The following is a 52,878-nucleotide window of genomic DNA, read 5'->3' as shown; positions in this document are numbered from 1 at the left end:
GCCAGCCGCGCCAGCCGCGCGCCCCGCTGACCCCTTCCACCACCTGCACCAGGTGTCGGGCGATCGGCCACAGCCGTCCGCCCGCCGTGCACCAGCGCTCGGCGTGGGGCAGCACACCCCGGAGCACCGTCGAGGCCCGGGCCTCCTCGGCGCCCCCATCCCCGAAGATCTGCCGGTCCACCCCCGCCCAGCGCAGGGGATGGGCGTAGGCGGCTCTGCCCACCATCACCCCATCCACCCAGGCCAGCTGCTCCTGGCAGGGTGCCAGCTCCTCGAGGCCGCCGTTCAGTTCGATCCGCAGCGCCGGGCGCTCCCGTTTGAGGCGGTGCACCAGATCCCAGCGCAGGGGTGGCACGGTGCGGTTCTGCTTCGGATCGAGGCCGTTCAGCCAGGCCTTGCGGGCATGGACGGCGAAGCGGGCGGCGCCGGCCGCGGCCAGGGTGTCCACGAAGGCCAGCAGTTCGGCGTAGGAATCCCGCTCGTCGATGCCGATGCGGTGCTTCACCGTCACCGGCAGGGGCGTGGCCGCCGCCATCGCCGCCACGCAGCGGGCCACCCGCTCCGGCTCCGCCATCAGGCAGGCCCCGAAGCGGCCCTGCTGCACCTTTTCGCTGGGGCAGCCCAGGTTGAGGTTGATCTCGTCGTAGCCCCAGGCGGCCCCCATCCGGGCGGCCTCCGCCAGCAGCTCGGGGTCGTCGCCCCCCAGCTGCAGGACCAGCGGGTGCTCGATCGGATCGAACCCCAGCAGCCGTTCCAGCCGCTGCTGCCGTTCCCCCATCCGGGAGGCGGAGCCGTCCCGGGCGATGTGGTGCAGCGCCCGGGCCACCACCATCTCGGAGTACAGCAGGCAATGCCGGCTGACCTGCCGCATCAGCACCCGGAAGTGCCGATCGGTGCAGTCCAGCATGGGCGCCACACTGAAGCGGTAGTTGTGCTCCATCGCCCCATGCTGCCCAGCCGTGCCTCCGTGGTGGTGGTGGGAGGTGGTCCGGCGGGCTTCATGGCCGCCATTGCGGCGGCCGAAGCGGCCGGAGGCCGCTTCCCCGGGGGCGTGCTGCTGCTGGAGTCCACCCCCGAACCGCTGCATAAGGTGTTGATCAGCGGCGGTGGTCGCTGCAACGTCACCCACGCCTGCTGGGATCCGCGGGTGCTGGTGGATCACTATCCCCGTGGCGGCAAGGCCCTGCGGGGGCCCTTCTCGCGCTTCGCCACCGGCGACACGGTGGCCTGGTTCCAGGCCCACGGCCTCCAGCTGGTGGAGGAGCCCGACGGCCGCCTGTTTCCCCGCTCCAACCGCTCCAGCTCGGTGGTCGACACCCTGCGCCGGGCGGCGATCGCCGCCGGGGTGGGGCTGCACACGGCCCAGGCGGGCCAGACGGCCCAGGCCCTCCCCGACGGTGGCTTCCGGCTGCGGTTGCGCTCGGGGGCCGAGCTGGTGGCCGAGCACCTGGTGCTGGCCACGGGCAGCCACCCCAGCGGCCACCGCATCGCCGCCTCCCTGGGCCATGGCCTGGTGACGCCGGTGCCCTCCCTGTTCACCCTCACCCTGGCCGACCACCCCCTGGTGGAGCTGGCCGGGGTGGCCATGGACCCGGTGCAGCTGGAGCTGCTGCTCACGCCCCTGCCGGGAATCGCCGCCACCACCGCCACCAAGCCCCAGCGGCAACGGGGGCCGGTGCTGATCACCCACTGGGGCCTCAGCGGTCCGGCCACCCTGCGGCTCACGGCCTTCGCCGCCCGCGCCCTGCGGGAACGCCGCTACCGGGCCGAGCTCCGGGTCGACTGGACCGGGGGCCGCAAGCCAGCAGAGCTGGAGGGGTGGTTCGCCGATGCCCGCCGCGAACAGGCCCGCCGTCAGCTTGGCAACTGGCGCCCCTGGCCCGATCTCAGCCGCCGCCTCTGGCTGCACTTGCTGGCCCTGGGAGGCGTCGACGCCAGCCTGCGCTGGGCCGATCTGCCCCGCCGCAGCGAGCAGGCCCTGGTCACCGCCCTGCGGGACAGCCGCTACCAGATCTCAGGCCGGGGACCCTTCGGCGAGGAGTTCGTGACCGCCGGTGGCATCCCCCTGGCGGAAGTCAACCTGGCCACGATGGAGAGCCGGGTTCAGCCGGGGCTGTTCCTGGTGGGGGAGCTGCTGGATGTGGATGGGGTGACGGGTGGTTTCAACTTCCAGCACTGCTGGAGTTCGGGCTGGCTGGCGGGGCAGGCGCTGGCGGCTCAGCGCACGTGCTCGTAGATCGAGAACATCGGCAGGTACATCGCCAGCAACACTGATCCGACGATGATGCCCACCAGCACGATCATGGCGGGCTCAAGCATGGAGGTCATGGCTTTCACCATGGTGGTCACCTCGTCTTCGTAGAAGTCGGCCACCTTGGAGAGCATGGCGTCCATCTCGCCGGTTTCTTCACCGATGGCGAGCATGTTGACGGCCATCTCCGGGAACACATTCTTCATCCGCAGGGCGGCGCTGAGCGGCATGCCTTCACTCACCTCATTTTTGCAGGAAATGATGGCATCGGAAATCACAGCATTGGTGGCCGTTTCCCTCACGATCTCCAGGGAAAGAAGAATCGGAACCCCAGCCTTGGAGAGGGAGCTCAGGGTGCGGCAGAACTGGGCACTTGCCGTTTTTACGAGCAGCTCCCCGAACAGGGGCAGCTTCAGCAGCAGGCCATCGATCTGACGCCGCCCGATCGGCGTTTTGTAGGTAGCCACCACCCAGAAGGCAAAACCCACCAGACCCCCGAGCAGGATCAGGGCCTTCCAGGAGCGCAGAAACTCACTGAGGTTGAGCATCAACTGGGTGAACAGGGGCAACTCTGCTCCCAGCTGATCGAAGACGCTGGAGAAGGTCGGGATCAGGAAGATGGTCATGCCCAGGAACACCGCGATCGCGATCACCAGCACCGTGACCGGATAGCTCATGGCCCCCTTGATCTGGTTCTGGAGCTTGGCGTTGTCCTCCAGCAGCTTGGCCAGGCGCTTGAGGGTGTCGTCGAGGACGCCGCCGGCTTCGCCCGCCTCCACCAGGGCGATGCTGAGGTTGTCGAACACCTTCGGCCAGCGGCGCATGGAATTGCCCAGGCTGTCGCCCTGGTTCACGTCCTGGGTCATGCCGGCCAGGGCCAGGCGCATCTTTTTCGAGCGCTGCTGCATCCGCATCAGGTCGAGGCTGCGCAGGATGGGCACGCCCGCGTCCACCAGGGCGGAGAGCTTGTTGGCGAACAGGGCCTTGTCCCGGATCGTCACCGGGCCCTCCAGCAGGTCCGCCAGGCCGCTGAAGGAGGAGGTCGCTTTCTTGGCGCCCCCCTGGGGAATCTTCGGCGCCTCTTTGCGAACCAGGGTGTTCGGCAGGATGCCGCGGCGGCGAAGCTCCCGCCGGGCCACTGAAGGGTTGTCCGCCGTCAGCGTGATCTCCCGGCGTTGGCCGGACTTGGTGGTGTACGTGACGACGAAGGCGGTCATGGCGGCGCTCGGGTGAAACGGGTATCGGCGTCCGGTGGAAGGGGATCAGGGAACCATCATCGGTCGAGAAGCCGCACGAGTTCCTCGGGTTTGGTGGTTTTCAGCAGGGCCTCATCGCGGCTGACCCGGCCGTCCTCCACCAGGTTCGCGAGGGCGCGCTCAAGGGTCTGCATGCCCTGGCTGGCGCCGGTCTGGATCTGGGAATAGAGCTGGGAGCTCTTGCCTTCCCGGATCAGGTTGGCGATGGCCGGGGTGTTGATCATGATTTCCTGGGCCATCACCCGGCCGAAGGCGCCGTTGGAGGTGGGCTCGGCGCTCCTGCAGAGGGTCTGGGAGAAGACCGCCAGCAGACTGGCGCTCAGCTGCACCCGGATCTGGGTCTGCTGGCCGGCGGGAAACACATCCACCATCCGATCCACGGTCTGGGAGGCGGAGCTGGTGTGCAGCGTCCCGAAGACGAGGTGGCCGGTTTCGGCGGCGGTGATGGCCAGTTGGATTGTTTCCAGGTCGCGGAGTTCCCCCACCAGGATCACATCGGGATCTTCCCGCAGGGCTGCTCGCAGGGCATTGGAGAAGCTGCGGGTGTCCTCATTGAGTTCCCTCTGGTGAATGATCGACTTGTTGTTCCTGTAGGTGAACTCGATCGGATCCTCAATGGTGAGGATGTGCTCCGAACGGGTGGCATTGATGTGCTCGATCAAGGAAGCCAGGGTGGTGGTCTTGCCGGAGCCGGTGGGACCGGTGACCAGGACGAGACCCTTGGGTTTGTTGCTGATCTCCTCGACGATCGGCGGCAGCCCGAGTTTCTCCAGGCTGGGGATCGAGTTGCCAAGCGCCCGCAGGCAGGCCGCATAGGTGCCCCGCTGGCGGTAGACATTGATGCGGAAACGGGCGACACCCTTGAGGCCGTAGGAGCAGTCCAGCTCCCAGTTCTGCTCGAGATTCTTGCGCTGCGCGTTGTTCAGCAGGGAGAAGATCAGGCGGTTGCAGCTTTCCTCGCTGAGCTTCGTGTTCTGAATGATGGGCCTCAGCTGACCACTGAAACGGCCGTAGGGGGGATTGCCCGCGGAGAGGTGCAGGTCGCTGCCTCCGGCCTTCACCAGCTCCTGCATCAGGTCTTCGATCAGAAGGTCCATTCCGCTCAGTTCCTAACGGTCAGACAGTAGGGACATTCCAACCATTCGTCCTCCAGTCCGGCCCCACAGCTGCGGCAGGTGAGGGTGCTCAGGGCCCGGGCCCTCCGTTCTGATTCCAGGCCGGTGTCGGTGAGCAGCATCCGCTCCACTTCCTCGAGGGTGGTCAGCCCCTGCCGCACCAGGTCGAGGCCGTAGCCCAGGAGGGTTTTCATGCCGCTTTCCAGGGCCAGACGCCGCAGCTCCTCGGTCGTCGCCCGCTTGGCCACGGCGGCGGAGAGCGTCTCATTCATGCGCAGGATCTCGTAGACGCCCACCCGACCCTTGTAGCCCCGGCCCTGGCAGGCGCTGCAGCATCCCTCCGAGCCGGGAGACACCGTGTTGGCGTGATAAAACGAAATCTCGCTTTCATCAGAAGCCACCAGGCCGAAACGAGCCAGCTCGACATGGTTGGGGTGGTACGGGACCCGGCACTCGCTGCAGAGTCGCCGCAGCAATCGCTGGGACACCACCCCCAGCAGCGATGCGCTCACCAGGAAGGGCTCCATGCCCATCTCATCGAGCCGGGCGAAGGCGCTGGCGGCGTCGTTGCAGTGCAGGGTGGTGAGCACCAGGTGGCCCGTCAGGGCCGCTTCGATGGCGGTGCGGGCGGTTTCCAGGTCGCGGGTCTCTCCCACCAGCAGCACGTCCGGGTCCTGCCGCATGAAGGCGCGCAGGGCCGAACTGAAGTCGTAGCCCTTTTCCCGGTTCACCTGGGTCTGGGTGATCCCCTGGAGGGTGTACTCGATCGGATCCTCGACCGTGGAGATGTTGATCGAGGGTTCGTTGCGCTCTGAGAGCAGGGCGTAGAGGGTGGTCGACTTGCCGGAGCCGGTGGGTCCGGTGACCAGGATCATGCCGAAGGGCTTGGAGCCGATGTCCCGCAGGGTGGCCCTGGCGTCCTCATCGGTGATCAGGCTGTCCAGGCCCAGCTGGGTGGCGCCGCTGTCGAGCAGCCGCAGCACCACCTTCTCGCCGTAGCGGCCTGGCAGGGTGCTGACCCGGAAGTCCATGGTGCGGCCGCGGAAGTTGCGGCGGATCCGACCGTCCTGGGGCATCCGCCGCTCGGCGATGTCCAGGTCGGCCATGATCTTGAAGCGGGAGGTCACCGCCGGGATCAGGGTGCGGGGCAGCTTGTCGATGCTGCGCAGGACGCCGTCCTGGCGGAACCGGACCAGCAGGCCATCCTCCTGGGGCTCAACGTGGATGTCACTGGCACCGGTGGTGAGCGATTCGATCAGAATCCGGTCCACCAAACTCATCACCGGGGAGATCCCCTCGCCGGAGCTGCTGGCTTCGAGGTCCTCGGTTTCCGGTGCGATCTGCCCCTGCGGCGTGGCGGCCTGGCCCAGATCGAGACCGCGGAACAGGGACGTGTGCTCCGCTCCGGTGACCTGCGGACGCTGGGTGAGACCTTCTGATGGCATCGAGGAAAGGATCGGGTGCGAAGCCTGGATCCGAGGTGCGGGCTTCCACCGCTTGTGGAGAGGGCTCCTCGGCATTCAACATAACTGGATCTGACATCCCTGCCAGAACGCATGACCGGAGACATCACTCCCCCCCATGAGGAACGGATCGATCCCCGGGAGGGCGCGGTCGACGCGGCCCGGGTGGATGGCCTCCTCGAGACCCTGCAGGCGACCGCCGATGGCGACGCCGACGCCACCGCGGCTGATCCAGGCTCCCAGCGGCCCCCATCCGAAGGGGAACCCGTCGATCGCCTCGGCCAGCTCGAGGCCGAACTGGCCAGCCTGCGCAGCGAAAACGAGTCGCTGCGGGGCCAGTACATGCGCATCGCCGCCGACTTCGACAACTTCCGCAAGCGCCAGAGCCGCGACAAGGAGGACCAGCGCCTGCACATCACCTGCACCACCCTCACCGAGATCCTGCCGGTGGTCGACAACTTCGACCGGGCCCGCCAGCAGCTCAACCCCCAGAGCGAAGAGGCCCAGACCCTGCATCGCAGTTACCAGAACCTCTATAAGCAGTTGGTTGACGTGTTCAAGCAGCTGGGGGTTTCGCCGATGCGGGTGGAAGGGGAACCCTTCGACCCCAGCCTTCACGAAGCCGTGCTGCGCGAACCCAGTCAGGACCATCCGGAGGATGTGGTGATCGAGGAGCTGCAGCGGGGCTACCACCTTGACGGCCGCGTGCTCAGGCACGCCCTGGTGAAGGTGTCCATGGGCCCCGGTCCGGACGGCGGGTCGAGCCCTGCCGAAGCCTCGGCTTCCCCCAGTGAAGGGCAATCCGACTGATGGCCGATTACTACGAGCTGCTCGGTGTCGGCCGGGACGTGGATGCCGACAGCCTCAAGAAGGCCTACCGGCGCCTGGCCCGCCAGTACCACCCGGATGTCAACAAGGATCCGGCCGCAGAGGACCGCTTCAAGGAGATCGGCCGGGCCTACGAGGTGCTCAGTGATCCCCAGGCCCGGGCCCGTTACGACCAGTTCGGCGAGGCCGGCCTGGGTGGGGGCGGTGGCATGCCCGACATGGGCGACATGGGTGGCTTCGCCGACCTGTTCGAAACCTTCTTCAGCGGTTTCGGTGGGGCCGGCGGCGGTGCCGCCGGTGGCGCACGCCGCCGCGGACCGCGCCAGGGCGACGACCTGCGGCTCGATCTCACCATCAGCTTCAGTGAGGCCGTTTTCGGCAGTGAGAAGGACGTCCAGATCCGCCACCTCGAAACCTGCTCCACCTGCAGCGGCTCGGGAGCCAAGGCGGGCAGCGGCCCCACCAACTGTGGCACCTGCGGCGGCGCCGGCCAGGTGCGACGGGCCACCCGCACCCCCTTCGGCAACTTCACCCAGGTGGCACCCTGCCCCACCTGCGAAGGCAGCGGCCAGGTGATCGCCGATCCCTGCTCCGCCTGCGGCGGCCAGGGCCTGCAGCAGGTGCGCAAGAAGCTGCGCATCAACATTCCCGCCGGTGTCGACTCGGGCACCCGGTTGCGGGTCGGCCAGGAGGGCAACGCCGGCCAGCGGGGTGGACCCGCGGGTGATCTCTACGTGTTCCTCACGGTCCAGGCCCACCCGCATCTGCGGCGGGATGGGGTCACGGTGCTGTCGGAGGTGTCGCTCAATTACCTCCAGGCGATCCTGGGCGACACGATCGAAGTGGAGACCGTCGATGGTCAGGAGCCCCTGGAGATCCCCCCCGGCACCCAGCCCGGGGCGGTGATCACCTTGCAGGGCAAGGGGATTCCCCGCCTGGGCAATCCGGTGGCCCGCGGCAACCACCAGTTCACCATCAAGGTGCAGTTGCCCACCAAGCTCAACGGTGAGGAGCGGCAACTGCTCGAGCAGCTGGCCGGACACCACACCAGCAAGGGACAGCGCCACCACCACAAGAGCGGCCTGTTCGGCGGCCTGTTCGGTTGAACGACCCGGTGGCCCTCGATCTGCGGGGCACCGCCTGCCCGGTGAACTTCATCCGGGCCCGCCTGGCGCTCGAAACGCTGCCAACGGGCGGCTGGCTCCAGATCGACCTGGATGGGGGCGAACCGGAGCAGATGGTGGCTGAGGGCCTGCGCTCCGAGGGTCACGCCGTGGAGCTGGTCGTCCCTTCGCCGTTCGCCCCAGAGGACGGGGTGCGGCTACGGGTGCAACGGGATGGGGGCTGAGCCGCTGCCGGGTCGGGTGGTGGCCCTGCAGGCCAACTACTGCCTGGTGGATCTCGATGGGCCCTCCGCGCTCGGCCCAGATGGCCGCCTGCTGTGCACCCGCCGCACCCGCCTCGACAAGAGCGGCCTGCAGGTGTGTGTCGGCGATCGGGTCACGGTGGCGTCCGTTGACTGGCGGGCGCGACGGGGGGCGGTGGTGGGCCTCGAACCCCGCCACAACCTGCTGCAACGGCCGGCGGTCGCCAACGTCAGCCGGGTGGTGGTGGTGGTGGCCCTGGCCGAGCCGGGCCTTGATCCCCTGCAGCTCACCCGCTTCCTGATCACTGCGGAGGCCACCGGCCAGCCGGTGCAGGTGGTGCTGAGCAAGGCCGACCTGCTGCCGGCCGCCGCGGTGGAGGCCTGGTGCCGGCGGCTGGAGGGCTGGGGCTACGCCACGTTGGCCGTGTCCACCTGCACCGGGGCGGGCCTGGCGGCGTTGCGGAGTGATCTGGAGCAGCCGGGCATCGCCGTGCTTTGCGGCCCCTCCGGCGTGGGCAAGAGCAGCCTGCTCAATGCCCTGGCCCCCGCCCTGGACCTCCGCGTCGCCGCCGTGTCCGGACGGCTGCGGCGGGGACGTCACACCACGCGGCATGTCGAACTGTTTCCCCTGGCTCCGGGGGCCCTGGTGGCCGATTCACCGGGCTTCAACACCCCCGCCCTGCCGGGCGATCCCCAGACCCTCGCCGCCGCCTTCCCCGAGCTGCTGGCCCGGCTCAGGGCCTCCCCCTGCCGCTTCGCCAACTGCCGCCACCAGGGGGATCCCGGTTGTGCCATGGGAGGCACCTGGGACCGTCATGGGATCTATGGACGCTGCCTGGAGGAGGTGGAGGCCCTGGCAGGGGCCCGCTGCCGTGGCGGTCAGGGGCGCCAGGAGGAAGGGGGGATGCGACGGCGGGGTGATCGACTCGAGCCCCTGCTCGATCCCCAGCTGCGCCGCTCCTCCCGCAGCACGCGGCGTCAGGCGCTGGAAGGGGAGCTCAGTTCCCCAGACCGGGAAGATTGAGATCCAGGCCACCGGTCAGGGTTTCCATCCGCTCGCGCATGGTGGTGGTGGAGAGCTCGTAGGCGTTGCAGAGGGCCGCCAGCACCGCCGCTTCCACGGTCTCGGCCGGTTCAGCGAGCAGCTCGGGGCTCAGCGCGACCCGCAGCGGCTGCTGGTTGCCGGTCAGCCAGACGCTGGCCCGGCCCTCGGGATCGCTGCCCTGCAGCTCCATCGCATCGAGCTCCTCCTGGAGCTTCTGGGCGTCCTGCTGAATCTGCTGGGCCTTGCGGAAGGCCTCGGTCAGCTGTCCGAAGTTGGGAAGTCCGAAGCCGGCCATGCCAGGTGGTCAACGTAGGGGAGCAGGCTAGAACCCCAACCGTTTGACCTCCGGGTGCAGTTGCACACCGCGGTCCTCCAGCACCCGTTGCTGCACCAACCGGATCAGGGCGTCGATGTCGGCGGCGGTGGCGGAACCGGTGTTGACGATGAAATTGGCGTGGATGGGTGACACCTGGGCATCGCCGACGCTCAGCCCCTTGAGGCCGAGGGATTCGATCAGCTGGCCCGCCTTGAGCGGCTCCGGGTTGCGGAAGACGCTGCCGCAGCTGGGTTGCTGGTAGGGCTGGGTGCTGGTGCGACTCTGCAGGTTGGCGCTGGTGCGGGCCGTGAGGGTGGCCGGGTCGTGGCCTGGCTCCAGGCGGAACCGGGCCGAGAGCACCAGCAGCGGTTCGTCCTGCAGACGGCTGTGGCGGTAGGCAAAGGCCAGATCGGCGGCCTCCAGACGGAAGGGGGACTCGGGCCGGCGGGGATCCAGCACCCACACCGAGGCGAGCCACTCGGCCGTGCAGCCCCCCTGGGCGCCGGCGTTCATCACCACGGCCCCACCCACCGTGCCCGGGATGCCCACCGCCCACTCCAGCCCCCGCAGACCGCTCCTGGCGGCCTTGCGGGCCAGGGTGGGGATCGGTTCCCCCGCCTCCGCCTCCACCCAGCCCTCGCCCGGATCCAGGCGGCTGCCCTGCAGGCGGCGGTTGCAGAGGGTGAGGCCGTCGAGGCCCGCATCGGCGATCAGCAGGTTGGAGCCGGCGCCGATGCAGCGGAAGGGCAGGCCTGCGGCCGCCGCCCAGGCGGCGTGGGCGATCAGGGCCTCCTGGTCGGCAGGTTCGGCGAACCAGGCGGCGGGCCCGCCCACCTTCCAGGTGGTGAACTCCCGCAGGGAGACCGAGGGGCGGGGCTGGCAGGACGGGGCCGCGACCATCCCCTCAGGCCACCAGTGCCGAGGGGCGTTCGTGCCCGTCGAGGGTCCCCAGGCGGTCCCAGAGGCTGTTGACGTCGCCGGCTCCCATGGCCAGCACCAGGTCGCCCGGGCCGGTGCCGCTGGCCACCAGCTCCGCCAGCGCCTCCATGCTGGCGGCGACTGCCACCGGCAGGTCAGGGGCGAGGACCCGCACCGCTTCGGCCAGGGCCGGGCTGGAGATCCCCGCTATCGGGGCCTCTCCGGCGGCGTAGAGCGGCGCCAGCAGCACCGCATCGGCGTGGGTCAGGGCGGCGGCGAAGTCGTCCAGGAACTGGGCGGTGCGGGTGTAGCGATGGGGCTGGAACACCGCCACCAGCCGGCGGGGCACCAACGGCAGCGGGCTGCGACCGCTCTCCACCATCAGCCGGGCCATCGCCAGGGTGGCGGCCACTTCGCTGGGGTGATGGGCGTAGTCGTCGACGATCGCCCGGTCCTGCCACAGGCCACGGCAGTCGAAGCGGCGCCCGGGGGGGCGCAGGCCCGCCACCGCCAGTCGCAGGGTCTCGAAGGGCACGCCCTCGAGGCGGCAGGCCGCCATCGCCGCCACGGTGTTGCTCAGGTTGTGGCGGCCGGGCAGGGGCACCTCCAGGGTGCCCAGGGCCACCCCCTGCTCGTACCAGGTGGCCAGGGTGCCGTCGCCCCGCTCTTCCAGGGGAATGGCGGCGAAGTCCGCCGCCTCGCTGCTGCTGGTGGACCACCAGCTGGCGGCCTGGAAGTGCTCGCGCAGCACCGGGCAGTCCCGGTTGGCCAGCAGGGTCGTGCAGCCGCTGGCGAAGCGCTGCAGGGTGGCCACCAGGGAGGCCAGGTCCGGGTAGTGGTCGGTGTGGTCGAGTTCGACGTTCGTGAGCAACCCGAGCCGGGGTGTGAACTTCACCAGGGAGCCGTCCGATTCGTCGGCTTCCGCCACCAGCAACCGCCCCTGGCCATGGCGGCCGTTGCTGCCGAAGGCCGGCACGATGCCGCCGATCACGGCGGTGGGGTCTTCGCCGACGGCCTCCAGGAGGGTGGCGATCAGGGTGCTGGTGGTGGTTTTGCCGTGGCTGCCGGCCACGGCGATCGAGGCTTGGTCATTGATCAGGGCCGCCAGCACGTCGGAGCGGTGCACGATCGACAGCCCGCGCCGCCTGGCCTCGGCCAGCTCCTCGTTGGCGGCGGGCACCGCCGAGCTGATCACCACCATGGGGGCGCCTTCGGCCGCCATCACCGCAGCGATCGTGGCGGCGGTCTGCTCCTGAAACACCCGCACCCCAGCGGTCCGCAGCCTCTCCAGCACCGGGTTGGGGCGGGGATCGGAACCGCTGACCAGGAAGCCCCGTTCCGCCAGGATCCCCGCCAGGGCAGACATGCCGATGCCACCGGCTCCGATGAAATGGAGCGGCTGACGGCGATCGAGCTTTGGGATCAAGGGGGACTCCAGGCCTTGACGAAAATAACGTCAGGTCCGCCCTCCCCCCGTTGCGGGATACTGCGCTTTGCCGACCGTCCGATCCGGGGCCTGTGGCTGCGGGAAAGAGCAGGACCCCATTTCTGTATGATCGGCAGCCAAAATCCCCCTTGCTAGCGGGTTCCACCGCTTTCTGCCATGACCTTGCGCGTTGCGATCAATGGATTTGGCCGAATCGGTCGGAACTTCATGCGCTGCTGGCTCAGCCGCGGTGAGAACACCGGCATCGAAGTGGTCGGTCTGAACGACACCTCCGATCCGAAGACCAACGCTCACCTGCTCCAATACGACACGATGCTCGGCCACATCCGCAACGCGGAAGTGAGCTATACCGACGACACCATCGTCGTGAATGGCAAGCCGATCAAATGCTTCTCCGATCGCAATCCCCTCAACCTCCCCTGGAAGGAGTGGGGCGTCGATCTGGTGATCGAAGCCACCGGCGTTTTCATTGATCAGAAGGGGGCCGGCAAGCACATTGAGGCTGGCGCCAGCAAGGTGCTGATCACGGCTCCCGGTAAGGGCGAAGGTGTCGGCACCTTCGTGATTGGCGTGAACGCCGACCAGTACCGCCACGAGGATTACGACATCATCAGCAACGCCAGCTGCACCACCAACTGCATGGCGCCGCTCGTCAAGGTTCTCGACCAGAGCTTTGGGATCGTCAAGGGAATGATGACCACCACCCACAGCTACACCGGTGACCAGCGCATCCTCGATGCCAGCCATCGCGATCTGCGCCGTGCCCGTGCCGCTGCGGTCAACATCGTTCCCACCTCCACCGGTGCCGCCACGGCCGTGGCCCTTGTTTACCCGCCGATGAAGGGCAAGCTCAACGGCATCGCCCTGCGCGTTCCCACCCCCAACGTTTCGGTGGTCGACCTCGTCCTCGAAGTCAGCCGCGGCACCACGAAGGAAGAGGTCAATTCCGTTCTTGAGGAAGCCTCCAAGAACGGCATGAAGGGGATCATCAAGTACTGCGATCTTCCCCTGGTTTCCACCGACCACGCCGGCACCGATGAATCCACGATCGTGGATGCCGACCTCACCCTGGTGATGGGCGAGAACATGGTCAAGGTGATTGCCTGGTACGACAACGAGTGGGGCTACAGCCAGCGCGTCGTCGACCTGGCCGAAGTGGTCGCCCGCAACTGGAAGTGAGCTTCAGGTCCGGGATCAGCTGAAATGCTGGAAGCCTGCTGATGGGGGGGTGATCGCGCCTCCCCCGTCCGACCAGATCAGGGGACCCTCCGGTTGGGGGCTCTCCATGTGGCCGATGCAACGGGTTCCGGGCAGTTGCTCCACCAGGGCTGCCGCCCAGGTCGGCTCCAGAGCGAGCACCAGTTCGAAATCCTCACCGCCCCAGAGGCACCAGTCCTCGGCGGCGGCCAGGGCCTCCAACTCCGGGGCCAGGGGTAGTGCGTTGCGCTCGATCAGGGCCGTGCAGCCGCTGGCCAGCGCCAGGCAGCTCGCCGCCGCCGCCAGACCGTCGCTGCTGTCACAGCCAGCCACGCGCCAGGGGATCTCCTCCGGCCGGCTGGCGCCCAGGGCCTCCACCGCATCAAAGCGGGGCACGGGCCTTCGGTGGGCGCCGATGGCCCGTGCCTGTACGGCCGGCGCCAGGGCCGGAAGCGCCTCGTCCCGCAGCACAGCCAGGCCCAGGCGGCTCAGGCCATGGGCGCCGGTGCACACCAGCTGATCGCCCGGTTGTGCGTCCCCGCGCCGGATCGGTCCGCCGTGGCCGCGCTCCAGCCTGCCGATCGCGGTGATGGCCAGCAGTCGTTGGCGGCCGCCGCTGCAGTCGCCCCCCAGCAGCACACCGCCATGGGCAGCCAGCAGCTGCGTCAGGCCGGCGTAGGCCTCCTCCACCCACGCCCAGGGGGTGTCCCCCGGGGCCACCAGACCCACGGTGAGCCCCACGGCGTCGCGGCAGCCCATGGCCGCCAGGTCGGAGAGGTTGGCGGCGGCGGCCCGCCAGCCCACGTCCGTGGCGCCCATCGTGGCGGCGCTGAAATGGACGTCCTCCACGATCACGTCCGTGTTCACCACCAGCTGGAGACCGCCCCTGCCGGCAGGGTCGAGCAGGTCCTGAGCGAGCAGGGCGGCATCATCGCCGAACTGGCCCCGGGGCGCGAAGGCGCCGAGGCGCCGGATCAGCTCCGTTTCCCCTAGCTCCGCCAGGGTGGGCCCCTCAGGCATGGGGGCGCAGGTTGTCGGCTCCTTCGATCACCGTCGCCTTGACGATGCCGTCATCGGCGGTGAGCTCCTCAAGCACATCCAGACCATCCACCACGTAGCCGAAGGCGGCGTAGCGGCCGTCGATCAGGTTGAGACCGGCGGGGGTGAGTTCCGGCTCGAACAGGAACAGAAAGAACTGGGAGGAGCCGTCGCCCAGGGCCTCGTCGGAGTGGGCCCATCCCAGGGTGCCCTTGCTGGCGAAGGGCAGCACCGGTTCGGCCTTGAACATCCCCAGATCCTCGAAGGTCTGGTTGTAGAAGGGGGCCTCCTCACCGGGCACCTTGATTTCCAGGGGCACCTGGCGCTCCTGCTTGGTGGCGGGATCCACGTAGCCCGTCAGCGGGCCGGCGGGATCACCGGTCTGCAGCACGTAGAAGTCTTCGGCGCGGTTGAAGGGCAGGCCGTCGTAGAAGCCCCGCTGGACCAGATCGACGAAGGCGCCGGCGGTGAGGGGCGCGTTGTAACCGTCAACGACGGTGATCAGGTCGCCTTTGGTGGTGGTCAGCCGCACGCTGGCGCGGCCGAGCAACCGCGGCAGTGCATCGAACTCAGGCGGGATGGCGAAGGGGAAGTCCCCCACCAGCAGAGCTTCGGCGCGGCCGATGGCGGCGAGGGCTTCCCGGCGGGCCGCCAGGAACCCGTCCCGGTCCTGGGCTTCGCCGGCGGCGGCCAGATCCTGCAGATGGGTGCCGGCGTCGCTGAGCAGGGCCTCGGCGGTGGCCCGGTCGGCGGGGTCGAAGCTGGCCAGGATCCGCTCGCGGCTGCTGCCCAGCTGGGATTCGGCCCGGCGCACAGAGCCGGTCAGGCTGGTCCAGCGCTTGGCCCGCAGGTCGTCGCTGGTGTCCTCCAGCCGGTGCTGCAGCTTCTGAAGATCGCCCTGGTCGATGGGCAGGGCGTTGCGCAGCAGGGCGGTGGGGTCGCTGACGGCGTTGCCCTGGGGCAGGTAGGCCCAGGCGGCGGGGACCGCGAGCAGCAGGGTGAGCAGGAGGGCCAGGCTGGCCCCCAGCGTGGAGGTGAACCCGATGGGCCTGCGTCGCCGGTCCATGCTTCCCTTGTGACTGCCTGGACTTTGGCACAACCGGCCCTGGCCTCCCTTGCACGGCTCGCAGCCGTGCCTGTAGCCAGACGTACAATCCCCCGATCCGATCCGCCGGAATGATCTCCAGCAACGACTTTCGTACCGGCACAACGATCGAACTGGATGGCCAGGTCTGGCGCGTTGTCGAGTTTCTGCACGTCAAGCCCGGCAAGGGCTCGGCCTTCGTGCGCACCAAGCTCAAGGGCGTGCAGAGCGGCAACGTGGTGGAGAAGACCTTCCGTGCCGGGGAGACCATGCCCCAGGCCCAGCTGGAGAAGGCGACCCTCCAGCACACCTACATGGAGGGCGACGATTACGTCTTCATGGACATGGCCTCCTACGAGGAGACCCGTCTGACCGCCAAGCAGATCGGTGACGGCCGCAAATACCTCAAGGAAGGGATGGAGGTGAGCGTGGTCTCCTGGAACGGCAAGCCCCTCGAGGTGGAGCTGCCCAATTCGGTGGTGCTCGAAGTCACCCAGACCGACCCGGGCGTCAAGGGCGACACCGCCACCGGCGGCACCAAGCCGGCCATCGTCGAGACCGGCGCCCAGGTGATGGTGCCCCTGTTCATCACCATCGGCGAGAAGATCAAGGTCGACACCCGTACCGACAGTTATCTGGGCCGGGAGTCCTGATCGCCATGCAGCTCGATCACGACCAACTGCGCCAGTTGCTGGCCCTGCTCGGGGACAGCGACATCCAGGAGCTCAAGCTCGAAGGAGACGATTTCCGTCTGGAGGTGCGCCGCAACCTGCCGTCGCCGGCACCGGCCACGGTCTCCATGGTGCAGGCTCCAGCCGGGCCGCCCCCGCTCGCCCCCATGCCCGCCGCCCCGGTCGGCGCCGCCTCCGGTCCTTCGGCGCCACCGCCACCGGCCGCCTCGGTGCGCAGCGACCTGCAGGCCGTCACCGCTCCGATGGTGGGCACTTTCTACCGCTCCTCGGCACCGGGTGAGGACCCTTTTGTGGAGGTCGGCAGTCGCATCAGCGCCGGCCAGCCCGTCTGCATCCTCGAAGCGATGAAGCTGATGAACGAGCTCGAATGCGAGTTCAGCGGCGAAGTGGTGGAGATCCTGGTGGAGAACGGCACCCCGGTGGAATTCGGTCAGGTGCTGATGCGCATCAAGGCGGCCTAGCCCAGCTCCCAGGCGGTGTGGATCGCCGCCGCCATGCTGTCGGCCCGGGCCACGCCCCGGCCGGCGATTCCGAAGGCGGTGCCGTGGTCGGGGGAGGTGCGCAGGAAGGGCAGCCCCAGGGTGGTGTTGACGGCGGCGTCGAAGGCCAGCAGCTTCACGGGGATCAGCCCCTGGTCGTGATAAAGGGCCAGATAGCCGTCCGCCCCGGCGCCTTCCCCTTTCCAGGCCGCTGCCGCCTCCAGCCAGCAGGTGTCCGGCGGCACGGGCCCCTCCAGCCGCACCTCCGGATGCAGGCCCTGCCACCGCTGCAGGGTGGCGATCAGCCAGTCCTGCTCCTCCCGGCCCAGATGCCCCCCTTCGCCGGCATGGGGGTTGAGGCCCGCCACCACCAGCCGCGGCCGGCCCTCGAACCGACGGCAGAAGGCCAGCAGGGCCTCCAACCGCCGGCTCACCAGCTCCGGAGTGAGCCGACGGCTCACCTCGGCCAGGGGGATGTGGGTGGTGGCCAGGAGCGTGTTGAGCCGCCAGCCGCCGCCGGGGGCCAGGGCGGTGAACAACATGCCGGCGTCGGCGCTGCCGGTGAGTTCCGCCAACCGCTCTGTCTGGCCGGGATAGGCATGGCCGGCCGCCTGCCAGCTGGCCTTGGCGATCGGGGCGGTCACCAGGGCCCGGCCGCCGCCGGCCCCCACCAGCGCCACGGCCCGGGTCAGCCAGGCGAAACTCGCGGCGCCGGCGGCGGCGCTGCTGACCCCCGGGACGACCGGCTGCTCCAGGGGCACGTCCTCCAGGGCGAAGTCGTCGGGGTCGGCCAGGGGAGCGTTGCTGCACGCCAGCAATTGACGGTGGCAGTCGCGCAGCCAGCGGCTGCAGCCCACCAGCACCACCTCCTGGCCGGCGGGGCGTGGCTGGGCGAGGGCCTTGAGGGTGACCTCGGCGCCGATGCCGGCGGGATCCCCCAGGGCGATGACAAGGCGATCCGCTGTAGTTTTCATGCCATCGGGGGTTGTCGGGGTCGGTCCATGGTCCGCTTGCTGCTACTGGGTGCGCTGCTGCTGGGCGGAGGGGTCGCTTTCCGCAACGAATGGGTCGTGGTGGACTGGCAGAAGATGGGCAAGGACACGGGCGTCTCCAACCTGATCGATCCCTCGATCTTCGGCGCTCAGAAGAAGTCCCCGGTGCAGGACGACAGGCCCTCCCGGTAGGTGGGATAGAGCAGGCGGTAACCGAGATCCTCCCGGAGCCTTCGGCTGCTGGTGCGTCGATTCTCGCTCCAGAAGCTGCGGGCCATCGGTCCCATGCTGGGCGCCACGTCGGCGTAGCGCTGCACGTCCGGCAGCTTGCAGCCCAGCAGGTGGGCGGCCAGGCCCAGGATCTCGCTGGAGGGGCACGGGAAGGTGTCCGCCAGGATCAGGGTGTCGGGCCGGGCCTGGGGCGGCAGGGCGATGGTGTGCAGCACAGCCCCGACGATGTCGTCAACGTGCACCCGGGAGAACACCTGGCCCGGCTTGTGGATCAGCCGCGCCGTGCCCTTGCGCAGGTTCAGCATCGGATTGCGACCGGGGCCGTAGATGGCCGGTAGTCGCAGCAGCTGTACCGCCAGGCCGCTGCGGCGCCAGGCCTGCTCACAGGCCAGCCGGGCCTGGCTCCGCTCCAGCAGCGGCCGGGTCGGACTCGTCTCGTCCACCCAGGCACCATCGGTGTCGCCGTAGACCCCGGTGGTGGAGAGGTAGCCCACCCAGGCCGGATCGAGGCGCCGCAACTGGGCCTCCAGCGACTCGAGCACCGGATCCCGGCCGCCGGCATTGGGCGGGATCGTCACCAGCACATGGCTCACCCCGGCCAGGTCCGCCGCGGTGGGCAGGGCCCCCTGGTCGGGATCGAAGTGCAGCCAGCCCGGGTCGTTGGCGCCGGGGGAGGGCTGGCGGTGGGTGAGCAGCACAGGCACCCCGGCCGCCTCCAGCGCCTGGGCCACACGCCGCCCGGTGTAGCCCCCGCCGAGCACCAGCAGCCGGCCGATGGCAGCGGCGGCAGCGGTAAGGGCCGGGTGATCGATCCGATCGGCAACGGCCACCGGGTTGACAGATTCCGTCGACATCAGTACATCTGTATCACTGTCGGATCCCCATCCCGTGACCACCTCATCGTTTCAGGCCAGTCTCCCTGTCGGCCTCGCACCGGCGCTCACCACGGGCCGCCCCTTCCGCCGCCCCATCGCCAGCGGCGGCGGCAGCCGCCTGGCTTCGATGCCCCGGGCGCGGGCCACCACCCCCCTGCTGCTGGCCGTTGGGCTGGTGCTCGGGGCCGTGCTGCTGGCGCCGGAGCAGCCCCGCGATCAGGAGGCCATCTGCCACCGCCACAACGGCGTGGAGGCCTGCCGGGTCTGGTGAGTCACTTCGGCCTCGGCCGCCGTGGCTGTCTCCGCTTCAACGGGCGCCACCCACTGCAGCAGCCGCAGTGCCAGGCGCAGGTCGCCATCGGTCCAGGCCCGCAGGGCCATCGCCCGGCGCGGGTCGTAGAAGGGCTGGCTGCGGTACCAGGTGAAGGCATCGCTGTCGCCCTTGCGGCCGTTGCAGCCCAGGCAGGCCGGCACACAATTTTCGGTGATGCTCTGGCCGCCGCGGCTCAGCGGATGCACGTGGTCGATGGATTCGGAGGCTTCGCCGCAATACAGGCACCGACGACCGGTCATCCGGTGCAGCGACTGTCGCCATCGTCGCGCTCGCAGCTTGGGGCAGAGATCTTCGAGAAAGACTCCATCCCTGGCCTGCATCAGCGCGCCTCGGTTGGCGGAAGTTTGCCCTCAGCGCCCCGGGTGTCAATGTGTTCTTGATTGCTTTTTGCCGCATTGGCCACCCCCCTGGTGCAGATGCGCCTGGGCGCCTCGGGTCTGATCGAAGTCGTCAGTCCCTTCGATGCGGTGACCCAGGCGCACCTGCGGGCCATCCGCCCCCGCGGGCAGTGGCTCAGCCGCCGGGGCTGCTGGCAGTTTCCCCTTGAGGCGGCCGCAGCGCTGCAGCTGCAGTGCGCCGGCCGCTTCCCGGTCACCCCGGAGCTGGAGCAGTGGTTCGCCTGGCTCTCGCAGCCCCTGCCGCCCCTGCCCCCGCACCGGGCCCTGGTGGCGGCGGCCGCCGCCGAGGAGAACATGCCTGATGGCCGCCAGCTGTTCCGCCACCAGCGGCAGGCGGTGCGCTGGTTGCTGGCCCGGCGCGGGGCCGTGCTGGCCGATGCGATGGGCCTCGGCAAGACCCTCAGCGCCCTGGTGGCGGGTCGTGCCCTGGTGCGCCTGGCCGACTGCCGGCTGGTGGTGGTGGCCCCGGCGGGGTTGCATCACCACTGGCGGCAGGAGGCGGCGGGACTGGGTCTGCGGCTGGAGCTGCACAGCTGGGCCCGTCTGCCCGCCGAGCTGCCGGACGCTGGCACGGTGCTGATCGCCGATGAGGCCCACTTCGCCCAGACGATCCATGCCGCTCGCACCCAGGCCTTCCTGCGGCTGGCTCGCCACCCGCGCCTGCGGGCGATCTGGCTGCTCTCCGGCACGCCGATGAAGAACGGTCGGCCGATCCAGTTGTTTCCCCTGCTGGCGGCCATCGGCCATCCCCTGGGGGCCGACCAGCGCCACTTCGAGGAGCGCTACTGCCAGGGGCACTGGCGCGAGCAGGGGGGGCGGCGGATCTGGCAGGCCAGCGGCGCCAGCCACCTGGAGGAGCTGCAGCGGTTGGTGCGCCCCCTGGTGCTGCATCGGCGTAAGGGGCAGTGCCTCGACCTGCCCCCCAAGCAGCGGCTGGAGCGGCCCGTGAGCCTCGACGCCGCCGAGGCCGAGGCCTTCGAGCGGGCCCTGCAGGAGCGGATTGACGACTACCGCCGCCGGGCCTGGGCCGGTGAGGTGCGCCGCGATGCCGAAGCCCTCGCCGTGTTCACGGCCCTGCGCCAGATCGCTTCGCGCCACAAGCTGGCCGCCACCTCCGAGCTGGTCGCCGACCTGCGGGACCGCGGCGAAGCGGTGGTGGTGTTCACGGCTTTCGTGGCCACCGCCCTGGCCCTGCACCGGCAGCTCGGCCACGGTGATGACGGGGGCCCCCTGGTCGGTGCCGTGCCCCCGGCCCGGCGGCAGAGGCTGGTGGATGCCTTTCAGTCGGGGCGCAGCCCCGTGCTGATCGCCACCTACGGCACCGGGGGCCTGGGGTTCACCCTGCACCGGGCCCGGCACGTGGTGCTGGTCGAACGGCCCTGGACCCCGGGCGACGCCGAGCAGGCCGAAGACCGCTGCCACCGGATCGGCATGGGCGCCGCGCTCACCAGCCACTGGCTGCAACTGGGCGTCGCCGATCGACTGGTGGACGACCTGATCGCCAGCAAGGCCGAACGGATTTCCTTGCTGCTACAGCGCCAGCGGGCCTTGCCGGCGCTGGTGCGCCAGTGGCTCGACACCGTCTAGGGCGGCGTGACTCAGCCCCCCGCTCTGGCGGGTTCGTCCTCGGTGCAGCTGCGCTGCCGCACCTCCAGGTCCTGGCGCAGGATCGGATCCAACTTGCCCTTGGGCACCGCGGCGGCGAGCGTAGTGGCTCGGGCGATGTCCCGGCAGGCGGCGGCGGTGTTCCCGGCCAGGGTGTGCAGCAGGAACCGCTCGTTCAGGGGGCCAGGATCCTTCGGGAAGGCCGCCACCACCTTGTCGCACTGCTGCAGCGCGCTGGGGAGATCCTCCAGCTTCACGGTGCGCAGGCAGTCCTCACGGGTGATCGGTCGCTGGGGCAGGGGCTGCTCGACGCAGCCGCCGAGCACCAGGGCCAGCAGCAGCACAAGGGAAGGCCGTCGCTGGCGCGCGGTGGGGGCATGCAGGCCGGCCCGCTCAGTTGTAACGCTCACTCCGGGTCATGCCGCTGCCACCAGCCTTACCACCGCCGACGACCGAGATGGCGGTGGGGCTGGGTTCGGGGCTGGTGGCGGTGCTGCCGGGGGTGCGCGGTGCATACAGATCGCCCAGGAACCGGCCGCAATCGGGGAAGGTGCCGGGGTTCTGAACCACGGCCTCGGTGATCATCACCGCGGCATGTTCAGGGGAGGTCTTGAACATGCCCGAGCCCTGGCGCTTGATCAGGGCATAGGCGGCCGTCCAGCTGACTTCGTGGACGTTGCCGTTGTTGCGCATGAAGCAGTACACCTGGGCGCCCTTGCCTCCGGGCCCCTCGATGTCGTTGCCAGCACGGGCGCTCTGCGCCGTGCCGGCGGTGGCCAGCAGGCCGGCTGCCGCCGCCAGGCCGAGGGAGCCCAGTCGGCGAAGGAGAAAGTGGCGTGTGGCCATTGGACCGTAAGGGAAGAACGAGGTGGCCCAACGTATCGACCCCTGCGCTGCTGTCCAGGGTGGTCAGCCGCCTGGCGGGGCGGCGGTGGCGGGGAGCACCAGCTTCACCACCAGCGGCAGGATCACCAGCACGGTGATCAGCCGCACCGCGTGCAGGCTGGCCACGGCCGCCCCGACGCCGAACTCCGCCCCGACCAGGCTCATGCCGCTGATGCCCCCCGGGGCCGCTCCCAGCAGGGCCACCACCGGGTCGACGCCCATCAGGCGGCTGCAACCGAAGCCCACCACCAGGCCGGTGATCACCAGGGTGACCGTGATCAGCAGGGCTGGCCGCCACAGCTGACGCAGTTCCAGCAAGGCCGTGCCGGTGAGGCCGGTGCCGATCACCGTGCCGATGCCGATTTCCAGCAGGGTGCGGGACCCGACCGGCCACTGGGCCACCTCGAGCCGGCCCGTCACGCTGACCAGGGCGGCCCCCAGCAGGGCCCCGGCCAGCGGAGCCGCCGGGATACCGGTGCGCAGGGCCAGCAGGCCGCCGGCGAGCCCTCCCACCACATAGAGCAACAGATGCCAGGGCTGGTGCATCGCCATGGAGCCCGATCAACAGGGCCCACTCTGGGAGATCGCTGCCGCTGATGCTTGAGGCGGCCGCCCAGGTGTGTTGTCATGCGGCACAGCCCCGTTGCTTTCCCCGCCATGGCCCCCGCCTCGGTGTCGTTCCGCATCAGCCGCAATGCTGAAGATCTCGCCGAAACCATCCATGCCCTCTCCCAGCGCCTGGTGACCCTGGAGCAGCGTCTGGCGGCGATGGAACTGCAGGCGTCGAACCAGGCCCGCCCGGAGCCGGAAGAACTGGCCAGCCTCGACAACGTCGAGCGTCTGCTGCAGGACTGCCGCCATCTGCTGGAGATCGGCGTCAGCTCCGAGGCACCCCCTGTGGTCGCCAGCCTCGACGACATTCCCTACCCTTCCGCCGCCTGAGGCCGCGCACCCCCCTGGTCAGGGGTGTCAAAATGAAAAGAAAGGTGGTCATGGCCTTCCCCACTTCCCCTTACCAGTCCTCTTCCAACACCCTTCACGGGCAAAGCGCCGCCGCTCGCGCGGCCATCCCTGCCCCCCACTGCCAGCTCCGCAGCCACTCCCAGGAGGAAGGTGACCACCAGCTTGAAAAGCTGGAGTTCGCCCTCGCCGTCGCCCTCACCCGCGGCGATCACCAGCGCTCTGACCAGCTTCGCTGCCAGATCGCCGCCCTGGGTGGGAATCAGGAAGAACCGGGCACCTGAACAGCCCGGGCGATGACGATGGGAGAGACCATTCAAAATCTCCCCAATCATCTCTTTTTGGGGCCAGAGGCCTCCTGATGGCTCTGGACCATATGTTGTGCAGTAAGATCCCAAAACGAAGGGGACTGTTGGATGCCAACGGACCCGTTGTGAATGTCTTTGATAGTGCGACATCCTCGCCGGCCATGACTGTCTCCAACCCGACTGCCCCCGTCACCTTGACGCTGGACGCCCCACTTCGTGCAAGGTCCAGCGTCTCGCCGCTGTCCGATCCCACCGCTCGCCAGCGCCTGCTGCTCCAGGCGGCCACCCTCAATGAACAGGCGCGTGTGGCGGCCACCGGTGGTGATCTTGAAACCTCGGCGCGGGCGATCTTGGTGGCCCTTGATTGCGAGCGGCGCGCCGGTGGCCTCGGTCTACAGGTGCTGCAGCTGATCAAACCCCGCCCCTGATCGCGCTTGTTCAGCCCCTGGCGGCATCGCGCTTGCAAACCGCGTTGGGCGGGCGAAACCACCTCAACGTCCGGTCGCTTTGATCGCCATACCGTTGATGTAGGTGAATGGGGCTCCGATGAAACATCTGCGCGATTCCCAATCGATTGGAGTGCAGGCAGAGACACAGCCCGAATCGGTCTCAAAATGACATCTTGGCTAGAGCTGCTTCATGCAGGACAAGTGGGCAATCGGCACCGCTCCTTGCTGCTTTTCAGGGCTTCTTTCTGTGAAGACTTCAACAAGCGGGTGACCGGATTCGAACCGGCGACGTTCAGCTTGGGAAGCTGACATTCTACCACTGAATTACACCCGCATTGGATCACACTAGCAAGGCCCCGGGCGCCTTTCGGGCGCCCAGAGCCACTGCAGCGCCTGTCAGGGCTTGCTGGGGGCCGCCGGAGCCGGCTCCTCGCACTGCACGGCCGCGGAGAGCGCCCTGCGGGCGGCGATGACCGCCAGGGCCTTGGGCTTCAGCTCATTGGCGGCCTGTTCAAGCGTCTGCGTCTTGTTGGCGGAGGCTGCGGCCACCTCCCCACGGAAGCCTTCAAGCACCTTGCGGAAAGCCTCCACCCGCAGTTTCTGCAGCTGGTTCTCCGAGGTCTGCAGGGTCGCGATCGACTGCTCCAGCTTCTGCTGGGCCGCCTTCGCTTCCCCCACGGTGGAGGTGGGTGTCAGGGCGGCCACCTGTTCCAGGGCCTGATTCACCGTGGTCAGCTCGGTGCAGATCCTGGCTTCCGTCTTCTTGGTCTGCTGGGAGAGGTCGGCGCGCTGGCAACCGGCCGTCGCCAGACCCAGGCAGAGGGCGGCGGCAAGGGGGAGGCGGCGCAGGGAAGCAAGGGCCATGGCGTCAAAAAGCGTCCACCATGAACTTAATTCGCCTCTCGCCACCCCGCAACGCCGCCGTCTGGGGGCTCAGCCGGCCAGAGCTGCCGCCGCCGCCGCCACGCCTGCCCCCGTTGGGGCCTTGGCCAGGCCCAGGGCCTGCAGGGTGGCCTCGATGGCCGCCACGGCCGTGAGCACGTCGCGGTCGCAGACGAAGCCCAGGTGGCCGATGCGGAACACCTTGCCCTTGAGGTGGTCCTGGCCGCCGGCCAGCAGGATGTCGAAACGCTCCTTGACGTGCTTGCGCAGGACCTCGGCATCGAGGCCCTCCGGGGCCACCGCCGTGATCGCCGGGCTGCCATGGCCCTCGGCCGCGTAGAGCGGCAGACCGATCGCCTTCATCGCCGCCTGGGTGGCGCGCCGATGGCGAGCGTGGCGGGCGAAGATCGCTTCCAGACCCTCCTTCTGCATCATCCCCAGGGCGGCCTCGAGGGCGAAGTAGAGATTGATCGCCGGGGTGAAGGGGTTGCTGTCATCGTCAGCGGCTTTGCGGTACTTGCCCAGATCCAGATAGAACTTGGGCAGGTCGGAGCGCTCGTAGGCCGTCCAGGCCCGCTCGCTCATGGCCACGAAGCTGAGGCCCGGCGGCATCATGTAGCCCTTCTGGGAGCCGGAGCCCACCACGTCCACGCCCCAGGCGTCCATGGGCACGTCGCAGGCCCCCAGGCTGGTGACGCAGTCGGCGATCGTGAGCGCCGTGCCGTGGGCTTTGACATGGCCGGCGATGGCCTGCAGGTCGTTGATCACCCCGGTGGAGGTTTCTGAGTGGGTGAGGATCACGCCCCGGATCTCCTTGGCGGTGTCGGCTTCGAGGGCGGCGCGGAAGGCCTCCGGATCGAGGGGCTGGCCCCATTCCGCCTTGATCACCTCCACGGTCAGCCCGTAGGCCTTCGCCACCTTCACCCAGCGTTCGCCGAACTTACCGTTGTCGCCGCAGAGCACCTTGTCGCCGCGGCTGAGGGTGTTGACGATCGCCGCCTCCATCGCTGCGGTGCCGCTGCCGGTAAGCACCAGCACGTGGCCCTTGGTCTGGTGCAGCCACTGCAGCTGCTCGGTGGTGCGCCGCACGATCTTCTGGAAATCGCCGCTGCGGTGGCCGATCGGATGGCGGGCCATGGCCTGCAGGACGGTCTCCGGCACCGGGGTGGGGCCGGGGATCATCAGAGTGAGCTTGTCCTGCATGAGCGGTGGGGAGCGAAGGAGCGCGGGCCCGGCGGAGGCAAGGCGATCGACCACCATAAAAAACAGCGTTCCCGCCCGCCATCGATTCCCTGCGCCCCCCCTCCGCGCCCCAGCGGGGATTCACCCTGCCGGTCTGGCTGACGGCTGCGGCCCGCGCCGCTCTCGGGGCCTTGCAAGGGGAGCCCTTCAACACCGCCGTGCCCCTGGAACTCCTGCAGCCGCAGGGGGTGGTGCCGATCCCCGTGCGGGCCGCCGCGCGGCTGGGGGAGGGTCTGGCCCTGGGGGAAAGCTGTTGTGATCCGGGCGAGGGGCTCGATCTCACCCGCGGCCTGGTGGTCTGGGTGCTGGCCCGCTGGCTCCCGGGCGACGGGCCCTGGCTGTGGCTGGAGCCAGGCGAGGGTGTGGGGGTGCACGAGGCCAGCGGTGAGGCCTGCCTGTCCGCCTATGCCCAGCGGCTGCTGGAGGCGAACCTGCGGCCCCTGGTCCCGGCCGGTCGCCGACTCGGGCTCACGCTGGTGCTCCCCGACGGCCGCCGCCTGGCGGAGCGCACCAGCAATGCGGCCTTCGGCGTGGTGGACGGGCTGGCCCTGATCGGCACCCAGGCCGAGGTGCAGGCGGGCGCCGATCCAGACCAGCTCGCGCGCACCCTGGCTGAGCTGGCTGGGCGGGTCGCCGCGCCGGGATTCGACGGCGACCTGGTGCTGGTGATCGGTGAGAACGGCCTCGATCTGGCCCCGCGGCTGGGACTGCCGCCACAGCTTCTGCTCAAGGCGGGCAACTGGCTCGGGCCGGTGCTGGTGGCGGCCGCCGAAGCGGGGGTGGAACGGCTGCTGCTGTTCGGCTACCAGGGCAAGTTGATCAAGCTGGCTGGCGGCATCTTCCACACCCACCACCACCTGGCCGATGGCCGCGCCGAGGTGCTCACCGCCCTGGCCGCCCTGGAGGGGGCCAGCGGATCCACGCTTGAAGCCCTGCATGGGGCCGCCACGGTGGAGGCGGCCCTGGCCGGCCTTGAGCAGGCCGATCCCGAGCTGGCCGCGCGCCTGCGGGCACGCATCGCCGCCGCCATCGAAAGCCGTTGCCAGGCCTACCTGGCCAGCCATGGCGCCCCGGCGGTCGCCGTGGGGGCAGCCCTGTTCGACCGCGGTCGCCAGGTGAGGGTCTGCGGTCCGGCGGGGGCGGAGCTGATGGAGCGTTTCAGGGGCGCGACCTAGGGTGCAGGCACCGATACCGGGCCCTGGCCCTGCCCGCCTTCGAGCCGATGTCCCAAACGCCGCAGACCGCTCCATCGGGTTCGGAACGGGACCATGCCAGCGGTTCCAGTCGTCCCCCGGCCATTGTCATCCTGGATTTCGGTTCCCAGTACTCCGAACTGATCGCCCGCCGGGTTCGCGAAACGGAGGTGTTCTCCCTGGTGATGGGGTATGCCACCACCGCCGCAGAACTCAAGGCCCTGGCCCCGAAGGGGATCATCCTCAGCGGCGGTCCCAGTTCCGTCTACGAGGAGGGGGCCCCTCTCTGCGATCCCGGCCTCTGGGATCTGGGCATCCCGGTGCTCGGAGTCTGCTACGGCATGCAGCTGATGGTGCAGCAACTGGGCGGATCGGTGGTGGCGGCCGGCCGGGCTGAATACGGCAAGGCGCCGCTCCATGTCGACGACCCGGTTGATCTGCTCACCAACGTCGCCAGTGGCTCGACGATGTGGATGAGCCATGGTGATTCGGTGGAGGCGCTGCCCGACGGCTTCGTGCGCCTCGCCCACACCGACAACACCCCCGAGGCCGCGGTGGCCAACCATGCCCGCCGCCTGTACGGGGTGCAGTTCCACCCTGAGGTGGTGCATTCCAGCGGCGGCATGGTGATGATCCGCAATTTTGTCTATCACATCTGCGGCTGCACCCCCGACTGGACCACGGCCGCGTTCATCGACGAGGCCATCGGCGAGGTGCGCGCCCAGGTGGGCGAGAAGCGGGTGTTGCTGGCCCTCTCGGGCGGGGTCGATTCCTCCACCCTGGCCTTCCTGCTGCACCAGGCGATCGGCGATCGCCTCACCTGCATGTTCATCGACCAGGGCTTCATGCGCAAAGGGGAGCCGGAATTCCTGATGGAGTTCTTCGATCAGCAGTTCCACATCAACGTGGAATACATCAATGCCCGTGAGCGCTTCATCTCCAAGCTCGCCGGCATCACCGACCCCGAAGAGAAGCGCAAAATCATCGGCACCGAGTTCATCCGGGTGTTCGAGGAGGAAAGCCGCCGCCTCGGCCCCTTCGACTATCTGGCCCAGGGCACGCTGTATCCGGATGTGATCGAATCGGCCGGCACCAACGTCGACCCCAAGACCGGCGAGCGGGTGGCGGTGAAGATCAAGAGTCACCACAACGTGGGCGGCCTGCCCAAGGATCTGCAGTTCAAGTTGGTGGAACCGCTGCGCCGCCTGTTCAAGGACGAGGTGCGCAAGGTGGGCCGCAGCCTGGGCCTGCCCCAGGAGATCGTCGGGCGCCACCCGTTCCCGGGCCCCGGCCTGGCGATCCGCATCCTGGGGGAGGTCACCGACGACAAGCTCGACATCCTGCGGGACGCCGATCTGATCGTGCGCGAGGAGGTGCGCGACGCCGGCCTTTACGACGAGATCTGGCAGGCCTTCGCCGTGCTGCTTCCGGTGCGCAGCGTCGGGGTGATGGGCGACAAGCGCACCTACGCCTATCCGATCGTGCTGCGCTGCGTCTCCTCCGAGGACGGCATGACCGCCGACTGGTCGCGCCTGCCCTACGACCTGCTGGAGCTGATCTCCAACCGCATCGTCAACGAGGTGCGGGGGGTGAATCGGGTGGTACTCGACATCACCAGCAAGCCCCCCGGCACGATCGAGTGGGAGTAGGCGGGTCCCCAGGCTGGCCCCCGGGGGCCAACTTCGATAACCTCGGCGCCCGGCCTTTGCTCCGTGCCTTCCGTCTCCCCCGTCGTCGCTGGCAGCCCTGCCGGGGCTGAGCACGACCCCCAGCTGCACCGCCGCCTGCAGCAGGACAGCATCCTGCTGGCCGGCAAGACCGTCTTCCTCAATCCCTTCCTCTACTGGCGTCGTTTCGATGCCAACACCGACCGCTGGCTGCGGGAGCCCGGCCAGTTGCCGGAGGAGCAGATTCGCAGCAACCGCCTGCGCTTCTATCCCGAACTCGACTGGGAGGGCCTGGATCCGGCCGACCTGGCGGTGAAGGAGGGGGCGGTGGAGATGTTCCTCAAGAGCCTGGAGCTGATCAGCACCTTCAACCCCGACCTCAGCGCCGGCCACCTGCTGGAGGTGGAGCGCAAGATGGCCGTCACCAAGAAGAAGGCCTTCGAGCGCTGGGTGGCCCGGGCCCTAGACCGCCGCGGCAAGGAAAGCCTGCGGGAGCGGCGCCGCTTCGACCGCGACCGCCTGCTGCGGGGCTGGATGGAGTGGCTCTCCCTCGAGGGCACCCGCCAGGCGCTGCTGCCCTTCAGCGTCCTGCTGGTGCTGGCCGTCGCCGGTGGCTGGTGGCTCGGCAGCACCCGCTTTTGCAGCCAGGTGATCGTCGAGCCCGGGGTGCAGCGTCCCGCACCCTGAAGCGAGCCGTTCGGCACGTCAGACTGACAGGCTTGGTCCCGTTAGCGACGTCATGGCTGCCGATCCTCTCGATTCCCTGCGTCTGGCCCTGATGCAGGACGTGCTGCCGTTGGGACTGGCGGTGGTGGAGCGGGCCCGTAAGGGAGGGCCGGCCGAAGTGCTGGCCGCCTTCGATGGCACCAGTGCCGATCCCCTCGGCCAGCTGCGCCAGGAGGGCGAACCCGCTGCCAGCCAGGTGCGGGAGAATCTCGACCGCTTCCAGCCCGGTCTGGGCAACCCGGTGATGAAGGTGGAGGTGCGCGACGTCGACGCCGAGGACGCACAGGTCGTCAGCGGGCCCGAGGCGGCCCCTCCCGCCTGGGACAGCCCAGCCCCGCCGACCCCCGCCGACCCGGCCGAACTGCTGGCAGCCCTGGGGCGCATTGAGGAGCGGCTGGCCCTGCTCCAGAGCCGGCTCGCCTGATGGTCCGTGCTGCCGGCGGCGGAGTCGGGCCCTCCACCACCCGCCACACCGGGACCGGGCACCAGGCCGCCCTGCTGCTCACCGTCATGTTGCTGATCCTGGCGGCCATCCTCGGCCGGCTGGCCTGGCTGCAGCTGCTGCATGGGGCCGAGAACCGGGCCATGGCCGACGAGAACCGCATCCGCCTGCTGCCGCGCAACCCCGTGCGGGGGCGGCTGCTGGATCGCAAGGGTCAGGTGCTGGCCACCAATCGCCTCACCTACAACCTCTACCTCCAGCCCCTCCAGGTCGACGATCGCCGCTGGCCTGAGTTGCGCGAGCGGCTCGCCAGCCTGCTGGGGATCCCCGCTGACCGGCTCGAGGCCCAGCGCAGCAGTGGCGCCAATGCCCAGGGCTTCCGCATCCCCCTGGCCCTCTCGCTCACGCCGGTGCAGGTGCTGCGCTTCCGCGAGCAGGCCGGCTCCCTGCGGGGGGCGGAGGTGTCCGAGGACGTGCTGCGCGCCTATCCCGACGGCAGCCTGGGGGCCCATGTGATGGGCTACACCAGCAGCATCACCGAGGAGGAGTACGCCGCCCTCAAAGATCACGGCTACCGCATCAGCGATCGCATCGGCCGCAGCGGGCTGGAGAAGGTGTACGAAACCCACCTGCGGGGCGAGTGGGGCGGCCAGCAGCTGGAAGTGAATGCCGAAGGCCAGGTGCAGCGGGTGCTGGGGGACAAACCCGCCAAGGCCGGCAAGGATCTGCGCCTCACCCTCGATCTCGACCTGCAGCGGGCGGCGGAGAAAGCCCTCGACGGGGTGCGCAAGGGGGCGATCGTGGCGATGGACCCCCAGACCGGCGCCGTGCGGGCCATGGCCAGCCGGCCCAACTTCGATCCCAACATCTTCTCCGAAGGCCCCACCACCGCCCAGTGGAACGGCCTCAACCGGCCGGAGGCGCCGATGCTGAACCGGGCCCTGCAGGGGTTCCCCCCGGCCAGCACCTTCAAGATCGTCACCACGATCGCCGGCATCGAGTCCGGAAAACTCAACGAGAACTCCACCGTCCCGACAGTGGGCTCCTTCTGCTACTACGGCCAGTGCTATGCCGACCACGGCTCCTTCGGCAGCATCGGCTTCCCCTTCGCCCTTGGGGTGAGCAGCAACAGCTTCTTCTACAAGGTGGGGCTGATGGTCGGTCCGGACGAGCTGTTCAAGGCCGCCCGCCGCATGGGCTACGGCAGCCGCACCGGCAGCGAACTGGCCGCCGAGGAATCCCCTGGACTGCTGGGGGATCCGGCCTGGAAGAAGGAGGTGCTGGGCGAACCCTGGACCCCGGTCGACACGATCACCTCCTCGATCGGCCAGGGAGCGGTGACCGTCACACCGCTGCAGATGGCCCGTCTCTACGCGGCCGTGGCCAACGGCGGCTGGCTGGTGACCCCCCACCTGGTGGAGCGCGAATTCCCGCGCCAATGGATCGGACTGAAGCCGGCCACCCTGCGGGTGCTGCATGCCGGCCTGCGCCAGGCGGTCACCTCCGGCACCGCCACCATCCTCAACGATCCCAGTCTGCCGCCGGTGGCCGGCAAGACCGGCACCGCCGAGGACCCCCCCCGTCCCGACCACGCCTGGTTCGGCGGCTACGCCCCGGCCACCGGCAAGCCCACCCTGGTGATCGTCGCCTTCGGCGAGAACTCCGGTGGCTACGGCGGCACTGTGGCGGCGCCGATGGTGAAGGCGCTGATGACCGTCTGGTTCCGGGGCGTGAAACCACCGGCGGCGCTCAAGGCAGGCTGAGAAGCTCCTGGCGCTGCCTCAGGCGACCTGCTGCAGACGGCCCCGGTTGAGCACCTGGCGGTAATAGCCCTGCAGCTGGGCGGTGGCGCTGGGCCAGCCCCAGCGTTCGGCCTCCTCGCGGGCGGCCAGGCGCAGCTGGCGGCGGGCGGCCGGGTCGCCCAGCAGCCGTTCGACGGCCGTCGGCAGGCTGGCGGGCTGGTCGGGGTCGTACAGGCAGCCGTTGACGCCATCACTGACGATGTCGGGGATGCCACCCCGGTTGGCCCCCACCACCGGGCAGCCGGCGGCCATGGCCTCGAGCAGCACCAGGCCGAGGGTTTCGGTGCTGGAGGGGAACAGGAAGGCATCACCGCTGGCATAGGCCGAGGCCAGCTCCTCGCCGGCCAGGTAGCCGACGAAGGTGGTGGCGGTGCCTTCGAAATGGCGCTCCAGCTGCTGGCGGTGGGGACCGTCCCCCACCAGGGCCAGGCGGGTCTGGGGCATGGCTTCCAGCACCGGCCGGATCCGGTCGATCTGCTTCTCCGCCGAGAGCCGGCCGATGTACAGCAGCAGATGGCCGGTGTCGTCGTGGCCACCGTGCAGCCGCTGGCGCATGGCGGAGGAGGCCAGTTCGGGGCGGAACAGGTCGGTGTCGACGCCGCGCTGCCACAGGGCGGTGTGCTGGATGCCCCTGGAGGCCAGCTCCTCCACCATGGCAGTGGAGGTACAGAGATTCAGCTGGGCCTGGTTGTGGGCGGCCTTGAGCAGTTCCCACAGCAGGGGTTCCAGCATCCCCATGCCGTAGTGCTCCAGGTACTTGGGCAGGTGGGTGTGGTAGCTGGCCACCAGCGGCAGACCGCGGCTGCGGGCCAGCCAGATGCCCCCCAGGCCGAGCACGGCCGGATTGACCACGTGAACCAGGTCGGGGCCGAAGCGATCCAGGGCCTCGGAGACCGCCGGCCGCGGCAGGGCCAGCTTGAGTTCGGGATAGAGGGGCAGCGGCATCGCCGGCACCCCCACCACCCGGGCGCCCATGTAGGTCTCCGGAGCCCCCTCGGGGCAGAAGATCAGCACCTCATCGCCGGCCGCCACCAGCTGCTGCACTGTCTTGGTGAGCCGCGTGACGATGCCATCCACCTTCGGTAGGAAGGTTTCGGTGAAAAAGGCGATCTTCACAGGCGGGTGATCAGGCGAAAGCCTTGATCGCTTCGGCCTGGCGCTGGGTCCAGGCCGAGACGCAGGGGATCTTGGAGCGGTCGCAGCGGTCGGCCCAGCGGCGGGCCACGTCCACCACTTCTGCCAGAAGGCCATCATCGAGGGTGGTGGGCTTGAGACCCAGCTCGATGAAGCAGCGGTTGTCGACGATCAGATCGTTTTCGATCGCCTCTTTGCGGGGGTTGGGCAGGTAGTTGATCTCGGCGTCGGTAAGGGCCGCCACCTTGCGGGCCAGTTCGCCCACCTGGTGGCTCTCGGTCATCTGGTTGAAGATCTTCACCTTCTCGCCGGGCTCGGGGGGGTGCTCCAGGGCCAGCTGGACGCAGCGGACAGAGTCGCGGATGTGGATGAAGGCCCGCGTCTGGCCGCCGGTGCCGTGGACGGTGAGGGGGTAGCCGATCGCCGCCTGCATCAGGAAGCGGTTCAGCACCGTGCCGTAGTCGCCGTCGTAGTCGAAGCGGTTGGTGAGCCTCGGATCCCGCTGGGTGAGGTCGGTGTTGGTGCCCCAGACGATGCCTTGGTGCAGGTCGGTGACCCGGATCGCGTCGTTCTTGTTGTAGTAGAAGAACAGCAGCTGATCGAGCGTCTTGGTCATGTGATAGACGCTGCCCGGATCCGTGGGGTGCAGGATCTTTTCGGTGAAGCAGGTGCCGTCGGGCTGGGGCACCTCCACCGTGAGGTAGCCCTCCGGAATCGTGGCGCCGCGGTGCGACCCGTAGCCGTAGACGCCCATGGTGCCGAGGTGCACGATGTGGACGTCAAGGCCGCTGTCGACGATCGCCGCCAGCAGGTTGTGGGTGCCGTTGACGTTGTTGTCGACGGTGTAGCGCTTGGTGGCGCTGCTTTTCATCGAGTAGGGGGCGGCCCGCTGCTCGGCGAAATGGACGATGGCCGAGGGTCGCTCGCTGCGCAGCAACTCCACCAGCCGGTCGTACTCCCGGGCGATGTCGAGATGCACGAAGGTCATCGCGCGACCGCCTACTTGCTCCCAGGCCCTCAGGCGGTCCTGGATGGTGGCGATTGGCGTGAGCGACTCGACGCCCAGGTCGATGTCGATCTTGCGCCGACTGAGGTTGTCAACGATGACAACGTCATGTCCGGCTTCGGCCAGGTTCACGGCACAGGGCCAACCACAGAAGCCGTCGCCGCCGAGAACGAGAACCTTCACCCCAGACTCCTGAACGAGCGGTTGCTCAGACGGGCAAGCTACTACAGGCCTCAGATGGCCTTCCGGTCTCAGCTGATGCCGGCCGCCACCGCCACCATCACGGCCACCAGCACGAGGCCGCCGATCAGGAGCATCCGGTTGGCGCCGCTGGTCTCCCCCTGCTCCTGGAGCACCATGCGGGGCTCCTTGGCGAAGGCGTTGAGCTTGCCGCCGTCTTCTTCGGTGACCTGCATGGCTGGGGAGTCGGTGTGGGGCAAACCCTATGGAGGGCGGCCTGGATCGGTTGGGTCGTCAATGGTTCGTCACACGCCCCTCCAGCGGTGAACTGGCCCGGGCTTCGGACCGCTGCGGCAGTCGGCCCGCCAGCAGGGCGGTGCGGCCGGCTTCGGTGGCCAGGGCCATGGCCCGTGCCATCGCCACCGGATCCCCCGCCAGGGCGATGGCGCTGTTGATCAGCAGGGCATCGGCACCCATCTCCATCGCCTGGGCGGCTTCGCTGGGCACCCCGAGGCCCGCATCCACCACCACCGGGATACCGGCGCCCTCGATGATCAGGGCGATGTTGGCGGCGTTGCGGATGCCCTGGCCCGAGCCGATCGGCGATCCCAGCGGCATCACCGTGGCGCAGCCGGCCTCCTCCAGCCGCCTGGCCAGCAGGGGATCGGCGTTGATGTATGGCAGCACGACAAAACCTTCCTTGACCAGCTGCTCGGCGGCCTCAAGGGTGCCGAAGGGGTCGGGGAGCAGGTGGCGGGAATCGGGGATCACCTCCAGCTTCACGAAGTTGTTGTCCTCCTGGCCCGCCAACCGCGCCAGCTCCCGGCCCAGCCGGGCCACCCGCACGGCCTCCTCGGCGGTGGCGCAGCCGGCCGTGTTGGGCAGCATCCAGATCCGGCTCCAGTCGATCGCCTCCATCAGCCCGCCGTGGCCCGGGGCGCCGCTCTGCACCCGCCGCACCGCCACAGTGACGATCTCGCAACCGCTGGCCTCCAGGCTGGCCTGCATGGCCTCCAGGCTCGGGTACTTGCCGGTGCCGGTCATCAGTCGGCTGCGGAAGCGGCGGCCGGCGATCACCAGATCGTCGTTTGAGGTCGAGGGGGCGATGGCGGTCAAGGTCGGAGGCCTGCGGCGGACGGGCGCATCCCGATTAGTCTGCCCTTTGCCTACAAGACCCACGTCATGCCGGTGCCTCTGGCCGCCCTGCCCCTGCTGCTCGCCGCCAGCCCGGTGCTTGCCGCCAGCCCCCTGCCGGCCGATGGGTTCGTGCCCTTCACCCCCCCCGAGATCCAGGCGACCGTCCAGGACGGCGGCGCCAACGGTGAGGTCGAAACGTTCGATCCGATCGCTCGAGCCCGCCTGATCGCCGAGCAGATGCCCCGTCGCTGGAGCGGTCGCTACCAATCCTTCAGTGGCGGTCCGGCCGTGCCCGTCCAGCTGCGGATTGATGGGGCCACGCCGATGGGCCAGATGGTCGATCTTCGTGGTGCGATCGCCATCGGCGGTGTCGAGTCGCCCGTGCAGGGCAACCTCAACGCCAAGTCGGACCAGCTGGATCTCCTGCTGCTGGGGGATCCCCTCGGCGGCGCCCTGGAGCCGGGTGGCGCCTTTCAGAGCGTGCAGGGCCTGTCCCTGAGCGGCTGGCGGGCGCCGCGCCTCACGACCCCGGGCGGGCGCCTGCAGCTGATTCCGGAAACCACCGCTGCGAGCCCTGCCGCCAGCGACCCTGCACCGGTGCGCGGCCTCTGGTGAGGTCTGCTCCAGGGCCTCAGGAGGCCTTGCCGCCGGCCTCCTGGCCGCTGCGACGTTCGAGGATCGAGAGCCGTTTACGGGCCGTCTTGTTGGTGGCTTCCAACTGCAGCACCCGTTCATACAGGGTCCTGGCTTCGTCCGGCTTCGACTGCTTCTCCAGGGCGAAGGCCAGGTTGTTGATCGCCACCGGGTAGTCAGCCTTGGCCCTAAGGGCGGCGCGGTAGTGCCTGACGGCGGCGGCGTAGTTGTTCTGGGCCGCCAGGGTGAAGCCGAGGGCGTTCTCCATCAGAGCCCTGGCTTCGGCGGGGGCGTTCTCGGCGTCCGCCAGCTTCAGGGCCTGCTTGAGATTCACCTGCGCCTCGGCATAGAGGCGCTTGCGCAGCTGAACCGAAGCCAGCTCGTACAGGGTGGAGACATCCCGGGGGGTGCCGCCGGCCTTGTCGTTGCCCCCCAGCCGGGCCATGGCGAGTTCGTCTTGGCGAACCCGCAGGATCTGGCGGGCGACCACGATGGCCGCCACGCCCAACAGAGCGATCAGTCCCAGCAGGTAGGCCTGGGGCAGCAGGTCGTTCATCGGGGCCGGCCGGACGGTCGGAACGGGGAGGACGGCGTCAGTGGCCTGCCGCGGTAGCCACGGCGGTGAAGCTGGTGGGATCGGAGACAGCCAGCTGGGCCAGCATCTTGCGGTTGAGGCGCACGTCGGCCCGCTTGAGGCCGCCGATCAGCTTGCTGTAGCTGAGGCCGTTCATGCGGGCGGCGGCGTTGATCCTGGCGATCCAGAGGCGGCGGAAATCGCGCTTGCGCCGGCGACGGTCGCGGTAGGCGTTGCAGAGGGCCTTCATGACCCGCTGGTTGGCGGTGCGGAACAGGCTGCCGTTGCTCCCCTGGAAGCCGCGGGCGAGACGAAGGATCTTGTTGCGGCGTTTGCGGGCGACGTTGCCCCTCTTGACGCGGGCCATGGGAGGTGAGCTTGGGGTGGAAAACGGGGTGGAAAAACAGGAAAGCGGAAACTCCCGAAGGAGCTCAACCGGACTCAGCCGGCGTAGGGCAGCATCCGGGCCACGTTGTCGTGGTCACGATCGTCAACCACCGCCATGGTCCCCAGATAGCGCTTGCGCTTGGGGCTCTTGTGGTCGAGCAGGTGGTTGAGGAAGGCACGCCGGCGCATGAACTTGCCGGTGCCGGTGGCCTTGAACCGCTTCGCGGCCGCTTTGCGGGTCTTGAGCTTCGGCATCTCGGTAGGCGCAGGCACAAACAAGCACACTACGACGCGGGTGCACCCTCCACCAACCCCTGCCGTGCCGATGTCGCTGCGTCCCCGTGTTCTGCCCAGGCTGCTGCTGGCGATGGCGCTCCTGTTCCCGGCCGGCTGCCGGGCCGACCAGGGGCCGCTCGCCCCGCCGCCGCCCCCCGTTTCGGGGGCTGCCGCTGCAGACGCACCACCCCCTGAGCCCTCCACCCTGATGCACTGGCCGGTGGCCCGCCCGGCCCCGTTGACGGCGGCGAACCCGGTGCTGTGGGTGGCCCTGGCGGCACGGCTGGGCCCGGCGCCGGCGGACGCCCCGGCGGCAGCGCCCCTGCGGTTGCGCAGCAGCAGCGGCCTGCTCACCCTGATCGATGCCAGCGGGCAGCGCTTCCAGTCCCCTGCGCTGGTGCTGCACTGGAGGCGCGAGGTTCTGGCTCAGCCCACGACGCTGCGGCGCCGCGTGCTGGGGCCGTTCGCCAGCTTCGAGAGCGCTGAGCAGGCGGCCGGCCTCTGGCGCGCCGTGGGGGTGGAGGCCGCCATCGCCAGGCCCCGGGACTGGGAGGTGTGGGCCCCGGCCGGGGCGCCGGATCCCACCCCCCTTCCGGATGGCGTCCGGCTGACGGGCTTCGAGCGGACGGTTGCCGAGCGGGTCGGGCTGGAGCTGCGCCGGGCCCAGGGGGTGGTGCCCCTGGCGTCTCCGATCCGGATCGAGGCCCCCGGAGGGCTGCTCTGGAAACAGGGGGCCTATGCCGGCCCCTTCCAGTTGCTGGCCGATGCGCACGGCGGCTGGAGCCTGGTGGAGCAGGTGCCGCTGGAGCGCTACCTGGAGGGCGTGGTGCCCCACGAAATCGGTGCCGGGGTGCCGGCGGCGGCGCTCGAGGCCCAGGCCGTGCTGGCCCGCACCTGGGCGGTGCGCAACCAGCACCGCTTCGTGGTGGATGGCTACCACCTCTGCGCCGACACCCAATGCCAGGTGTACAGCGACCCGCGCCATCCTGGCGCCGCCGTGCGCCAGGCGATCGCCGCCACCCGGCTGGCTGTGCTGATGGGCGCCGATGGACCCATCCACGCCGTCTACCACGCCAGCAACGGTGGCGTCAGCGCCGCCTATCCGGAGGCCTGGAACGGCGCTCCGGTTCCCTACCTGACGCCCTTCCCCGACGGACCCGCCCCTTTCCAGGCCCGGTTCCCCGTGCCCCTGGCCGCCACGGCCCTGCCGGCGCTGCTGCGGGACGGGCGGGCGGCCTGGGGGGCCGACCATCCCGTCTTCCGTTGGCAGCGGCAGCTCACGGCCGCCCAGATCGCCGCCGCCCTTGGACCGGAGCGGGCGGTGGGACGGCCCATGGCCCTGAAGGTGCTGGCCCGCGGCCCCAGCGGCCGGGTGCTGGCCCTTGAGGTGCAGGGAACCGAAGGCCGCACCGTGCTGCGGCTGGATGCCATCCGCCGCACCCTGCGCAGCCTGCCCAGCACCCTGTTCACGCTGCAGCCGGCGGGGGCGGGAGTCTGGCAGCTGGTCGGTGGGGGGTTCGGCCACGGGGCCGGTCTCTCCCAGGCCGGAGCGATCGATCTGGCCGGCCGCGGCTGGAGCACGCGCCGGATCCTGGCGCACTATTACCCCGGTACCACGTTGCAACCCCTCGGTGCTGGCGGCGATTCCCCTTAGAGTCAGGGCCTGAATGAGGATCACCATGGCTGCCGGCGGCAGTGACAGCGATCGCCGCCGAGCCAAGGCGGCCCTGTTCCTCGCCTGCTGTGGCCTGGTAGGGATCGCCCCCCACTGGCTGCCCCCCGGCCGCAGCCTCGTACCAGCGATCACCCTGGCCACCCTGTTGGGGGGCTACAGCCTTCGCACCGTGCTGCTGCAGGCCTTCCGCCGCAGTGGCAGCGACACGCCCCCTCCGCCCCTTTCATCCGCAGCACCCCCGTCAGCCGTCGACGTGGTGGTGGCCGCCCGCGATGAGCAGGCGGTGATTGCCCGCCTGGTGGAGCGGATCGCCGCCCTGCGCTGGCCCGAGGGCCTTCTCACCCTGTGGGTGGTGGATGACGGCAGCGACGACCGCACCCCCGAGCTGCTGGCCGAGCTCCAGGGGCGCCATCCCTTCCTGCGGGTGTTGCGCCGTCCCCGGGATGCGGGGGGCGGCAAGTCAGGGGCCCTGAATCTGGTGCTGCAACAGCTCGGCGGCCGCTGGATGCTGGTGCTCGATGCCGATGCCGACCTGCAGTCCGATGTGCTCGAGCGCCTCGTGCCCTGGGCCGAGGCCGGCGGCTGGGCGGCGGTGCAACTGCGTAAGGCGGTGGCCAATGCCCAGACCAACCTGCTCACCAGCGCCCAGGCGATGGAGATGGCCTTCGACGCCATGATCCAGGAGGGGCGCCTCGCCAACGGCGGGGTGGCCGAGTTGCGGGGCAATGGCCAGTTGTTGTCCAGGGAGGCGCTCCTGAAGGTGGGCGGCTTCAACGAGGACACCGTGACCGACGACCTCGACCTCAGCTTCCGCTTTCTGCTTGAGGGCCTGCCGATCGGCGTGCTCTGGGATCCCCCGGTGCAGGAGGAGGCGGTGCTGACGTTGCCGGCCCTGTGGCGCCAGCGCCAGCGCTGGGCTGAGGGCGGCCTGCAGCGCTTCTTCGACTACGGCCCAGGTCTGGTCTCAGGCCGCCTCACGTTCAGCCAGAAGCTGGATCTCACCTGCTTCTTCCTCCTGCAGTACGTGCTGCCGGTGGTGGCCAGTGCCGACCTGGTCGGCACGGTGTTCACCCGCACGGCCCCCACCATGTGGCCCTTCTCGATCGTGGCCCTGGCCCTCTCGGGCCTGGCGATCGCCACCGGTTGCCGGCGGCCATCGGAGGGGCCGCCGCTGCCGGCGATGAACCCCTTCAGTGCCGGGTTGGGCATCCTGTACCTGGTCCACTGGTTCGTGGTGATTCCCTGGGTGACGTTGAAGATGGCCCTGCTGCCCAAGAAGTTGGTCTGGGTCAAGACGCTTCACCTGGGTGAAGACTCCGGATCCCAGGATCCGGAACACAACGAGGAGCAGGCGGATGGAGAGCCCGAGTTCGCTGCTGAAACTTGACACAGGTAATCCCGGCCAGTTGGGAAACCTTCGGAACGTGAAATTCTTGCGGACGTGAAACCCTTCAGAGGGTGTGCTCCTTGCTTGCGGGAAACTCCTGAGATGGTCTACCGGTCTTTCCGGCTTTGAAGGGTTGATTCATTTTGGAGCATCTTTGCTGAGGCATTCCTGAAGCGAAGAGATCTTTTCGACCTGCTCTGACGCGGACCCGTCTGGTCGATGACCTTCGCGGGTCCATGACGTCATCGACAGGGATGACGAGACCTTCTTGCATGGCCTGGGAGAACTGCTTGTGATACATTAATCTGTCTAGAGTTTACTTGTCTGAACGACCATGCCCTTGTTGCGGGAGATGGGCATGACGTTCATCCACATTCCCAAGACCGCTGGAACATCCGTGGAGTTGGCACTCGGCCTCAATCTGGACTCGGCGATTGAGAACCAGGCTGCATGTTTTGGGAAAATCTCTTCTCCCAGTTTATTGGCCTTGGGGCTGAGCTCTGAATTCCTCCAGCATCTTCAATTGTCTGAGATTGAAAGATTGCACCCGACATTCGTCCGCGAGAGTTGGGTTTTTACGGTTGTACGTGATCCCTGGACGCGATTTCTATCGTCCTATCGCCGCAAGGATCGTGCCATGGCCGATTTTGCTCGGTGGTATCACGGCATCGACCTGTATTCTCTCAGCCTGGAGCAGTATGTAGAGCTTGCTGCATCCCATGATCTGCTACATCTGAGATCTCAATCGACATTCCTGAGGGGCTTGGCAGAGGTTCACGTGTTTCGCTATGAGCAGCTTGCCGAGTTGGTCCATGCCCTTTCCCTCCGGCTGGGCAGGGCGTTGGTTCTGCCAAGGGCCAACGGTCCTGCCTCTGCGCCGATGGAGCTTTCGCCGCGTCAGGAAAGGAAGCTCAGGTCGCGAATTGAAGAGATCTATGCAGAGGATTATCAGCAGTTCTATCCCGACTAGAAGCCAAGGGATCTCGATCCCTTAACACCTGGCGTATTCCGGATCTTACGTTCCACCGTTGACCCCCTGTTCAGACGCCATTGAAGTGCAGAAGATCTCCTGTATGGAGTTGTTGGAGAGCTCGGTCGTCTCCGACTCATGCGGGCCATTCATTCTCCATGAATCTGTGAGCGTCCCTGCTATCGAAGATCTCGAACGGTGCATCTGCGATCATCACGGCAGCACCTTCTTGCCAGCTTTGTGCTGGGGCCAGCACAACCAATGAACAAGCGAGCCAGGGCCCGAGGCTGATCCCTGACCACGTCCTGGAGCCACAGGAGAGCCGTGATTGCCTGGATGAGGCCACCGGACACGCTGCACAGCAGGATTGTCTGGGTCGAGAAGTTCTCCGAAGGAATGATCCTTCACGATCAGGTTTCTTTGCTTCGCGATCAGGCGTTTTTGCTTCGGCCCCATGGCGCTTGCCACTCCATTGCAGGGAATCTGGCTGCGCCGCGGTCACTGACCAGGGGGCCATGAACGGGGGTCGAGAAGGGCGCCCCAGGGAATTGGTATGGCAACCACTACAGCATCGACAGTGGCACCGCTGGTGTCCATCACCATCCAAAGCTACAACTCCACTCTCTACATTGAGGATTCCATTGTCTTCGTCCATGCCCAAGCTATCGGCCGCTGGATGTGATCGTTGTCGACGAGGGTTTGACGGATGGCTGATGGGAGGTTCTCCGGTGGCTGCAGGCCACTGAGGATCCAGATCTGGTCGTTCTCCGGCATCTTGGCCAAGCGAATCGGGGCGGAGACGTTCGCCAGGGCGGAGGTTGTGCGGTCAATACCCTTCGCAACGAAGATGGTGCTGGGTTTCGGTGATGGGTTGTGTTGGGCTCTGCTGGCCCAGCGGGGGTGCTTTCTTTAGCTTGATCAGCCCCTCACCTGCTACCGCGTCCATCACGAGTCGAAGAGAACGGCCGTCGCACGGCACACGCTGAGTCGCCTGTTCGCCCTGCTGGAAATCAAGTTGGTCTTGCGGGCCAGGCTTGAGGAACCGCTGAACGCGGCCAGGGTGTTGTTGTCGCCCTGCGAGACGTTTCGTCTGATGATTGTGGAGTATCTGTGGGTTCCGGTGAGTCATGGTTACGGCAATTCGCCGTTTTCCATCCATCCTGTCGTGCGTCTGCTGTTGCTGGGCCTCAGCAAGATCGTTCGCTCCGTCGGCAGTGGCTTGAGCAGCTCCCGGGGTGTTGATGCCATGCACTGAGGCGGACCCGATTCCGCCGGCAGCAGTGTCCTTCTCGATCAGATGGATTCGGCATCGCCGTTGAGGCCGCTGATCACTTCACCGTTGAAGAATTCGGCCAGGCGACTCGCCTGGGCATCGATCGCCGCCGGCACGGCTACCGCGGCCGGCCTGGGTTCGTCGAGGCGTTCCTCAGTCTCTGAGGGCGTCGGCGCCGGTGGCCGGGGTTGGCGATCGGCCGCAGGGGGGCTGGCCATGACGGTCCTGGCCGCGGAGATCCCGGTGGCAGCAGGGGCGGCTGTGGCGCCGGTCGGGCTGGGCGAGGGGCTGACCGGCGGGCTGTCCAGGGCCGGGGGCGGGCCGGCGACCGCTGTGGGTCGGGCCGGCGGCGCCTGGGCGCTGGACGGCCGGGCACTTGGGGCATCTCCCCCCGCCTCCAGGGTCAGCTGGCGCGGGCTTCCCAGGGCGCTGGCCACCGCTTTCTCCAGCAGGGGCAGGCGGCTCTGAACCATGGCCATCCAGGTTCCGGCCACGCGCACCACCGCCCGCCGCTCATCCAGCCGCAGCAGCTGGGCCTGTTGGGAGAGCAGCATCCGGGTGGAGGGGAGTTCCAGCCCGGCCAGGATCTGCTGCCACAGCTCGGCCAGATCCTCGCCGGCGGGCCCCGGCCCCTCCGGGGCGCTCGCCGGATCTGGTGGGGGCGAGGCCGGCAGGCTCCCGGCCGCTGCCACCGGCTCCGGGGACGGGGTCGGGGCCACCGGAGCCAGCGGTGGTGATACCGAAGCGGCCGGCACGGGCTCCGGGCTGCGGGTGACCCGCTGGCCTTCGGGGCCGGGCTGTTGCGGCCCCGGAGGGGCGGCGGCAGCGGCGGCCGGCTCGGCGAGCAGGCCCAACAGCAGCACCTCCAGCCAGAGCCGCGGTTGGACGCTGTGGCGCAGCTGCTGCTCGCTGCCCTTGAGCTGCGACTGCCAACGCAGCAGGCGAGCCTTGCCGATCTGGCGCGCCACCTCGGGCAGCTGCGGCCGCAGCTCCGGGGACACGCTGGTGAGCTCCAGCCGATCCGGCGCCACCCCCGCCAGCAGCAGGTCGCGTAGCAGGCTGACCAGCCCCTGGAGCACGGCGGCCGGTTCCCGCCCCCGATCCAGCAGTTCGCGGCAGCCCTCCACCACCTGCAGGGGATCGGCTGCGGCCATGGCGACTGCCAGCCGCAGCAGTTCCTGGTCCGGCACCGCCCCCAGCAGGTCCCAGACCGCGTCGGCGGCGATCGGTGCAGGCAGCAGGCTCAGCTGGTCGAGCAGGCTTTCGGCGTCCCGCAGGCCTCCCTGGGAGCGTTGGGCCACCAGGTGCAGGGCCTCCGGGGTGATGCCGATGGACTCCTCAGCGGCGATCCAGTGCAGATGACCCTCCAGGGCCTCCAGGGGGATGCGCCGGAAATCGAAGCGCTGGCAGCGGCTGAGGATCGTTGGCAGCACCCGCTGGGGATCGGTGGTGGCCAGCACGAACACCACCCGCGGGGGCGGTTCCTCCAGGGTCTTGAGCAGGGCGTTGAAGGCGGCCGTGGAGAGCATGTGGCACTCGTCCACCACGTAGACCTTCCAGCGGGCCTGGACTGGGGCGAAACGGGACCGTTCGATCAGTTCGCGGATGTTGTCGACGCCGGTGTTGGAGGCGGCGTCGATCTCGATCACATCAAGGGCGTTGCCGCTGGCGATGTCCGCGCACAACTGGCAGCGTCCACAGGGCTCAGGCGTCGGCCCCGGGCTGGCCAGGCAGTTGAGCGAACGCGCCAGGATCCGGGCGCTGGAGGTCTTGCCGGTGCCCCGGGGGCCGCTGAACAGATAGGCCGGGGCGATGCGGTTCTGGAGCAGGGCCTGGCTGAGGGTGTCTGCCACGGCCTTCTGGCCCACCAGCTGGTCGAAACGCTGGGGCCTGTACTTGTGATGAAGGGGCTCGTAGGCCTGGACCATCCACCCTGCCCTGACCGAATGGAGAGCCTAAGGCGGGCCGCCGTCGGCCGGATCAGCGGTAGGTGGCGTGGATGGTGCCTGGGAATCGGTGGCGGCCTTGCCAGGCTCGAGCAGTCGCTGCAGCCTGTCCTCCATCTCCTCCACGGCGGCCAGCTGGTCGGCCAGGCTCTGCCCGGCGAGGCGCAGTCGATCGAAGCCGTCGGGACTGGTGCCGATCGCCCCGTTCCCTTCCCCCCAGCGCCGTTCGGCCCGGGCCAGCTCCTCCTCCAGGCGCTGCTGCAGCCATTGCCGCAGGCTGTCGAGCTGCTCAAGGCTGCGCCGGGCCAACTCCCGGCCCCGGTCCAGCTGCTCGGGATCGAGTGCCGTGGCCAGGGTCTCGGCGAGGGACTGGCCCTGGCGCAGCAGCACCCGTGCCCCGGTCAGCACGGCGGCCGGCACGAACTGGCCCAGGGCAAGGGCGCCGAGGCTGCCGGTGTGCAGCCAGTCCTCCACCTGGGCGCTGCGGTGCCGACCGGTTTTGCACCAGTGGGCGAAGTGCTCGCAGTTGTTGAACAGCAGGTTGTAGCGCTGCTCGCCGATGCGGCCCATGGCCCGGCGCAGGGTGACACCCACCGGTGAACTGCTCCCTTCGGGGTAGTCGACGGTGCTGATCAGCTCGCCGCGGCTGAAGTCAACCCGTGGGCTGCGCAGGATCTCCCGGCCCTCCAGATAGTGGGCCACCGTCCCGTCCCCCAGGTCGACGCCGTGGTGCAGGAACAGGCCATGCTGGCGGCGGGCCTGCAGGTGATCGGCGGCGGCCAAGGCGTGGCAACAACGGATTCTTCAGCTTCGCGCCGTCGCGCTGCTGCTTCGGGATGGCGCCGGGTACGGATGGCCGCTCGGTGGCACCTCAGCAGCTGGCACCCTCAGGCCGTGGCCTGTTCGCCCCGGTGGCCGTCGAGGTCGGCGGCGGCACTGATGGGCAGCACCTTGGCTTTGCTGCGTTGCTCCACCAGCTCCCGGGTGATGGTGAAGGTCTGGACGTCGCGGCGGGAGGGCAGGTCGTACATGACGTCGAGCATCAGTTCCTCGACGATGCCCCGCAGGGCCCGGGCGCCGGTTTTGCGGCGATGGGCTTCGGCGGCGATGGCTTCGACGGCACCCGGTTCGAACTCGAGCCGCACGTTGTCCATGCTGAGCAGGGTCTGGAACTGCTTGACCAGGGCGTCGCGCGGTTCGGTGAGGATCGCCTCCAGGGCGCTGGTGTCGAGTGGTTCGAGCACCGCGCTCACCGGCAGCCGGCCGATGAACTCGGGAATCAGGCCGTAGCGGACCAGATCCTCCGGTTCGAGGTGGCGCATCACTTCGCTGGACTGCTTGTCCTTGCCGGAGCGCACCCGGCTGCGGCCATCGGCGGGCAGGAAGCCGATCGCGTTGCGGCCCATCCGCTTCTGGACCAGGTCGTCCAGACCCACGAAGGCGCCACCGCAGATGAACAGCACCTGGCTGGTGTCGATCTGGATGCAGTCCTGGTAGGGGTGCTTGCGGCCGCCCTGGGGGGGCACGTTGGCCACGGTGCCCTCCAGCATCTTGAGCAGAGCCTGCTGCACCCCCTCACCGGAGACGTCGCGGGTGATGGAGGGGTTTTCGCTCTTGCGGGCGATCTTGTCGATCTCGTCGATGTAGATGATGCCCCGCTGGGCCTGTTCGACGTCGAGGTCGGCCTTCTGGAGCAGGCGCAGCAGGATGTTCTCCACGTCCTCGCCCACGTAGCCGGCTTCGGTGAGGGTGGTGGCATCGGCCACCGCGAAGGGCACGTCGAGCATCTCCGCCAGGGACTGGGCCAGGAGCGTCTTGCCGCAGCCGGTGGGGCCGATCAAAAGGATGTTCGACTTGTGCAGGCGGGTGGCGGTCTGGTCCGTCTCGCCCTTGCCGTCCCCCTGCCAGGCCAGGCGCTTGTAATGGTTGTAAACGGCCACGGCCAGCACTTTCTTGGCCTCCTCCTGGCCCACGACCTGCTGGTCGAGGAAGGTTTTGATCTCCTGGGGCCTGGGGATGGTGGCCAGGGTGGGGGCGGGTTTGGCCGATTTCTTCGCCGGGGCCTTGCGGCCGCCATCGGCGCCGGGCCTGCCCTGGGGGCCGGGGCCGTGGTGTTCAACGAGCTCCTCATCGAGGATCTCGTTGCAGAGATCAATGCATTCGTCGCAGATGTAGACGCCCGGCCCGGCGATCAGTTTGCGCACCTGTTCCTGGGACTTGCCGCAGAAGGAGCACTTCAGATGGGCGTCGAACTTGGCCATCGGCGAGGAGGCGGCGGGAGCGGCGGTGGTCGCCCAGAGGAGGTGTTGGTGGTAGCCCTGCCCCCAGGATCGACCCCAGCCGTCGTTTTGTCAGTGGTTCCTGAGGTTCGGACCGGTTCTGGAAGGGCGGTTGAGGGGCGCTGGAGGTGCGAGGTCCTAGGGGTCGACAGGGGCTGGGGCATCATCGACCACCCGGTCGATGAGACCGTATTCAACCGCTTCCGCTGGGGAAAGGAAGTAGTCCCGGTCGGTATCTTCAGCGATCTTGTCGAGCGGCTGACCGGTGTGCTCGGCCATCAGCCCGTTGAGCGTGTCCTTCAGGTAGAGGATCTCCCGGGCCTGGATTTCGATGTCCACGGCCTGTCCCTGGGCGCCGCCGAGGGGTTGGTGGATCATGATCCGGGCATTGGGCAGGGCCATGCGTTTCCCGGGAGCCCCGCCGGTGAGCAGGAAGGCCCCCATGCTGGCGGCCAGCCCGTAGCAGATGGTGACCACGTCGGGCGCCACCTGCTGCATGGTGTCGTAAATGGCCAGGCCGGAGGTCACCGAACCTCCCGGTGAGTTGATGTAGATCTGAATGTCCTTCTCGGGATCCTCGGCTTCGAGGAACAGCAGCTGGGCCACCATGGAATCGGCCACCTGGTCGTCGATGCCGGTGCCGAGAAAGATGATGCGCTCCCGCAGCAGCCGGGAATAGATGTCGAAGGCCCGGTCGCCACGGCCGGACTGCTCCACCACCGTGGGCAGAATCCCGGGGGCAGCCGAGGGGCTGGGGGGCGCCACTCCGTTCCAGGGCAGGGGCCCCTGCCAGAGGTTGTTCACGGGATGGGGCCGTGCCCCCGACGGCCAGTCGGGGATCAGGGGCGAGGGGGCGTCGATCACGCGGATTCGCTGGGGGACGGGGGGAGTGGCTTCAATCTATGGCTGGGCACCGTCGGCCTGAGCCTTGCCGCCCCCGGCACCGGCGGCGCCCTTCTTCGGTTTGGCCGCGGCCTTCGTCGCTTTGGGCTGCTCCTTCGCGCTGGTTTCCTCGCTGGCGTCTGAGGTCTCCTCAGCCACCGGGGCCTTGTCGGTGATCGTGCTGTTGGCCTCCAGCCACTCCAGGAGTTGCTCCTTGAGCAGATCCTCGGCCACGGCCAGCCGCAACCGCTCCTGGTCGATCGAGGCGCTGTCGCTCAGGCCCTGGCGGATCTCGATCAGCTTGGCCTCCAGGTCGGCGGCAGCCACTTCGATCTTCTCGGCGGCGGCGAGCGCCTTGAGCGCCAGGGTGCGCCGCAGCCGCTGCTCGGCCTCGGGCCGGGAGGTGTCCATCAGGCTGCGCACCAGATCGGGGGTGAACAGCTTTTTCACATCCATGCCCTGCTGGGAGATCTGACCGGCGGTCTGTTCGATCAGGTTGCGGACCTCCTGCTGGATCAGGGTCTCGGGCAGCTCCACCTCCAGTTGCTCCACCAGGACCGTCAGCAGGGCTTCGTGGCGGTTGGCCCGATGGCGACGCTCGGCGTCCTCCCGCAGGCGCTGCTCCAGGTCGGCGCGGAGTTCGGCCAGGGTCGGCTTGTCGCTGGCCTGCTGGGCGAAGGCATCGTCGAGGGCGGGAAGCTCACGGGTCTTGAGTTCCAGCAGGGTGATGGCGAACAGGGCGTCCCGGCCTGCCGCCTGCTCCTGGGGATAACTGTCGGGGAAGCGGCAGGTCACGTCGCGGCTGTCGCCGACGGCCATGCCGACGATGCCGGCCACGAAGCCGGGGATCATGCGGCCCTCCTCCAGCTCCACTTCCATCCCTTCGCTGCTGCCGCCCTCGATGGGCTCGCCGTTGTCGACGAAGCTGCCGCTGAAGGCGATCTGGGCCACGTCACCCTCGGCCGCGGCCCGGTCCTCCACCGGCACCAGGGTGGCCAGCTGGCGGCGCGACTGCTCGATCAGCTCGTCGACCCTGGCGGGGTCGAAGGGCACCGGTTCGGCTTCGGCCGTGAAACCCTTGGTGCTGCGCAGGGTGGGGATGGGCTCCACGTCCATCTCCAGGGTGATGGTGAGCTCCTGGCCAGGGGTGAAACGCTGCAGGACCAGCTCGAAGGCTTCGTTCAGTTCGGGCCGGCCGATCGCTTCGATGGCCTCCTGCTGCATCGCCTCCCGCACGACCGCGTCCACGAGGTCCTCGAGGGCGGTGGCACGGATGCGCAGCGGTCCGATCTGCTGCAGCAGCACCGGCCGGGGCACCCGTCCCTTGCGGAAACCGGGCAGCTTGACGCTGCGGCTCAGCTTCTCCAGGGCGGCGTCGTAGCTCTTCTGGCTGCGCCCCGCAGGCACGGCCACCTCCACGGCCAGGCGGCTTCCGGGACGGGGGGAGGTCGTGACCCGGAGGTTGGCTTCGGTGCTGGCGGCAGGGCTCATGAAACGGGTTCGCTCGGGTCAGCCCCCCATCCTAGAAACTGGCCGTTTCGGGCCTCTGCCACGTATTGTGCGATCGACGCAACGGCGCGCCCATATCCCCAACTGAACACACCTTTCCGGCCTCGGGCCGGTGGTTTTGTTTCAGGGTCCCGTTTCCGCAGTCCCCTTCCCGACCCCGTCCCGCCACCTGTTCCTCTCTCCCCGTTGACCGTCTCAGCGACCCTGTCCTCCCCTCCGCGCCAGCTGCCTTCAAGGCCGCTGCGCATCGCCATCCTCGGCGCCACCGGAGCCGTGGGCCAGGAGCTTCTGGCCCTGCTGCAGGAACGAGGCTTCCCGGTGGCAGAACTGGTGCCACTGGCCTCCCCCCGCTCCGCCGGCCAGGACCTCGACTGGCGGGGTGACCGGATCCAGGTGCGGCCCGTAGGACCCGGGGCCTTCGAGGGCGTCGATCTGGTGCTGGCCTCCGCCGGCGGCTCCGTCTCCAGGCAGTGGGCCCCGGAGGCGGTGGCGGCCGGAGCCGTGGTGATCGACAACTCCAGTGCCTTCCGCATGGATCCGGCGGTGCCCCTGGTGGTGCCTGAGGTGAATCCCCAGGCCGCCTTCGCCCATGGCGGCATCATCGCCAATCCCAATTGCACCACGATCCTGCTGACGCTGGCCCTGGCGCCCCTGGCGGCCAGGCGCCCGATCCGCCGGGTCGTGATCAGCACCTACCAGTCGGCCAGCGGCGCCGGCGCCCGCGCCATGCAGGAACTGCGCCAGCTGAGCCGCACCGTGCTGGATGGCGGCGAGCCGGTGAGCGAAGTGCTGCCCCATTCGCTGGCCTTCAATCTCTTCCTGCACAACTCGCCTCTGGAGCCCAGCGGCTACTGCGAGGAGGAGCTCAAGATGCTCCACGAAACCCGCAAGATCATGGGGCTGCCGCAGCTGCGCCTCACGGCCACCTGCGTGCGGGTGCCGGTCCTGCGGGCCCATTCCGAAGCCGTCAACATCGAATTCGAGGAGCCCTTCCCTGTGGAGGAGGCCCGCGCCCTGCTGGCGGCCGCCCCCGGGGTGGAGCTGATCGAGAACTTCGAGACCAACCGCTTCCCCATGCCCACCGACGTCACCGGCCGCGATGCCGTGGCCGTGGGCCGCATCCGCCAGGACCTCAGCGATCCCCACGCCCTGGAGCTGTGGCTTTGTGGCGATCAGATCCGCAAGGGGGCGGCCCTCAACGCCATCCAGATCGCCGAACTGCTGCGTGAACCCGCCGCGGCGTCTCCGGGCCCAGGAGGTGCGGCTTGAGCACGGCCACCCTGCAGGCGCCGAGCACGGCCCCCTCGCCCGAGGCCCCCTTCGGTCGGCTGCTCACGGCCATGGTGACCCCCTTCCGGGCCGATGGTGCCGTCGATCTCGACCTGGCGGCACGGCTGGCGGACCATCTGGTCAGCCAGGGATCCGATGGGCTGGTGCTGTGTGGCACCACCGGCGAATCGCCAACCCTCACCTGGCAGGAGCAGCACGAGCTGTTCGCCGCCGTGAAGGGAGCGGTGGGCACGCGCGTCTGCCTGCTGGCGGGCAGCGGCAGCAACTGCACCGCCGAAGCGGTGGAAGCCACCGGCGAGGCGGCCGCCCTCGGGGCCGATGGCGCCCTGGTGGTGGTGCCTTACTACAACAAACCACCCCAGGAGGGCCTGGAAGCCCATTTCCGGGCCGTGGCCCAGGCCGCACCGGAGCTGCCGCTGATGCTCTACAACATCCCAGGCCGCACAGGCTGCAGCCTGGCGCCGGACACCACCGCCCGCCTGCTGGATCAGGCCAACGTGGTGGGTTTCAAGGCCGCCAGCGGCACCACCGAGGAGGTCAGCCGGCTGCGGGAGCTCTGCGGCGACCGCCTGGCGATCTACAGCGGCGATGATGCCCTCACCCTGCCGATGCTGGCCGTGGGCGCGGTGGGTGTGGTGAGCGTGGCCAGCCATCTGGTGGGCCCCAGGATCCGGGCCATGCTCCTGGCCCACCTGAGCGGCGACGTCACCGCCGCCCTTGACGCGCACCAGCAGTTGCTGCCCCTGTGCCGGGCCCTGTTCTGCACCACCAATCCCATCCCCGTCAAAGCCGCCCTTGAGATCAGCGGCTGGCCGGTGGGTGCCCCCCGACTTCCCCTTCTTTCCGCCGATACCGACGTGCGCCAACGCCTTTCCTCGATCCTGGCCGCCCTGCGTCCTACCTGACGCCAAGGCTGATTTCCAGAGTCACATCCGCTTCCCGTTCCTTCCCACCGCCAACCCTTTCGTTTCCTACATGTCCAGTCAGAACGTCAATCCCATCGTCCGCTCCGGCAACGGCGCCAAAGCCAAGCACCAGGGCCTGCGCGTCATCCCGCTGGGTGGCCTGCACGAGATCGGCAAGAACACCTGCGTCTTTGAATACGGCGATGAGCTGATGCTCGTCGATGCCGGCCTCGCGTTCCCCAGCGACGGCATGCACGGCGTCAATGTGGTGATGCCCGACACCAGCTATCTGCGCGAGAACCAGAAGCGCATCCGCGGCATGGTGGTCACCCACGGCCACGAAGATCACATCGGCGGCATTCCCCACCACCTCAAGAACTTCAACATCCCGATCATCTACGGCCCCCGGCTGGCGATGTCGATGCTGCAGGGGAAGATGGAGGAGGCGGGCGTCACCGACCGCACAACGATTCAGACGGTCGGTCCGCGGGATGTGGTGCACGTCGGCCAGCACTTCAAGGTGGAGTTCATCCGTAACACCCACTCGATGGCCGACAGCTTCACGCTGGCCATCACTACGCCCGTTGGCGTGATCATCTTCACCGGCGACTTCAAGTTCGACCACACCCCTGTGGACGGTGAAGCCTTCGACATCCAGCGCCTGGCCCATTACGGCGAGCAGGGGGTGCTGTGCCTGTTCAGCGATTCCACCAACGCCGAGATCCCTGGCTTCACACCGCCGGAGCGCGCCGTGTTCCCGAACCTGGATCGCCACATCAGCCAGGCGGAAGGCCGGGTGATCCTTACCACCTTCGCCAGCTCGATTCATCGTGTCTCGATGATTCTCGAACTGGCGATGAAGAACGGCCGCAAGGTGGGCCTGTTGGGCCGCTCGATGCTCAACGTGATCGCCAAGGCCCGGGAGCTCGGCTACATGCGTGCCCCCGATGATCTGTTCGTGCCCATCAAGCAGATCCGCGACCTGCCCGACCGCGAAACCCTGTTGCTGATGACCGGAAGCCAGGGTGAGCCCCTGGCTGCTCTCAGCCGCATCTCCCGTGGCGAGCACCCCCAGGTGCAGGTGAAGTCCACCGACACGATCATCTTCTCGGCCAGTCCGATCCCTGGCAACACCATCTCGGTGGTGAACACCATCGACCGGCTGATGATGATGGGGGCCAAGGTTGTCTATGGCAAGGGCGAGGGCATCCACGTCTCCGGCCACGGCTGTCAGGAAGACCACAAGCTGATGCTGGCGCTGGCCAAGCCGAAGTTCTTCGTGCCCGTGCACGGCGAGCACCGCATGCTCGTCTGCCATTCCAAGACGGCCCAGTCGATGGGTGTGCCGGCTGATCACATCCTGATCATCGACAACGGCGACGTGGTGGAACTCACCTCCGACACCATCAACAAGGGTGAGCCTGTCAAGGCCGGCATCGAACTGCTCGATGCCTCGCGCAACGGCATCGTCGATGCCCGGGTGCTCAAGGAACGCCAGCAACTGGCCGAGGACGGTGTGATCACCCTGCTGGCGGTGATCACCACCGACGGCGTGATGGCGGCACCGCCGCGGGTGAATCTGCGCGGTGTGGTCACCGCCGCCGATGCCCGCAAGCTCTCGGTCTGGGCGGAACGGGAGATCACCTGGGTGCTGGAGAACCGCTGGAACCAGCTCGCCCGCAACACCGGTGGCAAGGCTCCGGACGTCGACTGGGTGGGTGTGCAGCGGGAGGTGGAGGTCGGCCTGCAGCGCCGCCTGCGCCGCGAACTGCAGGTGGACCCGCTGATCATCTGCCTGGTGCAGCCCGCCCCTGCCGGCACGCCGGCCTACAAGGGCCGGGCCGATGCCGAGCCCGACACCCGTCCGGCGCCCCGCGGTGGTCGCAGGGATGGCGGTGGCCGCCAGGCGGCCGCCGCCGTGCCCCAGCGTCAGTTGGTAACAGCCGCGG

At 68.7% G+C, this 52,878-nt stretch carries 56 protein-coding genes and 1 tRNA gene; 27 read left to right on the top strand and 30 right to left on the bottom strand.

The genetic code is table 11. The annotated features are described in order from the left end of the window. Positions 1 to 907: tRNA dihydrouridine(20/20a) synthase DusA (gene dusA / locus VB739_RS06855; RefSeq protein ID WP_323356348.1), on the bottom strand; the 907-nt coding region annotated here is incomplete at its 3' end. Positions 908 to 946: 39 nt separating this feature from the next. Between dusA and VB739_RS06850 the strand changes: the two genes are divergently transcribed. Further along, a complete protein-coding gene (locus tag VB739_RS06850; protein ID WP_323356347.1) occupies positions 947 to 2,236 on the top strand; it encodes an NAD(P)/FAD-dependent oxidoreductase in 1,290 nt (429 codons plus the stop codon). Here the strand turns inward: VB739_RS06850 and VB739_RS06845 are convergent. The 3 genes from VB739_RS06845 to VB739_RS06835 are packed head-to-tail and all read right to left on the bottom strand — an operon-like array spanning position 2,218 to position 6,067. After that, the gene (locus tag VB739_RS06845; protein ID WP_323356346.1) at positions 2,218 to 3,468 is read right to left on the bottom strand and encodes a type II secretion system F family protein; all 1,251 of its coding nucleotides are present in this window, start codon (positions 3,466 to 3,468) and stop codon (positions 2,218 to 2,220) included. The genes VB739_RS06850 and VB739_RS06845 overlap by 19 nt on opposite strands. 56 nt (positions 3,469 to 3,524) lie before the next feature. Next, positions 3,525 to 4,604, bottom strand: a complete 1,080-nt coding sequence (locus VB739_RS06840; protein ID WP_323356345.1) for a type IV pilus twitching motility protein PilT — start codon at positions 4,602 to 4,604, stop codon at positions 3,525 to 3,527. 5 nt (positions 4,605 to 4,609) lie between these two features. Further along, positions 4,610 to 6,067: a GspE/PulE family protein gene (locus tag VB739_RS06835; protein ID WP_323356344.1), complete on the bottom strand. Its 1,458-nt coding sequence runs from the start codon at positions 6,065 to 6,067 to the stop codon at positions 4,610 to 4,612. 111 nt (positions 6,068 to 6,178) lie between these two features. Here VB739_RS06835 and grpE point away from each other — a divergent pair, with 111 nt between their 5' ends. The 4 genes from grpE to rsgA are packed head-to-tail and all read left to right on the top strand — an operon-like array spanning position 6,179 to position 9,303. After that, positions 6,179 to 6,895, top strand: a complete 717-nt coding sequence (grpE, locus tag VB739_RS06830) for a nucleotide exchange factor GrpE (RefSeq protein WP_323356343.1) — start codon at positions 6,179 to 6,181, stop codon at positions 6,893 to 6,895. Further along, positions 6,895 to 8,019, top strand: coding sequence for a molecular chaperone DnaJ (dnaJ, locus tag VB739_RS06825; protein ID WP_323356342.1), 1,125 nt, complete (start codon positions 6,895 to 6,897; stop codon positions 8,017 to 8,019). The genes grpE and dnaJ overlap by 1 nt, the downstream gene beginning before the upstream one ends. Beyond that, positions 8,016 to 8,261 (top strand): sulfurtransferase TusA family protein, encoded by a 246-nt coding sequence (locus VB739_RS06820; protein WP_323356341.1) that lies wholly within the window; start codon positions 8,016 to 8,018, stop codon positions 8,259 to 8,261. Before dnaJ ends, VB739_RS06820 begins: the two co-directional genes overlap by 4 nt. Then, complete coding sequence (gene rsgA, locus VB739_RS06815) at positions 8,251 to 9,303, top strand: ribosome small subunit-dependent GTPase A (RefSeq protein ID WP_323356340.1); 1,053 nt, start codon at positions 8,251 to 8,253, stop codon at positions 9,301 to 9,303. The genes VB739_RS06820 and rsgA overlap by 11 nt, the downstream gene beginning before the upstream one ends. Here the strand turns inward: rsgA and VB739_RS06810 are convergent. Genes VB739_RS06810 through murC form a run of 3 tightly spaced genes read right to left on the bottom strand, consistent with a single transcriptional unit; the run spans position 9,278 to position 11,981 of the window. Then, complete coding sequence (locus VB739_RS06810; RefSeq protein WP_323356339.1) at positions 9,278 to 9,619, bottom strand: YbaB/EbfC family nucleoid-associated protein; 342 nt, start codon at positions 9,617 to 9,619, stop codon at positions 9,278 to 9,280. The genes rsgA and VB739_RS06810 overlap by 26 nt on opposite strands. A gap of 27 nt (positions 9,620 to 9,646) precedes the next feature. Next, positions 9,647 to 10,540: a UDP-N-acetylmuramate dehydrogenase gene (gene murB, locus VB739_RS06805; protein ID WP_323356338.1), complete on the bottom strand. Its 894-nt coding sequence runs from the start codon at positions 10,538 to 10,540 to the stop codon at positions 9,647 to 9,649. A 4-nt stretch (positions 10,541 to 10,544) separates the two neighbouring features. Next, positions 10,545 to 11,981 carry a UDP-N-acetylmuramate--L-alanine ligase gene (gene murC / locus VB739_RS06800; protein WP_323356354.1) on the bottom strand — a complete coding sequence of 479 codons (1,437 nt, stop codon included), beginning with the start codon at positions 11,979 to 11,981 and terminating at the stop codon, positions 10,545 to 10,547. A gap of 180 nt (positions 11,982 to 12,161) precedes the next feature. Between murC and VB739_RS06795 the strand changes: the two genes are divergently transcribed. After that, positions 12,162 to 13,184 (top strand): type I glyceraldehyde-3-phosphate dehydrogenase, encoded by a 1,023-nt coding sequence (locus VB739_RS06795; protein WP_323356337.1) that lies wholly within the window; start codon positions 12,162 to 12,164, stop codon positions 13,182 to 13,184. A 15-nt stretch (positions 13,185 to 13,199) separates the two neighbouring features. Here VB739_RS06795 and thiL read toward each other — a convergent pair whose 3' ends face one another. Continuing rightward, positions 13,200 to 14,222 carry a thiamine-phosphate kinase gene (thiL, locus tag VB739_RS06790; RefSeq protein ID WP_323356336.1) on the bottom strand — a complete coding sequence of 341 codons (1,023 nt, stop codon included), beginning with the start codon at positions 14,220 to 14,222 and terminating at the stop codon, positions 13,200 to 13,202. Beyond that, on the bottom strand, positions 14,215 to 15,306 hold the full coding sequence (locus tag VB739_RS06785; protein WP_323356335.1) for a peptidylprolyl isomerase: 1,092 nt from the start codon (positions 15,304 to 15,306) through the stop codon (positions 14,215 to 14,217). The genes thiL and VB739_RS06785 overlap by 8 nt, the downstream gene beginning before the upstream one ends. A 110-nt stretch (positions 15,307 to 15,416) precedes the next feature. Here VB739_RS06785 and efp point away from each other — a divergent pair, with 110 nt between their 5' ends. Both efp and accB read left to right on the top strand, forming a co-directional pair. Beyond that, positions 15,417 to 15,977 (top strand): elongation factor P, encoded by a 561-nt coding sequence (efp, locus tag VB739_RS06780; RefSeq protein WP_216907098.1) that lies wholly within the window; start codon positions 15,417 to 15,419, stop codon positions 15,975 to 15,977. 5 nt (positions 15,978 to 15,982) lie between these two features. Further along, positions 15,983 to 16,477, top strand: coding sequence for an acetyl-CoA carboxylase biotin carboxyl carrier protein (accB, locus tag VB739_RS06775; RefSeq protein WP_323356334.1), 495 nt, complete (start codon positions 15,983 to 15,985; stop codon positions 16,475 to 16,477). Here accB and pdxA read toward each other — a convergent pair. Beyond that, positions 16,474 to 17,469, bottom strand: coding sequence for a 4-hydroxythreonine-4-phosphate dehydrogenase PdxA (gene pdxA / locus VB739_RS06770; protein WP_323356333.1), 996 nt, complete (start codon positions 17,467 to 17,469; stop codon positions 16,474 to 16,476). The two genes, accB and pdxA, sit on opposite strands and share 4 nt — an antisense overlap. A 27-nt stretch (positions 17,470 to 17,496) precedes the next feature. On the opposite strand from pdxA, the gene VB739_RS06765 reads away from it, so the two are divergent. Beyond that, on the top strand, positions 17,497 to 17,679 hold the full coding sequence (locus tag VB739_RS06765; protein WP_323356332.1) for a hypothetical protein: 183 nt from the start codon (positions 17,497 to 17,499) through the stop codon (positions 17,677 to 17,679). On the opposite strand, the gene VB739_RS06760 is transcribed toward VB739_RS06765, so the two are convergent. Further along, positions 17,637 to 18,572, bottom strand: coding sequence for an NAD-dependent epimerase/dehydratase family protein (locus VB739_RS06760; RefSeq protein WP_323356331.1), 936 nt, complete (start codon positions 18,570 to 18,572; stop codon positions 17,637 to 17,639). The genes VB739_RS06765 and VB739_RS06760 overlap by 43 nt on opposite strands. Before the next feature lie 34 nt (positions 18,573 to 18,606). On the opposite strand from VB739_RS06760, the gene VB739_RS06755 reads away from it, so the two are divergent. Continuing rightward, positions 18,607 to 18,864, top strand: coding sequence for a hypothetical protein (locus VB739_RS06755; protein WP_323356330.1), 258 nt, complete (start codon positions 18,607 to 18,609; stop codon positions 18,862 to 18,864). On the opposite strand, the gene VB739_RS06750 is transcribed toward VB739_RS06755, so the two are convergent. Continuing rightward, a complete protein-coding gene (locus VB739_RS06750) occupies positions 18,810 to 19,247 on the bottom strand; it encodes an HNH endonuclease (RefSeq protein WP_254944536.1) in 438 nt (145 codons plus the stop codon). The genes VB739_RS06755 and VB739_RS06750 overlap by 55 nt on opposite strands. Before the next feature lie 96 nt (positions 19,248 to 19,343). Between VB739_RS06750 and VB739_RS06745 the strand changes: the two genes are divergently transcribed. Further along, positions 19,344 to 20,912 (top strand): DEAD/DEAH box helicase, encoded by a 1,569-nt coding sequence (locus VB739_RS06745; protein WP_323356353.1) that lies wholly within the window; start codon positions 19,344 to 19,346, stop codon positions 20,910 to 20,912. An 11-nt stretch (positions 20,913 to 20,923) separates the two neighbouring features. Here the strand turns inward: VB739_RS06745 and VB739_RS06740 are convergent, their stop codons facing one another. From VB739_RS06740 to VB739_RS06730, 3 genes are all read right to left on the bottom strand, one after another. Next, a complete protein-coding gene (locus VB739_RS06740) occupies positions 20,924 to 21,340 on the bottom strand; it encodes a hypothetical protein (protein ID WP_323356329.1) in 417 nt (138 codons plus the stop codon). After that, positions 21,324 to 21,776, bottom strand: a complete 453-nt coding sequence (locus VB739_RS06735) for a DUF6554 family protein (protein WP_323356328.1) — start codon at positions 21,774 to 21,776, stop codon at positions 21,324 to 21,326. Before VB739_RS06735 ends, VB739_RS06740 begins: the two co-directional genes overlap by 17 nt. Before the next feature lie 63 nt (positions 21,777 to 21,839). After that, on the bottom strand, positions 21,840 to 22,361 hold the full coding sequence (locus VB739_RS06730) for an AbrB family transcriptional regulator (RefSeq protein ID WP_323356352.1): 522 nt from the start codon (positions 22,359 to 22,361) through the stop codon (positions 21,840 to 21,842). A gap of 111 nt (positions 22,362 to 22,472) precedes the next feature. Here VB739_RS06730 and VB739_RS06725 point away from each other — a divergent pair, with 111 nt between their 5' ends. The 3 genes from VB739_RS06725 (at position 22,473) to VB739_RS06715 (ending at position 23,511) form a co-directional block, all read left to right on the top strand. Next, positions 22,473 to 22,757, top strand: a complete 285-nt coding sequence (locus VB739_RS06725; protein WP_323356327.1) for a hypothetical protein — start codon at positions 22,473 to 22,475, stop codon at positions 22,755 to 22,757. A 50-nt stretch (positions 22,758 to 22,807) separates the two neighbouring features. Continuing rightward, the gene (locus VB739_RS06720; protein WP_323356326.1) at positions 22,808 to 23,059 is read left to right on the top strand and encodes a hypothetical protein; all 252 of its coding nucleotides are present in this window, start codon (positions 22,808 to 22,810) and stop codon (positions 23,057 to 23,059) included. A gap of 185 nt (positions 23,060 to 23,244) precedes the next feature. Beyond that, positions 23,245 to 23,511 (top strand): hypothetical protein, encoded by a 267-nt coding sequence (locus VB739_RS06715; protein ID WP_323356325.1) that lies wholly within the window; start codon positions 23,245 to 23,247, stop codon positions 23,509 to 23,511. Between the two features lie 283 nt (positions 23,512 to 23,794). On the opposite strand, the gene VB739_RS06710 is transcribed toward VB739_RS06715, so the two are convergent. From VB739_RS06710 to VB739_RS06700, 3 genes are all read right to left on the bottom strand, one after another. Beyond that, positions 23,795 to 23,866: transfer RNA gene (locus tag VB739_RS06710), tRNA-Gly, on the bottom strand. A 62-nt stretch (positions 23,867 to 23,928) separates the two neighbouring features. Further along, complete coding sequence (locus VB739_RS06705) at positions 23,929 to 24,396, bottom strand: hypothetical protein (RefSeq protein WP_323356324.1); 468 nt, start codon at positions 24,394 to 24,396, stop codon at positions 23,929 to 23,931. A gap of 69 nt (positions 24,397 to 24,465) precedes the next feature. Beyond that, positions 24,466 to 25,617, bottom strand: a complete 1,152-nt coding sequence (locus tag VB739_RS06700) for an alanine--glyoxylate aminotransferase family protein (protein ID WP_323356323.1) — start codon at positions 25,615 to 25,617, stop codon at positions 24,466 to 24,468. A gap of 80 nt (positions 25,618 to 25,697) precedes the next feature. Between VB739_RS06700 and cbiD the strand changes: the two genes are divergently transcribed. From cbiD to mrdA, 5 genes are all read left to right on the top strand, one after another. Then, a complete protein-coding gene (gene cbiD, locus VB739_RS06695; RefSeq protein ID WP_323356351.1) occupies positions 25,698 to 26,831 on the top strand; it encodes a cobalt-precorrin-5B (C(1))-methyltransferase CbiD in 1,134 nt (377 codons plus the stop codon). 47 nt (positions 26,832 to 26,878) lie between these two features. Beyond that, on the top strand, positions 26,879 to 28,498 hold the full coding sequence (gene guaA / locus VB739_RS06690; RefSeq protein WP_323356322.1) for a glutamine-hydrolyzing GMP synthase: 1,620 nt from the start codon (positions 26,879 to 26,881) through the stop codon (positions 28,496 to 28,498). Between the two features lie 63 nt (positions 28,499 to 28,561). Next, positions 28,562 to 29,203 (top strand): hypothetical protein, encoded by a 642-nt coding sequence (locus VB739_RS06685; protein ID WP_323356321.1) that lies wholly within the window; start codon positions 28,562 to 28,564, stop codon positions 29,201 to 29,203. A 52-nt stretch (positions 29,204 to 29,255) separates the two neighbouring features. Then, positions 29,256 to 29,666 carry a hypothetical protein gene (locus tag VB739_RS06680; RefSeq protein ID WP_323356320.1) on the top strand — a complete coding sequence of 137 codons (411 nt, stop codon included), beginning with the start codon at positions 29,256 to 29,258 and terminating at the stop codon, positions 29,664 to 29,666. Beyond that, entirely contained in the window at positions 29,666 to 31,447 is a 1,782-nt protein-coding gene (gene mrdA, locus VB739_RS06675; protein ID WP_323356319.1) for a penicillin-binding protein 2, read from the top strand. The genes VB739_RS06680 and mrdA overlap by 1 nt, the downstream gene beginning before the upstream one ends. A gap of 18 nt (positions 31,448 to 31,465) precedes the next feature. Here the strand turns inward: mrdA and VB739_RS06670 are convergent, their stop codons facing one another. The 4 genes from VB739_RS06670 to VB739_RS06655 form a co-directional block, all read right to left on the bottom strand. After that, positions 31,466 to 32,602: a glycosyltransferase family 1 protein gene (locus VB739_RS06670; RefSeq protein WP_323356318.1), complete on the bottom strand. Its 1,137-nt coding sequence runs from the start codon at positions 32,600 to 32,602 to the stop codon at positions 31,466 to 31,468. Between the two features lie 10 nt (positions 32,603 to 32,612). Further along, on the bottom strand, positions 32,613 to 33,809 hold the full coding sequence (locus VB739_RS06665; RefSeq protein WP_323356317.1) for an NAD-dependent epimerase/dehydratase family protein: 1,197 nt from the start codon (positions 33,807 to 33,809) through the stop codon (positions 32,613 to 32,615). Positions 33,810 to 33,877: 68 nt separating this feature from the next. Beyond that, complete coding sequence (psb34, locus tag VB739_RS06660) at positions 33,878 to 34,042, bottom strand: photosystem II assembly protein Psb34 (protein ID WP_015109856.1); 165 nt, start codon at positions 34,040 to 34,042, stop codon at positions 33,878 to 33,880. Positions 34,043 to 34,100: 58 nt separating this feature from the next. Next, positions 34,101 to 34,922 carry a thiazole synthase gene (locus VB739_RS06655; RefSeq protein ID WP_323356316.1) on the bottom strand — a complete coding sequence of 274 codons (822 nt, stop codon included), beginning with the start codon at positions 34,920 to 34,922 and terminating at the stop codon, positions 34,101 to 34,103. 66 nt (positions 34,923 to 34,988) lie between these two features. Here VB739_RS06655 and VB739_RS06650 point away from each other — a divergent pair, with 66 nt between their 5' ends. Further along, complete coding sequence (locus VB739_RS06650) at positions 34,989 to 35,558, top strand: hypothetical protein (RefSeq protein WP_323356315.1); 570 nt, start codon at positions 34,989 to 34,991, stop codon at positions 35,556 to 35,558. A gap of 16 nt (positions 35,559 to 35,574) precedes the next feature. Here VB739_RS06650 and VB739_RS06645 read toward each other — a convergent pair whose 3' ends face one another. From VB739_RS06645 to rpmI, 3 genes are all read right to left on the bottom strand, one after another. Then, positions 35,575 to 36,132 (bottom strand): tetratricopeptide repeat protein, encoded by a 558-nt coding sequence (locus VB739_RS06645; protein WP_323356314.1) that lies wholly within the window; start codon positions 36,130 to 36,132, stop codon positions 35,575 to 35,577. 37 nt (positions 36,133 to 36,169) lie between these two features. Beyond that, positions 36,170 to 36,517 carry a 50S ribosomal protein L20 gene (gene rplT / locus VB739_RS06640; protein WP_323356313.1) on the bottom strand — a complete coding sequence of 116 codons (348 nt, stop codon included), beginning with the start codon at positions 36,515 to 36,517 and terminating at the stop codon, positions 36,170 to 36,172. 74 nt (positions 36,518 to 36,591) lie between these two features. Then, complete coding sequence (gene rpmI / locus VB739_RS06635) at positions 36,592 to 36,792, bottom strand: 50S ribosomal protein L35 (RefSeq protein WP_015109851.1); 201 nt, start codon at positions 36,790 to 36,792, stop codon at positions 36,592 to 36,594. Between the two features lie 70 nt (positions 36,793 to 36,862). Here rpmI and VB739_RS06630 point away from each other — a divergent pair, with 70 nt between their 5' ends. The 4 genes from VB739_RS06630 (at position 36,863) to VB739_RS06615 (ending at position 42,100) form a co-directional block, all read left to right on the top strand. After that, positions 36,863 to 38,467 carry a SpoIID/LytB domain-containing protein gene (locus VB739_RS06630; protein WP_323356312.1) on the top strand — a complete coding sequence of 535 codons (1,605 nt, stop codon included), beginning with the start codon at positions 36,863 to 36,865 and terminating at the stop codon, positions 38,465 to 38,467. A 25-nt stretch (positions 38,468 to 38,492) separates the two neighbouring features. Beyond that, positions 38,493 to 39,875 carry a glycosyltransferase family 2 protein gene (locus VB739_RS06625; protein WP_323356350.1) on the top strand — a complete coding sequence of 461 codons (1,383 nt, stop codon included), beginning with the start codon at positions 38,493 to 38,495 and terminating at the stop codon, positions 39,873 to 39,875. Positions 39,876 to 40,209: 334 nt separating this feature from the next. Further along, a complete protein-coding gene (locus VB739_RS06620) occupies positions 40,210 to 40,845 on the top strand; it encodes a sulfotransferase family 2 domain-containing protein (RefSeq protein ID WP_323356311.1) in 636 nt (211 codons plus the stop codon). Positions 40,846 to 41,866: 1,021 nt separating this feature from the next. Next, positions 41,867 to 42,100, top strand: a complete 234-nt coding sequence (locus tag VB739_RS06615; protein ID WP_323356310.1) for a hypothetical protein — start codon at positions 41,867 to 41,869, stop codon at positions 42,098 to 42,100. Positions 42,101 to 42,138: 38 nt separating this feature from the next. Here the strand turns inward: VB739_RS06615 and VB739_RS06610 are convergent, their stop codons facing one another. The 5 genes from VB739_RS06610 to tig form a co-directional block, all read right to left on the bottom strand. Beyond that, a complete protein-coding gene (locus tag VB739_RS06610; RefSeq protein ID WP_323356309.1) occupies positions 42,139 to 44,046 on the bottom strand; it encodes a DNA polymerase III subunit gamma/tau in 1,908 nt (635 codons plus the stop codon). Between the two features lie 27 nt (positions 44,047 to 44,073). Further along, positions 44,074 to 44,847 carry a lecithin retinol acyltransferase family protein gene (locus VB739_RS06605; protein ID WP_323356308.1) on the bottom strand — a complete coding sequence of 258 codons (774 nt, stop codon included), beginning with the start codon at positions 44,845 to 44,847 and terminating at the stop codon, positions 44,074 to 44,076. Positions 44,848 to 44,951: 104 nt separating this feature from the next. Beyond that, positions 44,952 to 46,325, bottom strand: coding sequence for an ATP-dependent protease ATP-binding subunit ClpX (clpX, locus tag VB739_RS06600; RefSeq protein ID WP_323356307.1), 1,374 nt, complete (start codon positions 46,323 to 46,325; stop codon positions 44,952 to 44,954). A 156-nt stretch (positions 46,326 to 46,481) separates the two neighbouring features. Further along, positions 46,482 to 47,147 (bottom strand): ATP-dependent Clp endopeptidase proteolytic subunit ClpP, encoded by a 666-nt coding sequence (clpP, locus tag VB739_RS06595; RefSeq protein ID WP_323356349.1) that lies wholly within the window; start codon positions 47,145 to 47,147, stop codon positions 46,482 to 46,484. A gap of 96 nt (positions 47,148 to 47,243) precedes the next feature. Then, positions 47,244 to 48,716: a trigger factor gene (gene tig, locus VB739_RS06590; protein ID WP_323356306.1), complete on the bottom strand. Its 1,473-nt coding sequence runs from the start codon at positions 48,714 to 48,716 to the stop codon at positions 47,244 to 47,246. Between the two features lie 204 nt (positions 48,717 to 48,920). On the opposite strand from tig, the gene VB739_RS06585 reads away from it, so the two are divergent. The 3 genes from VB739_RS06585 to VB739_RS06575 form a co-directional block, all read left to right on the top strand. Then, the gene (locus VB739_RS06585; RefSeq protein ID WP_323356305.1) at positions 48,921 to 50,003 is read left to right on the top strand and encodes an aspartate-semialdehyde dehydrogenase; all 1,083 of its coding nucleotides are present in this window, start codon (positions 48,921 to 48,923) and stop codon (positions 50,001 to 50,003) included. Between the two features lie 11 nt (positions 50,004 to 50,014). Next, positions 50,015 to 50,929: a 4-hydroxy-tetrahydrodipicolinate synthase gene (dapA, locus tag VB739_RS06580; protein ID WP_416233307.1), complete on the top strand. Its 915-nt coding sequence runs from the start codon at positions 50,015 to 50,017 to the stop codon at positions 50,927 to 50,929. Positions 50,930 to 50,999: 70 nt separating this feature from the next. Next, on the top strand, positions 51,000 to 52,878 hold a 1,879-nt coding region (locus tag VB739_RS06575), incomplete at its 3' end, for a ribonuclease J (RefSeq protein ID WP_323356303.1).

The sequence above is a fragment of the Cyanobium gracile UHCC 0281 genome, from assembly GCF_034931305.1.
Lineage (GTDB): Bacteria > Cyanobacteriota > Cyanobacteriia > PCC-6307 > Cyanobiaceae > Cyanobium > Cyanobium gracile_A.
Note: the sequence above shows the minus strand (reverse complement) of the source record. Positions and strands in the feature narration are given on the sequence as shown.

Bases quoted from the DNA above. Each gene is read 5' to 3' on its own strand.
- VB739_RS06645 (WP_323356314.1), bottom strand. From the start codon at position 36,132: ATGAACGACCTGCTGCCCCAGGCCTACCTGCTGGGACTGATCGCTCTG.
- mrdA (WP_323356319.1), top strand. From the start codon at position 29,666: ATGGTCCGTGCTGCCGGCGGCGGAGTCGGGCCCTCCACCACCCGCCAC.
- VB739_RS06850 (WP_323356347.1), top strand. From the start codon at position 947: ATGCTGCCCAGCCGTGCCTCCGTGGTGGTGGTGGGAGGTGGTCCGGCG.
- rsgA (WP_323356340.1), top strand. From the start codon at position 8,251: ATGGGGGCTGAGCCGCTGCCGGGTCGGGTGGTGGCCCTGCAGGCCAAC.
- accB (WP_323356334.1), top strand. From the start codon at position 15,983: ATGCAGCTCGATCACGACCAACTGCGCCAGTTGCTGGCCCTGCTCGGG.
- VB739_RS06725 (WP_323356327.1), top strand. From the start codon at position 22,473: ATGGCCCCCGCCTCGGTGTCGTTCCGCATCAGCCGCAATGCTGAAGAT.
- VB739_RS06680 (WP_323356320.1), top strand. From the start codon at position 29,256: ATGGCTGCCGATCCTCTCGATTCCCTGCGTCTGGCCCTGATGCAGGAC.
- VB739_RS06845 (WP_323356346.1), bottom strand. From the start codon at position 3,468: ATGACCGCCTTCGTCGTCACGTACACCACCAAGTCCGGCCAACGCCGG.
- VB739_RS06715 (WP_323356325.1), top strand. From the start codon at position 23,245: ATGACTGTCTCCAACCCGACTGCCCCCGTCACCTTGACGCTGGACGCC.
- VB739_RS06840 (WP_323356345.1), bottom strand. From the start codon at position 4,604: ATGGACCTTCTGATCGAAGACCTGATGCAGGAGCTGGTGAAGGCCGGA.
- efp (WP_216907098.1), top strand. From the start codon at position 15,417: ATGATCTCCAGCAACGACTTTCGTACCGGCACAACGATCGAACTGGAT.
- psb34 (WP_015109856.1), bottom strand. From the start codon at position 34,042: ATGCAGGTCACCGAAGAAGACGGCGGCAAGCTCAACGCCTTCGCCAAG.
- VB739_RS06720 (WP_323356326.1), top strand. From the start codon at position 22,808: ATGGCCTTCCCCACTTCCCCTTACCAGTCCTCTTCCAACACCCTTCAC.
- VB739_RS06835 (WP_323356344.1), bottom strand. From the start codon at position 6,067: ATGCCATCAGAAGGTCTCACCCAGCGTCCGCAGGTCACCGGAGCGGAG.
- VB739_RS06785 (WP_323356335.1), bottom strand. From the start codon at position 15,306: ATGGACCGGCGACGCAGGCCCATCGGGTTCACCTCCACGCTGGGGGCC.
- clpX (WP_323356307.1), bottom strand. From the start codon at position 46,325: ATGGCCAAGTTCGACGCCCATCTGAAGTGCTCCTTCTGCGGCAAGTCC.
- tig (WP_323356306.1), bottom strand. From the start codon at position 48,716: ATGAGCCCTGCCGCCAGCACCGAAGCCAACCTCCGGGTCACGACCTCC.
- VB739_RS06630 (WP_323356312.1), top strand. From the start codon at position 36,863: ATGTCGCTGCGTCCCCGTGTTCTGCCCAGGCTGCTGCTGGCGATGGCG.
- guaA (WP_323356322.1), top strand. From the start codon at position 26,879: ATGTCCCAAACGCCGCAGACCGCTCCATCGGGTTCGGAACGGGACCAT.
- VB739_RS06705 (WP_323356324.1), bottom strand. From the start codon at position 24,396: ATGGCCCTTGCTTCCCTGCGCCGCCTCCCCCTTGCCGCCGCCCTCTGC.
- VB739_RS06625 (WP_323356350.1), top strand. From the start codon at position 38,493: ATGGCTGCCGGCGGCAGTGACAGCGATCGCCGCCGAGCCAAGGCGGCC.
- dnaJ (WP_323356342.1), top strand. From the start codon at position 6,895: ATGGCCGATTACTACGAGCTGCTCGGTGTCGGCCGGGACGTGGATGCC.
- VB739_RS06700 (WP_323356323.1), bottom strand. From the start codon at position 25,617: ATGCAGGACAAGCTCACTCTGATGATCCCCGGCCCCACCCCGGTGCCG.
- VB739_RS06730 (WP_323356352.1), bottom strand. From the start codon at position 22,361: ATGCACCAGCCCTGGCATCTGTTGCTCTATGTGGTGGGAGGGCTCGCC.
- rplT (WP_323356313.1), bottom strand. From the start codon at position 36,517: ATGGCCCGCGTCAAGAGGGGCAACGTCGCCCGCAAACGCCGCAACAAG.
- VB739_RS06795 (WP_323356337.1), top strand. From the start codon at position 12,162: ATGACCTTGCGCGTTGCGATCAATGGATTTGGCCGAATCGGTCGGAAC.
- murB (WP_323356338.1), bottom strand. From the start codon at position 10,540: ATGGTCGCGGCCCCGTCCTGCCAGCCCCGCCCCTCGGTCTCCCTGCGG.
- VB739_RS06735 (WP_323356328.1), bottom strand. From the start codon at position 21,776: ATGGCCACACGCCACTTTCTCCTTCGCCGACTGGGCTCCCTCGGCCTG.
- VB739_RS06620 (WP_323356311.1), top strand. From the start codon at position 40,210: ATGCCCTTGTTGCGGGAGATGGGCATGACGTTCATCCACATTCCCAAG.
- VB739_RS06650 (WP_323356315.1), top strand. From the start codon at position 34,989: ATGCCGGTGCCTCTGGCCGCCCTGCCCCTGCTGCTCGCCGCCAGCCCG.
- VB739_RS06750 (WP_254944536.1), bottom strand. From the start codon at position 19,247: ATGCAGGCCAGGGATGGAGTCTTTCTCGAAGATCTCTGCCCCAAGCTG.
- VB739_RS06765 (WP_323356332.1), top strand. From the start codon at position 17,497: ATGGTCCGCTTGCTGCTACTGGGTGCGCTGCTGCTGGGCGGAGGGGTC.
- VB739_RS06760 (WP_323356331.1), bottom strand. From the start codon at position 18,572: ATGTCGACGGAATCTGTCAACCCGGTGGCCGTTGCCGATCGGATCGAT.
- VB739_RS06745 (WP_323356353.1), top strand. From the start codon at position 19,344: ATGCGCCTGGGCGCCTCGGGTCTGATCGAAGTCGTCAGTCCCTTCGAT.
- rpmI (WP_015109851.1), bottom strand. From the start codon at position 36,792: ATGCCGAAGCTCAAGACCCGCAAAGCGGCCGCGAAGCGGTTCAAGGCC.
- grpE (WP_323356343.1), top strand. From the start codon at position 6,179: ATGACCGGAGACATCACTCCCCCCCATGAGGAACGGATCGATCCCCGG.
- pdxA (WP_323356333.1), bottom strand. From the start codon at position 17,469: ATGAAAACTACAGCGGATCGCCTTGTCATCGCCCTGGGGGATCCCGCC.
- thiL (WP_323356336.1), bottom strand. From the start codon at position 14,222: ATGCCTGAGGGGCCCACCCTGGCGGAGCTAGGGGAAACGGAGCTGATC.
- VB739_RS06810 (WP_323356339.1), bottom strand. From the start codon at position 9,619: ATGGCCGGCTTCGGACTTCCCAACTTCGGACAGCTGACCGAGGCCTTC.
- VB739_RS06610 (WP_323356309.1), bottom strand. From the start codon at position 44,046: ATGGTCCAGGCCTACGAGCCCCTTCATCACAAGTACAGGCCCCAGCGT.